We start from the raw sequence: 53,865 nt of genomic DNA on the forward strand, positions 1-53,865 counted from the left end.
AGAGCTGATATTGTGTCTATATATATAAGTCTCGGATATGTCTTTTTGTTGGGGTGGGGGGTCGGTGCGGGGCGCGGGGGGGGGGGGGGGGGGGGCCGGCCCCCCCCCCCCCCCGCCGCCATGCCAGGGACCACAGGAAAGGCACACCCCCATGACACGGGTGCTGGTGGTGGAGGACGACCCGCAGCTCGTACGGGCCCTCGTGATCAACATGCAGGCCCGCCAGTACGGCGTGGACGCGGCCCCCGACGGCGCCACCGCGCTGCGGCTCGCGGCCATGCGACAGCCGGACGTCGTGATGCTCGACCTCGGACTGCCCGACATGGACGGCGTCGACGTCATCAAGGCGCTGCGCGGCTGGACCCGGGTCCCGATCCTGGTGCTCTCGGCGCGACAGGCCTCGGACGAGAAGGTCGCCGCTCTCGACGCCGGCGCCGACGACTACATCACCAAGCCGTTCAGCATGGACGAACTCCTGGCCCGGCTGAGGGCCGCAGTCCGCCGCGTCGAGGACGTGCCGCTCGCTCCGGCCACCACCCTGGTCACCACCGACGACTTCACCATCGACCTGCTCGCCAAGAAGGTCACTCGCGCCGGGCGCGATATCCGGCTCACCCCCACCGAGTGGCATCTGCTGGAGATCCTGATCACCAACCCGGGCCGCCTGGTCACGCAGAAGTACCTGCTGCAGGAGGTGTGGGGGGTGTCCCAGAGCAACAAGACGAACTATCTCCGGGTCTACATGGCCCAGTTGAGAAGGAAGTTGGAGGGGGACCCGTCGAGCCCCCGGTATCTGATCACCGAGCCCGGCATGGGCTACCGCTTCGAAGGATGACATGGGACGCGGCAAGCTCCGGATCTACCTCGGCGCGGCACCGGGCGTCGGCAAGACGTACGCGATGCTGTCCGAGGCGCACCGCCGTACCGAGCGCGGCACCGACTGTGTGGTCGCGTTCGTCGAACACCACAACCGGCCGCGCACCGAGGTGATGCTGCACGGCCTGGAGCAGATCCCGCGCCGCGAACTCGCCTACCGGGACACGCAGTTCACCGAGATGGACGTCGACGCGGTCCTCGCCCGGCGCCCGGAGGTCGCCCTGGTCGACGAGCTTCCGCACACCAACATCCCCGGCTCCCGCAACGCCAAGCGCTGGCAGGACATCGAAGAGCTGCTGGCGGCGGGCATCGACGTGATCTCCACCGTCAACATCCAGCACCTGGAATCCCTGGGCGACATCGTCGAGTCCATCACCGGCGTACGACAGCAGGAGACCGTCCCGGACGAAGTCGTCCGCCGCGCCGACCAGATCGAACTGGTCGACATGTCACCGCCCGCGCTACGGCGACGGATGGCGCACGGCAACATCTACAAACCGGACAAGGTCGACGCGGCCCTCTCCAACTACTTCCGCCCCGGTAACCTCACCGCCCTGCGGGAGTTGGCGCTCCTGTGGCTCGCCGACCGGGTCGACGCCTACCTCCAGGAGTACCGCAGCGAGCACCGAGTCTCGGCGATCTGGGGATCACGCGAGCGGATCGTCGTAGGCCTCACCGGCGGCCCGGAGGGGCGTACGCTCATCCGCCGGGCCGCGCGCCTCGCCGAAAAGGGCGCGGGCGGCGAGGTGTTGGCGGTCTACATATCCCGCAGCGACGGTCTGACGTCCGCGTCCCCGAAGGAACTCGCCCAACAGCGCACCCTGGTCGAGGACTTGGGCGGCACCTTCCACCAGGTCGTCGGCGAGAACATCCCGGTGGCACTGCTGGACTTCGCACGCGGGGTGAACGCCACGCAGATCGTCCTCGGCGTCTCCCGGCGCAAGGGCTGGCAGTACGTCTTCGGGCCCGGCGTCGGCTCGACGGTCGCCCGGGACTCGGGACCCGACCTCGACGTCCATCTGATCACCCACGACGAGGCGGGCAAGGGGCGCGGGCTGCCCGTGAACCGGGGTGCGCGGCTCGGCCGGGCCCGGATCGTCGGCGGCTGGCTGGCCGGGATCGGTGGACCGCTGCTGCTGACCTGGCTGTTGAGCAGTGTCGCGCCCGAAGTGGGCCTGGCCAACGACATGTTGCTGTTTCTGTCGCTGACCGTGGCGGCGGCCCTGTTCGGCGGACTCTTCCCCGCGCTGGCCTCGGCGGCGGTCGGATCGCTGCTGCTGAACTGGTACTTCACCCCGCCCGTGCACACCTTCACCATCGCCGACCCGAAGAACATCGTGGCCATCGCGATCTTCGTGGCCGTCGCGTTGTCCGTCGCGTCCGTGGTCGACCTGGCAGCCCGGCGCACTCATCAGGCGGCCCGGCTGCGCGCCGAGTCGGAGATCCTCTCCTTCCTCGCGGGCAATGTGCTGCGCGGCGAGACCAGCCTGGAGGCGCTCCTGGAACGGGTCCGGGAGACCTTCGGCATGGAGTCGGCCGCCCTGCTGGAGCGCGCCGGTGACGTCGAACCCTGGACCTGCGCGGGCAGCGTGGGCCCGCGGCCCTGCCAGAACCCCGAGGACGCGGACGTCGACGTACCGGTCGGCGACCACATGGCTCTCGCGCTCTCCGGCCGGGTGCTCCCCGCCGAGGACCGCCGTGTCCTGGCCGCCTTCGCCGCGCAGGCAGCCGTCGTACTGGACCGCCGCCGCCTGCGCGAAGAGGCCGACCAGGCCCGCGCGTTGGCCGAGGGCAACCGCATCCGTACGGCCCTGCTGGCGGCCGTGAGCCATGACCTGCGGACGCCCCTCGCCGGCATCAAGGCGGCCGTCACCTCGCTCCGTTCCGAGGACGTCGCCTGGTCGGACGAGGACCAGGCGGAGCTGCTGGCCGGCATCGAGGACGGCGCCGACCGCCTGGACAACCTCGTCGGGAACCTCCTCGACATGTCCCGCCTCCAGACCGGCACCGTCACCCCGATGATCCGCGAGGCGGACCTCGACGAGGTCGTCCCGATGGCGCTCGGCGGAGTCCCCGAGGACACCGTCGAACTCGACATCCCGGAGACACTGCCCATGGTGGCCGTCGACCCCGGGCTCCTCGAGCGGGCCGTCGCCAACCTGGTCGAGAACGCGGTGAAGTACAGCCCGGAGGGAACTCCCGTACTGGTCAAGGCGAGTGCCATCGCCGACCGGGTCGAGATCCGCGTGGTCGACCGCGGCCCCGGTGTCCCCGACGAGGCGAAGAACCGCATCTTCGAACCCTTCCAGCGCTACGGCGACGCCCCGCGCGGCGCCGGAGTCGGCCTCGGCCTCGCCGTGGCACGTGGTTTCACCGAGGCCCTCGGCGGCACGCTCAGCGCCGAGGACACCCCCGGCGGCGGCCTCACGATGGTCCTCAGTCTGCAACTCGCCCCCGCATCCGACCTTGCCCCCGTCCAAGGATCCACCTACAGTCCCGCTCCGTAAGGTTCGTAGAGCGGCCCGAAACTTTCGACGGGCCGGACGGAGGGGCGGACACCCATGCGGACGTACGACAACCCCGTCATCGGCGGGTTCCATCCTGACCCCAGCGTGTGCCGGGTCGACGAGGACTACTACCTCGCGTGCTCCAGCTTCGAGTACTTCCCCGGCGTCCCGCTCTTCCACAGCCGGGACCTGGTGCACTGGCGCCAGATCGGCAACGCCCTTGACCGGCCTGGCCAGTTGGACCTGCCGGACGACACTCCTGCCTCGGCCGGCATCTACGCCCCGACCCTCCGCCACCACGACGGCCGCTTCTATCTGATCACCACGGACGTGCGCGGCAAGGGCACCTTCCTCGTCACCGCCGACCGCCCCGAGGGCCCCTGGTCGGACCCGGTGCTCGTCGATCTGCCGGGCATCGACCCCGATCTGGCCTGGGACGAGGACGGGAACTGTTGGTGTGCCGTCGCCGGGGTGACGGTGGCCCGCATCGACACGACGACCGGCAAGGTCCTGGAGGGTCCGCTCCCGATCTGGTCCGGCACCGGACTCCAGCACCCGGAGGCCCCGCACCTCTACCGCGTCGGCGACTGGTGGTACCTGATGCTGGCCGAGGGAGGCACCGCACACGGCCACAGCGTCTCGATCGCCCGCGCCCGCTCCCCGCGCGGCCCCTACGAACCGGCCCCCGCGAACCCGATCCTCTCCCACCGCAGCACCGACCTCCCCGTCCAGAGCACCGGCCACGCCGACCTGGTCACCGCCCCCGACGGCACCTGGTGGATGGTGCTCCTCGGCACCCGCCCCCGGGGCTGGTTCCCCGGCTTCCACGTGCTGGGCCGCGAGACGTTCCTGACCCCGGTGGAATGGGTGGACGGCTGGCCCCGGGTCGGCCCGGTCCGGGAGCAGCACCCGGCTCCGGAGGCCTGGCACCCCTTCCAACTCCCGCCGGCACGAGACGACTTCGACGCCCCGACCCTCGCCTTCTCCTGGATCTCCCCGCGCAACAGGCCTGACGGCAGCTGGTCGTTGACCGAGCGGCCGGGGTGGCTGACCCTCGACGCGCAGGCGGGCCGCCCCGCCTTCCTCGGGCGCCGACAGCAACACCCCGACTGCCGGGCGGCGGTCCGCATCGACCCCGGCTCCGGACGAGCCGGACTCTCCGTCCGCATGGACGAGGCCCACCACTACGACATCGAGGTCGCCGGGGGAGCGGTGAGCGTCGTCGCGGGGATCGGCCCGGTACGGCAACGGGTCGCGGAGCAACCGGTGCCGCCCGGCCCGCTCACCCTCGCCGTCTCCATCAGCACCGCCGACACCGGCACGCGCGGCCCCGACACGCTCACGTTCTCCGTCGAGGGCCCCGAGGGAGCCGTAGAACTCGCCGAGTTGGACGGCCGCTATCTCTCCACCCAGGTCGCCGGAGGCTTCACCGGACGAGTGATCGGGATGTACGTCACCGAGGGCACGGCGGCCTTCGACTGGTTCGACTACGAGTGGCAGTAGCACAACTTTCTGGATGGACATCGAAAGTTTCGAACCCTCACCGACACTGGCGCCAACCGACGTACTGCTCATCCATGGACAGGAGTCGCACCATGCCCAGAAACAGACTGAGACTCGCGGGCGCGCTCACCGCCCTCCTCCTCGCCACCGGGATCGCCGGCGGCCCACCCGCGCAGGCCCAGGAGAAGCAGCCGACCCTCGCCCAACTCGCGGAGCGCCACGGCCGTTACTTCGGCAGCGCCACCGACAACCCCGAGCTGACCGACACCGCGTACACCTCGATCCTCGGCAGCGAGTTCGACATGATCACCCCAGGCAACGGCATGAAGTGGTATGCCACCGAGCCGCAACAGGGCGTCTTCGACTGGACGAACGGCGACCGGATCGTGGACCTCGCCCGCGCCAACCACCAGCGGGTCCGCGCCCACACCCTGGTCTGGCACAGCCAGTTGCCCGACTGGCTCACGTCCGGGACCTGGACGGCGGACGCGCTGCGGGCCGTACTGAAGAAGCACATCACCACCGAGGTACGGCACTACCGCGGCAAGGTCTACTCCTGGGACGTCGTCAACGAGGCCTTCAACGAGGACGGCACCTACCGCGACACCCTCTGGTACCGGACGCTCGGCCCCGGCTACATCGCCGACGCGCTGCGCTGGGCCCACCGGGCCGACCCGCACGTGAAGTTGTACCTCAACGACTACAACATCGAGGCGACCGGCCCGAAGAGCGACGCCTACTACGCCCTCGCCAAGCAACTCAGGGCCCAGCACGTGCCGTTGGACGGCATCGGGCTTCAGGCGCACCTGGCTCTCCAGTACGGCTATCCGGCGACCCTGGAGGACAACCTCCGACGCTTCTCCCGCCTCGGGCTCGACACCGCGCTCACCGAGGTCGACGTACGGATGCAACTACCGGCGACCGACGCCAAGTTGGCGGAACAGGCCGACTGGTACCGGGACCTGACCGGGGCGTGCCTCGCGGTGCGCCGGTGTGTGGGCGTGACCGTATGGGATTACACGGACAGGTATTCGTGGATTCCGGCGTTCTTCCCGGGTGAGGGAGCCGCTCTTCCGTGGGACGAACAGTTCGTGCCCAAGCCCGCCTATTTCGCACTCCGGGAGGCACTCGGATAGCGGTCGACCACGGGTCGACTACGGGGAGTGATCAGCCCCGGATATGCGTCGGGGCCGGTGCGCACCTCGTGTGTGCGGCCGGCCCCTCATGTTCCCGAAATGCTCAGGCGGCCGTCATCTCCTGGCGGTGCGGGGCGATGATCTGGCCGTCGGGCAGGAGCTCACCGGTGTCCTCGAACAGGAGAACGCCGTTGCACAGCAGGCTCCAGCCCTGTTCCGGATGGCTCGCCATGAGACGGGCGGATTCCCGGTCGGCTGATTCGGCTGTGGGACACGGTGGCTGGTGCTTGCACATTGGTGGGATCTCTCGCTCTGTTGTGGTCATGTCCGTCCCCCGTGGTGTTGAGTTGGTCCGAACCCAGTGTTGCCCCACGGGCGTCAATCCGCAGGGATTTAGCGGCACCGCTTCTCACAGGTTGATGACGCGTCACCCGCGTGGACGGTTCATCCCAATTCCCGGCTCGTACGAGCTATTTCCTGCTCGTACGAGCGTTACGAGCATAAAGAGGATCGGAAACGCGATCGTACCCCGCCACCGGGAATTCGGTGACGGGGTACGGGAGTGACAGCGGAGAGAAGTCAGGCGGGTGAACTGAGTAGCGGCGCCGGAGTCACCCGATGAGTCAGCACCGGCAGCAACTCGGCGACCCGGTGCGGTCGGTGGGCCGCGATGCCGGGCGGTGCCGGGGCCAGTGGGACCAGCAGATCGGCCGCGACGGGTTCACCGCCGGCGCCGTCCGCGGTGAGATCGCCGTGCAGCCACAGCGTGAGCATGTAGAGGCCCGGCACGGAGAGCAGGCGCGGCTGGTAGGCGCCCTTCATGTTCTCGGCCTGGCGCAGCGCCCGCTCGGTGGCGGCGATGTAGGGGCCCTCGAAGAAGTGTGAGAACGCCCAGCCGTCGGGGGTCAGCATCGTCTCTGCGGCAGCTACCGCGCGGTCGCCGCAGCGGATCAGGAAACGCCATCCGGCCAGCGAGGTGACGGCCGTACCCTCCGGCGTGACGCGGTCCAGTACATGGACGGGCAACGGGAGTTCGGGTGTGGCGGGCCCCTGGGCCGCGCGCAGTGAGGGTGTTCGGGCCTCGCGGACAGCGGTGGGGGAACCGAGTGCCGTGAGAACGGAGCGCAGTGCGGGCGCGGGAGCCGGGGGGACATGCAGCGGCATGGTGGGTCGCCTCTCATTCGACAGGCACGGTGGCGCGAGGGCGGGACGGGGGCGGACGGCGCTGTCAGCTCTCGGGGTCAGAGAGGCGGGGGCCGGGGTGCTGTGAACATGGGTGCGGCCTGCCGCACGTCACCTCGACGGCAGGTTCCAGGACCGTGGCGCCAACCTTCTGCCTTGTTCGCGGAGTTTATACGACACGTGTTCAGACGGTGTTTCGTCTAACCGTTTCCCGTATGAACAACAAGGGACCATTCGGCCAGCGATTCGCGGGAATCATCCCGGTTCCGAACCGGGGAAACGCCGATGACCTCGGGATATGCAACCCATGCGGTCGGCCAATTCTCGTCGGCGTTTTTCACGAGGCTCTCATTGTGCGCGGAACCGCGCACCGCCCCATGCCTCGTGAATGTGCCGCGGGTCACTTCGGACCAGAGTAGCGGGCGCCGGGCCGCCGCGGGACGTTATCGATCGCCAGGTCTGGGCATCATCCTTCCTACCCGGGACGAGGAGGTGGGGCTTCGATGGGGGAGAAGGTCGTGGCAGGGCCGTTCGAGCTCGCCGACCGCCAGCGCTACCGCGCCAAGCTGCGACGGTGCCTGGCGGGACTGGAGCGGCTGCTGGCCGAGAAGCGGTTCGACCGCCCGAAGAACCTCATGGGGCTGGAGATCGAGCTCAACCTCGCCGGCGCCGACGGCATGCCGAGAATGTTGAATGCACAAGTCCTCGAACGCATCGCGAGCCGAGATTTCCAAACAGAACTCGCCATGTTCAATCTGGAAGTCAACATTGCCCCACATCGATTGGAGGGCCGGGTATTCGATCGGCTCGCCGAGGAGATCCGGACGTCGCTGGCATATGCCCACCGGAAAGCGGGCGAGGTCGACGCCGGAATAGTGATGATCGGCATTCTGCCCACCCTCGACCGGGACGACCTGGTCTCCTCGAACCTCTCCGCGGTCGACCGCTACACCCTGCTCAACGATCAGATCGTGGCCGCCCGGGGCGAGGATTTCGTCCTCGACATCGACGGCGTCGAGCACCTCACCTGCACCTCGGGCTCCATCGCCCCCGAAGCCGCCTGCACCTCCGTGCAGCTGCACCTCCAGGTCACCCCCGACCGCTTCGCCGACGTGTGGAACGCGGCCCAGGCCGTCGCCGCCGCCCAGGTCGCCGTGGGCGCCAACTCGCCCTTCCTCTTCGGCCGTGAGCTGTGGGCCGAGTCCCGCCCGCCGCTCTTCCAGCAGGCCACCGACACCCGCCCGCCCGAACTCCAGGCCCAGGGCGTCCGCCCCCGCACCTGGTTCGGCGAACGCTGGGTCACCTCCGCCTACGACCTCTTCGAGGAGAACCTCCGCTACTTCCCGCCGCTGCTCCCGGTCCACGACGACGAGGAACCCCTCGATGTCCTCGACGCCGACGGCATCCCCACCCTCGCCGAACTCGTCCTGCACAACGGCACGGTGTACCGCTGGAACCGCCCGGTCTACGGCATCGCCGACGGCGTCCCGCACCTGCGCGTCGAGAACCGCGTCCTGCCCGCCGGACCCACCGTCACCGACGTCATCGCCAACACCGCCTTCTACTACGGCGTCGTCCGCGCCCTCGCGGAGGAGTCGCGGCCGGTGTGGACCCGGCTGCCCTTCGAGGCCGCCGCCGCCAACTTCGACACCGCGTGCCGCCACGGCATCGACGCCCGCCTGCTCTGGCCCCGGCGCGGACGGCTCGGCGGCACCACCGAGATCGACGCGGTGGCCCTCGTACGCGACGAACTCCTGCCGCTCGCCGAGGCCGGTCTTGATGCCTGGGGGGTCGAACCGGCCGACCGGGACCTGTACTTGGGCGTGATCGACGAACGCTGCCGGCGCCGGACCAACGGCGCGACCTGGCAGTCCGCCACCTTCCACCGTGCCCTCGAACAGGGCCTCGGCAGGGAAGCCGCCTTCGCCGCGACGACCCGCCGCTACAGCGAGCTGATGCACCTCGGGGAACCGGTCCACACCTGGCCGGTGGGCCTGCCGGAACCGGCGCAGCTGGGATGAACCGGCCCTGTCTCAGCCCGTGTTGGCGGAGGCGCCCGCCGCGCCCGCCGCCACGATGGCCTGGAGGATCACCGACTGGATCTGGGCGGGGTTGCTCACCTCGTGGCCCGAGCCGCCGGTCGCCTCGGCGATCTGGCGGGCCTCCTCCTTGTCGGCCTCCGGACCCACGGCGATCATGATCAGCGGCACCGGCCGCTCAGGGCTGGCGAGTTGGCGCAACTGCTTGAGAAGCGTGGTGCGCGAGATGCTGCCCGGATCCTGGTTGACCCCGTCGGTCAGAATCACCAGCGCGTTGAACTTCCCGTCCGCGTAAGAGGACGTGGCCGCCTTGTACGCGGCGAGCGTGGTGTCGTAGAGCCCCGTCGCCCCGTTCGGCACCGGCTTCAGACTCCCAAACGCGGCCGACAGCCGGTCCCGTTGGGTGCCGCTGCCCACGCGGTCGCCGAGGCGCTCGGTCGGCACCAGGACGCGGTAGTCCTTGTCGCCGTCGAGCTTCGTGGAGAAGTCCCACAGCCCGATCTCGTCCTCGGGCGTGAACGTGGCCAGCGCCTGCAGCAGCGAGGCCTTGGTGACGTCCATCCGCGACTGCCCGGTCCCCGGCACCGCCTCCGACATCGACGACGAAGCGTCCACGACCGTGGTGATCCGCGCGCTCTGCACCGTGATCGTCCAGGTCCCCAGCGCCTCCTGGAGCGCCGCGTCGGAGGCCGGTTCGGCGGGCGCCACGGCGTAGGGCTGCGGACTGCTGCCGCCTGCCTTGGCGACCACCGCCTTCGGCGCGTCCTCGTCATCGGTGCGGAAGCCGTACTTCTCCATCAGCCTCCGCTGCGCGGGTTGGCTCAGATACGTCATGAACCGGATCGCGGCCCGGCTCTCGTCCGTCGTCAGCCGCTCGCGGTCCACCAGGTTGTACGGGTAGTCCAGCCGGGGCGAGCCGTCCTTCGGATAGAACAGGTCGAGACTCCCGCCGGCGTCGGCCGACGCGTTGTACGCGAACGCCGACTGCTCGCTCAGCACCAGCGCCTGGTTCCGCTTCGGATTGCCCTGCTCGGTGCCCGAGGAGTCGCGCGGCAGGGTGTCCAGGACCTGGCTGTCGGTGTCCGAGATCCGCTGCGACAGCGTCTTCATCATCGCCGCCGCCTGCGTGTCACCGCCCTTGACCTTCGCGGCGGCCGTACTGAGCTGCGTCAGCGCGAGCAGCCCGGTCGCGCTGCGCGCCGGATCGGCCGCGCCCAGCCGCAGCGAGTCGTCCTGGAGGGTGGCACCGGCCAGGTCCAGCCAGGTGTACGTCTTCTTCGGCCACCCCAGCGACTTCGCGGCGGCCGGGACCATCGCCACGCCGACCGGGGTGGAGGCGACGTTGCCCGCGGGCGTCGCCTCCGTCGCGACCGAGTCGCCGGCCGACGTGACCTGGTTCACCCACAACTCCGAGTCGGGCACCCACACTTGTACGTCCGGGTGCTTGCCCGCCTTGAGCGTGTCCGCGAACTTGTACGACTCCTGGGCGCTCACCGAGATGTTCAGGCACTGCCCGTCGGACGTGATGTTCTCGTCGCGCGCCTTTCCGGCCGCCGCGCGCAGGGCGGGAGCCATGTCGGGGGAGGCGGCCAGTTTCAGACGTACCGCGTCCTTGCGGCAGGAGGAACCGAAGGAGAGCAGTCCGCTCTGCACCGCGACCGCGGTACCGCCGGCGACGGTCAGCACGAGCACCGTGGCGAGGGCCACCTTGCGGCGCCGCGCGCGAGGCCGGGGGTCGCTGCCGCCCGCCCTCTGCGGATCGGGCAAGCTGTGACGTCCCATGACGGTGGTGCCCCTCCCTGTTGAACCCGTGCCTCCGTCTCCCCCAACGGCCTGTCGCGCACGATCTTCGTAAGTTCTTTCGAGACCCTAGCGGGGCGAAGATGGGCATGAGGCGGGATTTCCGAACTGAAGGCAGGTGTGCAGGTGGAGGCAGGGCAGGTGGCCGAAACTTTTCCGCTGGAGCGGCCCACACGGCGGATTCTCCGGTCCGAGGCACTGCTCGTTCTGGGGCTTTCGCTCGGTGCGAGCGGAGTGTCCGCCCTGATCAGCTTTGTCGGATCAGTCACGAAACCGGGCGGTCTCAAGGACCAGGCGGCCACCCTCAACGCCTCGGCCGCGCCCGGCCGTCCATGGCTGGATCTCGCCTGGCAGCTCTTCGGAATCGCGTCGGCCCTCGTGCCCGTCGCCCTCGTCGCGCACTTCCTCCTCAGGGAGGGCGAGAGCCTGCGCACGATCGGCTTCGACCGCACCCGGCCCTGGCCCGACCTCGGCCGCGGCGCGGCGATCGCGGCGGTGATCGGCAGCACCGGCATCGCGTTCTACCTGGCCGCACGGGGTCTCGGCTTCAACCTCACCGTGGTGCCCGAGGCGCTGCCCGACGTCTGGTGGAAGTACCCGGTCCTGATCCTCTCCGCGATGCAGAACGCGATCCTCGAAGAAGTGATCGTGGTGGGCTATCTCCTGCGCCGCCTCGGCCAGTTGGGCTGGACGCCGGGCACCGCGCTGGTGGCCAGTTCCGTACTGCGCGGCAGCTACCACCTCTACCAGGGCATCGGCGGCTTCGTCGGCAACATGGTGATGGGCGTGGTCTTCGTCTACCTGTACCGCCGCTGGGGCCGCGTGGGCCCTCTGGTCGTGGCGCATTCCCTGCTCGACATCGGGGCGTTCGTCGGCTACGCGCTGCTGGCGGGCAAGGTGGGCTGGCTGCCGACCGCGTGAGTGGCGGAACGCGGTCTCAGGCGAGCAGGTCGCCGTCGATGACCGTTACCGCGCGCCCGGTCAACAGGGTCCGCGCGCCCCGCAGTTCGGTACGGACGAGTCCGGACCGCGGCGAGGCCTGAAGCCCGGTGAGGGTGGTGCGCCCGAGCCGCTCGGACCAGTACGGAGCCAGCGCCGTGTGCGCGCTCCCGGTGACCGGGTCCTCGTCGATGCCGACGTTCGGGAAGAAGCAGCGGGAGACGAAGTCGTAGCCCCGCGTGGGGTCTTCGGCGCGGGCGGTGGCGATGATCCCGCGCTCGGAGTATGCGGCGAGCGCCTTGTGGTCGGGCGCGAGTCCTACGACGGTCTTCTCGTCGGTGAGTTCGACGACCAGGTCGCGGATGTTCGGCCCGGTGTCGAAGGCGGTCAGCGCCTCGGCGCCCAGGGCCTCGGCGACGCCGTCCGGGATCTCTACCTGGGTGAGCGGGGCGGTCGGGAAGTCGAGGGTGATCGACCCGTCCGGCGCCGGCGTGGCGATGAGCACACCACTGCGGGTGGTGAACCGCACGGGGCCCTCGTGGACGCCGGTGGTGTGCAGCACATGGGCTGTCGCGAGGGTCGCGTGTCCGCACATCGCGACCTCGGTGGCCGGCGTGAACCACCGCAGCGCCCAGTCGGCCGCCCCGCCCTCGGGCAGCGGGTGCGCGAACGCCGTCTCGGCGTGATTGACCTCCAGCGCGACCTGCTGCAGCCAGTCGTCACCCTCCGGGAAGGCGTCGAGAAGCACGACCCCGGCCGGGTTGCCGGCGAAGGGGCGGTCAGTGAACGCGTCGACGATTCGAATCCGCATGCTTCGACGCTAGGGGGTCTCTGGCTTGGTGGGCCAAGGCCAATTCGGGGGTGGTGGACTGATTCGGTGGCGGGGTTGGTTCGGCGATGTGTGGGTGGGGTGGTGGTACGCGGCCGGGTTGGCGGTAGTGGATTGGGCTGGTGGTGCGGGGTCGGGGCGGTGGTGTGCCGGTCGGGTCGGCGGGTCTGGATTGGGTTGGTAGTGCGGGGGCGGGCTGGTGGTGCCGGGTCGGGGCGGTGGTGTGCCGGTCGCGTCGGGGGTGCTGGATTGGGTCGGTAGTGCGGGGGCGGGGCGGTGGTGTGCCGGTCCGGTCGGCGGTGCTGGACTGATTCGCTAGTGCTGGGGTGGTTCGGAGGTGCGGGGCCGATTCCTTGGTGGTGGACCGGGGGCGCTGGTGCTGGGCCGGGGCCGATGGCGGACCGGGGCCGGTGGTGGTGGACCGCTTAGGCGGTGTGGCCTCGAAGCGGCAGTGCGGCCGCGCATCGGCGGCGCGGTACCGATTCGGCGGTGCGTTACCGGTCGCTCCGAAGAGTCGGCTACGACGGCGACGAGTGCTCCGGCTTCCGGGCCATGAAGGTGCCGTACGTCCGCTTCGACCCCGCGGTGGGCTCCTGGGTCAGCCGGGCGGTGATCGCGAACCCGGCCCGCTCCAGCAACCCGGCGATCCGCTCCGGCGGGAGCAGATGGGACTCGTAGGACACGGGATGCCCGCCGTACGCCTGTGTCGGGCGCCGGAGTTCGCCCTCTCCCACGTGGCCGGCCAGCATCAGGTGGCCGCCGGGCACGAGCGTGCGGTGGAACTCGCCGAACACGACCGGGAGTTGTTCCGGCGGGGTGTGGTGCGTGGAGAAGTAGGCAAGGACGCCGCCCAGTTGGCCGTCGCCGATCTCCGGTGCGGTCATCGAGCCGACGGTGAAGGTCAGATGCGGGTAGGCGAGGCGGGCCAGCTCGACCATCCTCGGGGACAGGTCGATGCCGAAGACCGGCACTCCCAACTCCGCCAGATACGCGGTGACTTTGCCGGGCCCGCACCCCAGGTCCGCCACCGGCCCGAGCCCCGCCGACCGCACGGTCTCCGCGAAGGCGGCCAGCATCGCCCGTGACAGTGGGTCCAACTCGGCTGGATTCTTGACGAGTTGGACGTAGTCGGCGGCGACGGTGTCGTACGACTCCCGGATCGCGGCGAGGTAGGAGGGCTCGGTCATGCGGGCGACTTTAGAGCAGGGTGATGGCGCGGTTCGCCCGCTGTTCTTCCTCGATGTCGACGGAACGCTCCTGCCTCTCGGCGGGGCACGGATCCCGTCGAGCCCTCAGGGCTGGGTGGACTGGCAGGGCACGTCGAATCCCCAGCTGGCGAAGATCGACGCAGGTCATGTCCCGCGTCTGCTGGCACTGCCCTGCGAGCTGATCTGGGCCACCGCGTGGATGGAGTACGCCAACGAGGTGCTGTCCCCGCTCCTCGGACTGCCGCGCTTCCCGGTGGCCGAACTGCCGGACCCGCCGCAGGAGTACGGGCCCGACGCACTCAACTGGAAGACCCGAGCCCTCGTCCGAGCCGCCGCGGGCCGCCCCTTCATCTGGGTCGACGACGAGATCACCGACCTCGATCATGCCTGGGTGTCGGCCCACCACGGTGGACGTGCCCTGCTCCACCGCGTTGATTCGACGACCGGCCTCACCGGAGCGGACTTCGGCGTGGTCGAAGACTGGCTGTTGGCGTGGAGGCGGGACCGTCGGCGCGGATAACCGTCACTCCATCGACTCCAGAATCCGGTCGAGCGTCCGGCGCCCCATGCCGCTCATCGACCGGTTGGTCTCGACGTAGTACCAGACGAGACCCATCGCCTGTTCGAACGCCCAGGCCTTGCCACGCTCCCACTCCAGGTCGTCGCAGGCCAGTGTCCGACGGAGCACGTCCCGTGGGCCCGGCTGCGGGAGGTGCCAGGCGCCGACCAGGTCCAGTGCGGGGTCGGCCGGGCCGTAGCCGCCGGTGTCGAGTACGCCGCCGAGCCGGTCTCCCGCGACCAGTACGTTGCCGGGAATCAGGTCACCATGGCTCATCACGTCGGCGCTCGTGCGCGGCAACTCCCGGAAGTGGCCCCAGAGTTGGCGCAGCCGGGGTACGTCGAGCAGCTCCTCGCTCTCCTGGAAGCACTTCGCCATCCAGTCGTCGTGGTGGGTGAGGACGCCGCCGCGATTGTCGCCGTCGAAGACCCGCCCCCGTGTCCCGGCATCCCGCATGGCCGCGATGAACGCCGCGAGGTCCTCGGCGAAGGCGTCGGAGCCGCTGGGGTCGGCGTCGAGGGCGATGGTTCCCGGCAGCCAGGTCTGGACGGACCACGGCATGGGGTAACCCGCTCCGGGCTTGCCCAGGGCGACGGGTTCCGGGACGGGGAACCGGGACACCTGTGCCAGCTCCGCGCTCGCCCGGGCCTCCCGTTCCAGCACCGCCAGCACCTCGTCGGCATCGGCCGGCCGCAGCGGGAACCGCGCGGAGAGGCCGTCCCCGATACGGAAGATGGCGTGGACCGTTCCCGTGGACGACAGGGGCCGGATCGCCCGGCCGCTCCACTGGGGGAACTGTTCCTGGATCAGGGCCGTGACGATCTCGCTGGTCACGTCCACTTGGTCGGCATGCATGGTCATCCAGTTATCCATGCGCCCGGGGCCGGATCAACCGAGATTTTCCGGGGGCTTGTCAACCGAACGGTTCCGATATATCGTTGACGCATCGCGACAGATCAACGATGGAATGGAGTGATTGCGATGCGTACCCACGGATACGAGCGTGGACATGGACAGGAGGGCCACCCCCGGCGCGGCCGGGGTGGCCCCGACGGGCGGCGTGCGGCTTTCGGGCCCTTCGGGCCGGGTGGCCCGGGCGGACCCGGTGGCCCCGGCTTCGGGCCGGGCTTCGGCCCCGGCCCCTGGGGTGGCCGCGGACGCGGTGGCCCGCGAGGCAGGGCACGGCGTGGCGACGTACGCGCGTCGATCCTCGCCCTCCTCAAGGACCGGCCGATGCACGGCTACGAGATGATCCAGGAGATCGCCGAGCGCAGCGGCGGCGCGTGGAAGCCGAGCCCCGGCTCGGTCTACCCCACCCTGCAGCTGCTGGAGGACGAGGGCCTGATCGCCAGTGAGACGGAGGGCGGCAAGAAGCTCTTCGCGCTCACCGACGCCGGCCGTACCGCGGCCGAGGAAGGTCCGGACGCGCCCTGGGAAGAGGCTTCCCGCGGTGTCGACTGGGAGGCCCTGAGTGAGATCCGCCAGGCCGGCTTCGGTCTGATGGAGGCCTTCGGCCAGGTCTGGAAGACCGGCAGCAAGGAGCAGCGCGAGAAGGCGCTGACCGTCATCAACGACGCCCGCAAGAAGCTGTACCTGATCCTGGCCGACGAGGACTGATGTCCTCGGGGTCGGAAAGGGCAGCAGGTCAAGGCGCCCCACGGGAGTTCCGTGGGGCGCCTTCCCTGTGCGCGTTCCCGTTCCTGCGGTGCCCCGGCACCTTCCTCAGGCCACCAGCCCGCCCAGTTTGCGCAGCGATTCGTTCAGAGCGGCCGTACCCGAGTCCTTCAGCTTGCCCGCCATCAACGTCACCGCCGCACCCGTGAACTCGCCGTCGATACGGACCGTCGTGGCGTCGCCGTCGGGTGTGAGCGTGTAGCGCGTGGCGACGTTCACGGCCATCGGGCCCTTGCCGCGGATGGCCAGCACCCGGGCCGCCTCCACCTCCTCGACGGTCCACTCGACCTCCGCCGGGAAGCCCATCAGCTTCATGTTCTCCTGGAAGGTCGCGCCCGTTTCGAGGCTCTCGGGGCCGCCCTTGGGGAAGTTGGTGTGGGTCGTGTTCCACTCGCCGTACGCGGACCAGTCCGTGAGCTGCGTCCACACCTTCTCGGCCGGGGCCTCGATGCGTGCCTCCGCGCTGATTTCGGCCATACGACCACCTCTTCCTGTCGGGCTACGGTGCTGTCGGGCTACGGTGTCGCGGAACGTAGCCGCAGGGCGCGCAACATTCAATACTGATGAACCGTCAGGAAGTGTCCGCGGGGCCCGCGTTCGGAGCGTGCCGGCTTCGTCGGCGTCGGTTTCGCCGGCCTCAGCCCACGCGCCGTATCACCGCAGCGTCGAACAGGTCCCACGCGCGCGGGTGGGCGCTCTCGTCGTGGCAGTGCCACGCGTCCCAGAACAGGTCGGCGGGCAGTGCGTCCTCCGGGGCGTACACCCGGTACACGTACTGCCTGCCGTCGACCGCCGGCAGTGCCACCAGCCAGCACCTGCTCTCCACGTTCGCGAAAGACGTGCGCCCGGTGCGGCGCGGTTGCGCAAGGGGCGCGCGGCAAGGCGGCGCGCGCCCCTCGGGGTTGAGGCGCGTGATCTCATCCGTAAGGAGGAGATCCCGTCGCCCCGGGTCCACTCTGTGTGGGATGCCGAAATGCTCCCCTCCGGGGATGCCCTCAATGCGGGGGACTGATGGGGTAAGAGTGTGCAACCCCGTATTCCCAGGCAGTCGAACCGCGAGCAGGGCATTCACCGCGCGGACAACGATGCCAGACTCACTGCAGAGCTGGCAGCGGTGGTGGCGGGTGCCCGCCGCCGGGCCCTGCGGGACGGGGACCGGCAGATCGACACGGCCCATCTGCTGCACAGCCTCCTGGAGTCGGACCCCGAGGCACGTGCCGTCTTCGGTGACGGCCCCCAGATCGCCCGACTGCTCGGCTATCTGGTGCAGCGCAGCATCGGCTACGGCCTGCGCTGGCAGGGCAGCGTCGAGGACTCCGGCGCGATCCCCGTGATCCCGGCGGCGGAGGGCTGGTCGCCGCTGGCCGCGGGCGCCCTGGAGTACGCCTGCGAGCGCGCCGAACTCCGCGACGGCGACCTGGCGGGCGGCATCGACCTCCTCGCCGCGCTCGTCGCGGACCCCGAGGCGCGCGCCGTCGAGGTCCTGCACCGCGCGGGCATCGAGTCCCCCGAGGTACTGGTGTGGATCGAGAGCCGGCCGGGCGAGTACGTCGCGGGCGGCGAACCGGGCTGCTGATCGCGCCGGTCGCCGACCGCGCGGAGGCCGTCCACGCGCTGAGACAGGTGTCAACAGGGATGACGCTCATGTCATCCCCTGTCATCATGTGGCCGTGCATACGTCTGAGAGCAGTGCAGCCGGTGGTGCGAAGGGTGTCGGGCTCGGTCTGGCGCTCGGGTCCGCGCTGGCCTTCGGCGGATCCGGAGTCGCGGCCAAACCGCTGATCGAGGCGGGCCTCGACCCGCTGCACGTGGTGTGGCTGCGGGTGGCCGGCGCCTCCCTGGTGATGCTGCCGCTCGCCCTGCGCCACCGCGCGCTCGTCCGCCAACGCCCCGCACTGCTCCTCGGCTTCGGACTGCTCGCCGTCGCCGGCGTCCAGGCCTGCTACTTCGCCGCGATCTCCCGCATACCCGTCGGCGTCGCCCTGCTCGTCGAGTACCTCGCGCCCGCCCTCGTGCTCGGCTGGGTGCGGTTCGTGCAGCGGCGTCCGGTCACCCGCGCCGCCGCCCTCGGCGTGGTCCTCGCGGCCGGCGGCCTCGCCTGTGTCGTCGATGTGTGGTCGGGCCGGAGCTTCGACGCCGTCGGCCTGCTGCTCGCGCTCGCCGCGGCCTGCTGCCAGGTCGGCTACTTCGTCCTCTCCGACCAGGGCGGCGACGCGGGCACCGAGGCCCCCGACCCGCTCGGCGTGATCGCCTACGGCCTCCTCGTCGGCGCCCTCGTCCTCACCGCCGTGGCCCGCCCCTGGACCATGCACTGGTCCGTCCTCAAGGGCGACGCCCACATGAACGGCAACGCGGTCCCCGCCGCGCTCCTCCTCGCCTGGATCGTCCTGATCGCCACAGTCCTGGCCTACGTCACCGGAGTCGTCTCCGTCCGCCGCCTCTCCCCACAGGTCGCTGGCGTCGTCGCCTGCCTCGAAGCGGTCATCGCGACGGTCCTGGCCTGGATCCTCCTCGGCGAACACCTCTCCGCCCCTCAGATCATCGGCGGAGCGGTCGTCCTCCTGGGCGCGTTCATCGCCCAGTCCTCGGCCCCCACGAAGGGCTCGGAGGAACCGGTCGCGACCGGGGGCCGCGAAAGGGAGTTGTCCCGCCGGGGAACGGCTGCCTAGGCTCAAGCCGGGCATGTGGAAGGAGCACCGCATGGGGCTCATGCTCCACCCCGCAGACGGCGACGTGACCAGTCCGGACGTCGAGTGGTCCTACAGCGGCTTCGACGAGTTCAGGCGGTGGCTGGCCCAGGCCGAGGGATTCGACCTCGACGAGATGTACGGCTTCGGCGGAGACCGTCCGTGGAGCAGCGTCGCCACCGCGCTGGAACCGCTGCTCGACCATCCGGACAACGAAGGCCCAGACTTCACGCCCGCGCAATGTGCGGCCATGCTGCCCCGACTGGAAGCCATCGTCGACCAGGGGTGGCACGACGGCGGCAATCCCCTGCTGCTACGCCACATCGCTGACGCGCGCCGGCTGGTCGTCGTGATGCGGCTCTGTCTGCACAAGGACGTCGAGCTCTTTTTCGGCTGACCACAGGCCGCCCCGCACCCTCACCCCTCCCGCCGCCGTACCAAATGCCCCCGCGCCACGTCATCCCGCACCCCACCCCGCTCCACCAGCGCGGCCGCGATGCGGTCCTGAACCTCGGCGGACCGCTTGCCCGCGTACTTGAACTTGGCTCGTACGCCGGTGACTTCGAGGCGTAGGGCGCGGATGCCGGACAGCAGGCGGCCGTTGGGTGGTTCGCCCGGGGCGACCGGGGTGGAGCCGCCCTCGGGCTGGAAGTGGGCGACCTGGCGGTTGAGGAGGGTTGCCTTCTCGGTCGGGTCGTCCACGAGGTGGGCGGTGCAGCGGAGTTGGACGGCCGCGTAGAAGCTGGTCGGGACGCCGTGTTCCGGTGGGACGTCCGGGTCCGCCTGCCAGGGGCCGGGGATGTACACGTAGTCGTCGACGACGCTCAGGACCACCTGGGGGTTCAACTCCAGCGCCGGCCACAGGGGGTTGGGGCGGGCCAGGTGGGTGACCGCCTCGCCGCGCTCGGGGTCGTAGGCGAAGTGGAGGGGCTGGACGAACGGGGGTTCTCCGGGTGGGCCGTTGACAGTCAGTTGGCCGAAGTCGTGGGCGGACAGCCAGTGTTGCCACTCGGCGTCGTCCTGCGGCGCGTCCCAGGGGTGGATGAGCATCACAACACCGACAGGTAGTCCGGGAGTTCGACGGCGGGGGACAGGTCGTCGTTCGGGAGCGGGGTGCCGTAGCCGGTGTTCAGCGGGAGGACGCCGGCCCAGTGGGGGAGGTCCAGGTCCTCGGGCTCGTCGTTGGCGCCGCCGGTGCGGAGCTTGGCGGAGACCTCGTCGAGGTCGAGGCGGATCACCATGGTGGCGGCGAGTTCCTTCTTGTTGCCGGGCCGGGAGTCCGCCGCACGGCCGGGCACGACATGGTCGACCAGCGCGTCCAGGGCCGTCCGCTTCTCCTCGGGGTCCGTCACCTGGTGGGCGATGCCGTGCACCACCACGGAGCGGTAGTTGATCGAGTGGTGGAAGGCGGAACGGGCCAGCACCAGACCGTCCACGTGGGTCACCGTCAGGCACACCGGGAGCCCGGGGTCTGCCTGCCCCGTCATCCGCAGCGGACGCGCACCCGTCGAACCGTGCACATACAGCCGCTCGCCGACCCGCCCGAACAGCGTCGGCAGCACGACCGGCCGGCCGTCGCGCACGAAGCCGAGATGGCAGACGTAGGCCGTGTCGAGTATCGCGTGCACCAACTCCTTGTCGTACGACGCCCGTTCCGCGGAACGCGTGGGGACGGTCAGGTCGGTCGGCGTGTACGCCGCGGGCTGCGGTATGGGCTGCGTGGTGGTCCCCTGCATGACGTTCTCCGTGTTCATCGGTGTTCGAGTTGCGATGTGTATTGCACTAGTGCATAGTTGGATTTGTGCTAGGAGGATATCGGATCGAAGGGCGACGCGCAGCCGACATCGCTGCCGACGTCGAGCGCGCGGTGGGCTCGGGCGAGCTGGAGCCGGGGCAACTGCTGCCGCCGATGCGGGAGTTGGCCGTAGAGCTGGGGGTGAATCCCAATACGGTCGCGGCCGCGTACCGGACCCTGCGGGAGCGCGGGGTCATCGAGACCGCCGGGCGGCGCGGCAGCCGGGTGCGGCCGAAGCCGGCCACGACCGGGCGTGAGCACATTCGCGTGGAGGTGCCGGAGGGGGTGCGCGAGGTGTCCCACGGCAACCCGGATCCCGCCCTGCTGCCCTCCCTCGCCGGGGCGTTCGCCTGGGCCGCCGAGCTGTCCGACCGGGAACCCGTCATGTACGGCGAGGACCCGGTCGAACCGGAGCTGGCACGCATCGCGCGGGCCGCCCTGGACGCGGACGGCGTGCCGGCCGGTCCCGTGGCCGTCGCCTCCGGATCGCTGGACGCCATCGAGCGCGTCCTCGCCGCCCATCTGAAGCCCGGTGACACCGTCGCCGTCGAGGACCCGGGGTGGGGCAGCCTGCTCGACCTCGTTCCGGCGCTCGGACTGCGCGTCACCCCCGTCCGCGTCGACGACGACGGACCGCACCCCGACGACGTGCGCGCCGCGCTGGAGTCCGGCGCGCGGGCCCTGATCGTCACCGACCGGGCGCAGAACCCCACCGGAGCCGTGGTGAGCGCCACGCGCGCGCGTGCCTTGCGTTCCCTGCTCCGCGACCACCCGGAGACCTTGCTGATCGAGGACGACCACGGCCACGGCATCGTCGACCAGCCCCTGCACCCGCTGGCCGGCGCCACCCGCCACTGGGCCTTCGTACGCTCGGTCGCCAAGGCCTACGGCCCCGATCTGCGCCTCGCCGTGCTCACCGGGGACACCGTCACCCTCGACCGGGTCCGTGGCCGCCAGCGCCTGGGTCCTGGCTGGGTCAGCCGGATCGCCCAGCGCGCCGTGGCCCGGCTGTGGGACGACGGCGCGGTGGACACCCCGGCGGTGGCCGCCGCCTACGGCCGTCGCCGGGACGCGCTGATCGCCGCGCTCGCCGACCGCGGGGTCACGGCGTACGGCCGCAGCGGTCTCAACGTGTGGATCCCGGTACCGGACGAGACCGGCGCGGTCTCCCGCCTCCTTCACTCCGGCTGGGCCGTCGCCCCCGGCGCCCGCTTCCGGATGAGCGCACCGCCCGGCATCCGGATCACCGTCTCGACGCTGACCGCCGACGAGACCGGGCGGTTGGCCGAGGCGATCGCCTCCGCGTGCGGCCGGACTCCGATGCGCGGTTACGCGTAGAGGCGTCACCCTGTAGCGCGAGCGGGATGCGACTCCGGCTGTCTCGTAGCATCGCTTACATGTTGAACCTGGAGCGGCTGCGCACCCTGGACGCCCTGGCCCGGCATGGCTCGGTCAGCGGTGCCGCCGAGGGACTGCATGTGACGACCTCGGCCGTGTCGCAGCAGATGTCCAAGCTGGAGCGGGAGGTGGGGCAGCAGCTCCTCGCCAAGAACGGGCGGGGGGTGCGGCTCACGGACGCCGGCCGGCTGCTCGCCGAGCACGCGGGCCGGATCCTGTCCCAGGTGGAGCTGGCCCAGGCCGACCTGGAGGCCCAACGCGGCCAGGTGGTGGGCGAGTTGAGACTCTCCGCGTTCCCGACCGCAGCCCGCGGCCTCTTCCCCGCCGCACTCGCCGCGCTGCGCGCCCAGCACCCCGCGCTGCGCGTCCGCTCCACCGAACTGGAGCCCGAGAGCGGTATCGCGGGCGTCGTGCGCGGCGATCTCGACCTCGCGGTCGTCCTCGACTGGTACAACAAGCCGATGCCGCTGCCCGACGGCCTGGTCAAGGCGCCGATCCTGGACGACCCCGCCGATGTGGCGATGCCGGCCGGGCATCCGCTGGCGGACCGCGACGAGGTCGACCTCGGGGAGTTCGCCGAGGACGAGTGGATCACCTGGGCCGAGGGCGAGTTCTGCCACGAGTGGCTGATGTTCACCCTGCGCTCCCGGGGCATCGAGCCGATCATCGGCCACCGCGCCGCCGAGACGCACACCCAACTGCGGCTGGTGGCCGCCGGGTTGGGCGTCTGCATCGCACCCCTGCTGGGCCGCAGCCCGATGCCCGCCGGAGTCGTCACCGTCCCGCTGAAGCATCCGGTGAGCCGCCATGTCTACGTCGTCTGGCGCGCCGACGCCGACCGCCGCCCCTCCATCCGTGCGGCGGTCGAGGCGCTGCGGGCGGCGGCCGAGACGGTCGTCTGACGTCCTGCCCGGAGCAACTCGCCTACAGCGCCGCCAACTTGCGGAAGTCCCAGGACGTGACCGTGTCCGGCGTCAGCCGTATCCAGGCGTGCCGGCCGTCGTACGGCATCGAGTCCAGGCCGAAGTTCTTCTGCGCGAACAGCTTCTCCACGGCGACGAGTTCGGGACGCGGCTCACCCGTGCGCGGGGACTCGCCCACGAACTCGACGGTCCCGGACAGCTCGACGCCCCGCAGCTCGTCGTAGGCGTGCCCGCCGTCGACGACCACGGCGACGCGCTGGTCGCGGCGCAGATCGGCCCAGCGCTTGCTGCGGGTGATCGAGTACAGCCAGAGCGAGGTGCCGTCCCAGGCGAACCAGAGCGGGCTGACGTGCGGGGCCCCGTCGGCGGAGACGGTCGCGACGCGGCAGGTCCGCTCGGCGGCGAGGAACTCGTCCAGCTCCTCGGGTGTCATCATGATCTTCCGGCCTCGACGCTGAGTGGCGGTCATGCGATCCCCTTCGGCTACGGCGCGAGCGGCGGGCAGCCGCTTCTGACGGTTCGTCAGGAAAGTGGCCGGACGGTCGCCGGCCGTCTTCCGTACGCACGCGATGCTCGTTACTGTCACCCGCCCCGGCCGTCGACGACAAGGGAGAGCCATGCCGTCGCACGCACAACTCAGTGAGATCCTCGACACGGTGAGCACTGTCCTGCTGACCGTCGAATGTCAACAGGGCGTGGTCGGCCCGGACAGCGCGCTGCCCGAACTCGCCCTCGCCGCACGCTCGTCGGGCGCGCTCGCCAACATCGCGCGGCTGGTCGCCGCCGCGCACGAGAGCGGGGTCCAGGTGATCCACGCGCTTGCCGAACGCCGCCCGGACGGCCGGGGCGCGAACCACAACGCCCGCCTGTTCCGCGCCGCCGAACGCCTGCCCGTCCAGCAGCTCTCGGGCACCGCGGCGGTACGCGTGGCACCCCCGATCGAGGTCGCCGAGGAGGACTTCGTCGTACGACGGCTGCACGGCCTGTCACCGATCCAGGGCACCGAAGTCGACGCGCTGCTACGGAACTTGGGCTGTCGCACACTCATCGTGACCGGCGTCTCGGCCAACGTGGCGATCCCGAACGCCGTGTTCGACGCCGTCAACCGCGGCTACACCGTCGTCGTACCGAGGGACGCCATCGCGGGGGTGCCCTCGGAGTACACCCCCGCGATGATCCGCAACACCCTCGCATTGGTCGCCACGGTCGCGACCACGGACGAGGTGCTGGGCTGCTTCAAACGACCGCGCAGGGCCGATCGACGCTGACCGTCACGCCAGCGTGATGGAGTCCCCGGTCACGGTGATCTGCTCGGCGGGCAGCGCCTGGGTCGCGGGACCCTGCTTCACACTGCCGTCGGTGATGGAGAACTCGCTCTTGTGACACGGGCAGCCGATGACGCCGTTGGTGATGGTGGTCACGGCGCAGCCCTGGTGGGTGCACTTCGACGAGAACGCCTTGTAGGTGCCCGCCGTCGGCTGGGTGACCACCACGCCCTGGCTGGCGAAGATCTTGCCGCCGCCCTCGGGGATGTCGGTGGTCTTCGCCAGTTCGGTGCCGCCGGCGTCACCCTGGGCGGTGGACGCGCCGGAGGTGGTGGTGGAGCCCGAGGTGTCCGAGGAGTTCGACGAGGAGTCGTCGCTCGACGAGCACGCGGTCAGCGCGACGGCGAGTCCCGCCGCGCCGACCGCCGCCAACGCGGTGCGACGGGAGGGCGCCGTAACGGGTTCGATCGAATCGCTGGTCATGCTGACGTTCCTTCCAGAAGAAAGCATTTGTGGTCTGCAAAGGGGTACGGGATCCGGATGACCGTCGTTCAGACGGTGTCGAGAGCTTGGCCTGATCGAGATCAGGCAGGCGTAAAACCTCGCTGTCGTTTCGCTGTCGGCCCTGCATAAGGCCTGTACACGCACCCGGTGAAGCCGTGAGTGAACCTCTTTGGCGCGCGCGCCGTTTCCAGTCCCGCCAGGACAAAGCCTCCGCCGCCGACAGGCGTCGGTCGCGGGGGCCCGACGAATGGACGGACTTGAACGAGCAGAGCAAGAGATCTCCCGGCCGGCGGAGCCTGCTGCGCGGCGCCGCGGTGACGGGTTGCGCGATGGCCCTGTCCGTCGCGGGCCACGGCGGCGAGCGCCTCGGCGCACACCGCGCACACCGTGAACTACGTCGCGCTGGGCGACTCGTACGCCTCCGGGCCCGGCATACCGACCCAGCTCGACGCCACGTGCGCGGTCCGACCAGAACTATCCGTCGCTCCTCGCGTCGGCCAGGAACTGGCAGCTGACGGACGTCAGCTGTTCGGGCGCCACCACGACCGCCCTGGCCGGACCTCAGGGCTCGACGGCGCCGCAACTGGACGCCCTCGGCGCGGACGCCGACGTGGTCACCCTGACCATCGGCGGCAACGACATCGGCTTCTCCGGCAACCTGGCCACCTGCGCCGGACTGACGTCCAAGAACCCGACCGGCAACCCGTGCCAGACCTTCTTCACGAGCGACGGCACGGACCGGCTGGCGCTGCGCATCGACGACACCGCTCCCAAGATCGCCGGGGCACTGGCCGCCGTCCACGAGCGGGCTCCCCGGGCCAGGGTCGTGGTGGTCGGCTGTCCCGACCTGTTCCCGGACGACGGAGTCGGCTGCACCAGCTCCGCCGTACCGCTCGCGGCCGGTGACTTCGCCTATCTGCGGGACACCGAGAAGGAGCTCAACGCGATGATCGCCGACCAGGCGTCGGCGCACGGCGCGGCCTATGTCGACACCTAATCCGGCGATGGTCGGACACGACATGTGCAAGCTGGCCGGTGAGCGCTGGATCGAACCCCTGGTCGCGGCGGCGCCGACCGCGCCCGCCCCAACGCCCAGGGCCAGCAGGCCATGGCCGCCGCGGTGGAGAGCTACTCCACTGCGTCGCGTACCGCCGATGACCTGAGTGGGAAAAGATGGGGGCGCCGGCTGTCCCGGCCCTGGTGAGAGCGGGCGCCCCCCACTCCTCATAGAATGCTCACTCCGTGCCAAAGGCGCGTCCGAAGCGGTTGTGGACGGCAAGGCCAGGGAGCCTCGGAGAATGCTCAAGGAAGTCATCGCGACCCGCTACATCACGCCTCTGCGGGAGGGCGGCTCGCTGCCGGGGCTCGTCGAGGGTGACGACTTCGCGCCGTACGTCATGAAGTTCAGCGGCGCCGGACAGGGCCGCAAGACGCTCGTCGCCGAGGTCGTCGTGGGGGAGCTGGCCCGCCGGCTGGGTTTCCGGGTGCCGCGCCTGGTGACCCTCGACCTCGACCCGGTGCTCGGGCTCGGCGAACCCGACCAGCAGGTACAGGAGTTGCTGAGATCGAGCGGCGGCGCCAACCTCGGCATGGACTTCCTCTCCGGTGCCCTCGGCTTCGATCCGCTGGCCTTCACGGTGAGCCCCGAGGAGGCGGGCCGGATCGTCTGGTTCGACGCGCTGGTCAACAACGTCGACCGCTCCTGGCGCAACCCCAACCTGCTGATGTGGCACGGCGACCTGTGGCTCATCGACCACGGCGCCACCATGATCTGGCACCACAACTGGCCCGGCGCGGAGGCATCGGCGGCCCGCCCCTACGACGCCGCCGACCACGCCCTCGCCCGCTTCGCGCCCGACCTCGCGACCGCCGCCGCCGACCTGGCACCGCAGGTCACCGGGGAACTCCTGGCCGAGGTCACCGCCGAGATCCCCGACGCCTGGCTGACCGGCGAACCCGGCTTCGACACCCCGGACCTCCTCCGTGAGGCGTACGTGGCACCCCTCCTCGCGCGCGTGCCCTTCATCCACGAGCGCATCAAGGGACTCCAGTGACCGAGCGCCACATCATCCGGCCCAGCGAGGCCAACGAACGGGACGTCTTCGAGTACGCCCTGCTGCGCGTCGTACCGCGCGTGGAACGCGGCGAGTGCATCAACGCCGGAGTCCTCGTCTACTGCCGCGCCCGGTCCTACGTCGGCGCCCGCACCCATCTGGACGAGGCGAGGCTGCTCGCCCTCGACCCGCAGGCCGATGTGGCCGGGATCCGGGCCGCGCTGGGTGCCGTGGAAGGGGTGTGTGCCGGTGGGGAAGCGGCCGGTCAGGCGGCGCGGGACGATGCCGGGCGGCGGTTCCGGTGGCTGATCGCGCCCCGGTCCACCGTCGTGCAGCCCGGGCCCGTACACACCGGTCTCACCGTCGATCCGGCGGCCGAGACGGAGCGCCTGCTCGGCCTGCTGGTGAGGTAATGAATCACACCCGGCTCATGTGGCGTTGACACCGAGTGCCAGGGCTTCTAGCGTCACGTCTGCCGAAGGTACTAAGCGGTCGCTCACCGGCGGGCCGCAGATTTCCAGGGCGAGAGATTCTCAAGGGCGAGGAGAGCCAGCAATGTCCACCACTGAGCAGCGGGTCGCGATTGTCACCGGCGGGGCACGGGGCATCGGCGCCGCCACCGCCGTACGCCTCGCGGCCGAGGGCCGTGCGGTCGCCGTGATCGACCTCGACGAGGCCGCCTGCAAGGACACCGTGGAGAAGATCACCGCGGCCGGCGGCAAGGCCCTCGCGGTCGGCGCCGACGTCTCCGACGAGGCGCAGGTCGAGGCCGCCATTGCACGCATCGTCGCCGAGCTGGGCGCGCCGACGATCCTGGTCAACAACGCGGGCGTGCTCCGCGACAACCTGCTCTTCAAGATGAGCGTCTCCGACTGGGACACCGTCCTGAACGTGCATCTGCGCGGCTCGTTCCTGATGACCAAGGCCGTCCAGAAGCACATGGTCGACGCGGGCTTCGGCCGTATCGTCAACCTCTCCTCGTCCTCCGCCCTCGGCAACCGCGGCCAGGCCAACTACTCCGCCGCCAAGGCCGGTCTCCAGGGCTTCACCAAGACCCTCGCCATCGAGCTCGGCAAGTTCGGCATCACCGCCAACGCCGTCGCCCCCGGCTTCATCGCCACCGACATGACCGCCGCGACCGCCGCCCGCGTCGGCATGGGCTTCGAGGACTTCAAGGCCGCCGCCGCCACCCAGATCCCGGTGCAGCGCGTCGGCGAGCCCGACGACATCGCCAACGCCGTCGCCTTCTTCACCAACGAGGCGGCCGGCTTCGTCTCCGGCCAGGTCCTGTACGTCGCCGGCGGACCGCTCAACTAGGGAACACGGGAACACGCGAAAATGACTGAACTGCCTGAACTCTCCGGCAAGGTCGCCGTCATCACCGGCGCCAGCCGCGGCATCGGCTACGGCGTCGCCGAGGCCCTGCTCGCCCGCGGCGACCGGGTCTGCATCACCGGCCGCAACGAGGACGCCCTTAAGGAGGCCGTCGAGACGCTCGGCGCCGACCGCGTCATCGGCGTGGCCGGCAAGGCCCACGACGAGGCCCACCAGGCCGTCGTCGTCGAGCGCACGATGGAGGCCTTCGGCCGCGTCGACTACCTGGTCAACAACGCCGGTACGAACCCGGTGTTCGGCCCGATCGCCGACCTCGACCTGAACGTCGCGCGCAAGGTCTTCGAGACCAACGTCATCTCGGCGCTCGGCTTCGCCCAGAAGACCTGGCACGCCTGGCAGAAGGACAACGGCGGCGCCATCGTCAACATCGCCTCCCTCGCCGGGATCTCCGCCTCGCCGTTCATCGGCGCGTACGGCGTCAGCAAGGCCGCGATGGTCAACCTGACGCTCCAGCTGGCGCACGAGTTCGCGCCCGGCGTACGGGTCAACTCCATCGCCCCGGCGGTCGTGAAGACCAAGTTCGCCGCCGCCCTGTACGAGGGCCGCGAGGCGGAGGCCGCCGCCTCCTACCCGCTGGCCCGGCTCGGTGTGCCCTCCGACATCGGCGGTGCCGCCGCCTTCCTGACCTCGGACCAGTCCGAGTGGATCACCGGCCAGACCCTCGTCGTCGACGGCGGCATCCTCCTGAACGCCGGAGTGGCCTGACCCGACGACCCGGGCGCCGGTTTCTTTGCTGTTCCCTGTACGGAACCGGCGCCCGTGTCGAGGTACGAAAACGCGCACAGCGGACTGACAACGTCGTCATAAAACCGCTGATCAAGTGCCCCGTCCGAACCTTGCTCAACCGGCCGGGGCACTGCGGTATGGTCTGCCGACCCTTGGTATGGCGGATCGAGGAGCGTGCGCGTGTTCAACCGGAACCGAGGCCTGCGGAGAACCGCGGCGATCACGTCGATATCCCTGGTGGCCGGATGCGGGATGTTCTCGGACGGGAATCCGGACGACCGGGCACCCATCGTCGTCGGCACCACCAGTGCCCCCAGCACGCTCGACCCGGCCGCTTCCTGGGACGGCTCGTGGGAGCTGTTCCGCAACATCTACCAGACGCTGCTCGCCTACCCGACCGGCGCGACCACCCCCGAGCCGGACGCCGCCAAGAGCTGTGGTTTCACGGACGGTTCGAACATCACATACCGCTGCGAACTGCGCGCGGGCATGAGGTTCGCCGACGGGGACACCCTCGACGCCCGGGCCGTCAAGCACTCCATCGACCGCATCAGACAGATCGACGTCGCGGGCGGCCCCGCCGGCCTGCTGGGCAGCCTCGCCCGCGTCCAGGTGACCGGCGCCCGCGAGGTCGTCTTCCACCTCAACAAGCCCGACGCCACCTTCCCGTTCGTGCTCGCCACCCCGGCCATGTCGATCGTCGACCCCGACGACTACCCCGCGCACTCCCTGCGCAAGGACGGCAAGGTCTTCGGCTCCGGGCCGTACACCCTGAAATCCTACGACGACGGCAAGCAGGCCCAACTCGTCCGCAACGACCGTTACCAGGGCTTCGCCAAGCGGGAGAACAGCGCGGTGACGATCCGCTACTTCCAGGACTCGGGCACCATGGTGAAGGCGCTGCGGGACCGGAAGATCGACGTCACCTACCGAGGCCTCGCCGCCGACGACATCGTCGCCCTCCAGGGGAGTCCCTCCAAGGACCTGCAACTGGTCGACGGCGCCGGCACCGACATCAACTACCTGGTGTTCAACCCCAAGGACCGCTGGGCCCGGAACCCCGCGGTCCGCAAGGCCGTCGCCCAGGTCGTCGACCGAGGGGCGATCACCCACAAGATCTACCGGGACACCGTGGACCCCCTCTACTCCATGGTCCCGAAGGGCCTCACCGGCCACACCACCGCCTTCTTCGACGACTTCGGAGACCCCAGCGTCCCCAAGGCACGGCAGATCCTCACCCGCGCGGGCATCACCGACCGCGTCCCGCTCACCCTCTGGTACACCAGCGACCGCTACGGCTCCGAGACCGCCCTGGAGTTCAAGGAACTCAAGCGCCAGCTCGACGCCTCCGGGCTCTTCACCATCACCCTGAGGAGCCGCCCCTGGAAGACGTATGTGACGGGCTACCAGAAGGGCGAGTACCCGGTGTTCGGGCGCGGCTGGTTCCCGGACTTCCCCGACGCCGAGAACTTCATCGCGCCCTTCGTGGGACAGCAGAACGCGCTCGGTACGCCCTACCCCTCGCCGAAGATCACCGACGTGCTGCTGCCCGAGTCCCGCAAGGAGACCGACCGGGCCGACGTGGTCAAGGAGTTCGAGGAGGCCCAGCAGATCCTGGTGGACGACACCCGGTTGCTGCCGCTGTGGCAGGGCCGGCAGTACGTGGCCGCCAGCGACGACATCTCCGGCGGGGAACAGGCCCTCGACCCGTCGACGATCATGATGATGTGGCAGCTGTACCGCAAGACGAGCTGGTGAACCGGATCGCGGCACCGGTTGTCAGTGGTCGCCTGTAGGTTCTGGGACATGGAAGCGACCGCACCCGCGCGCTCGCTCCGCATCGCAGTCGCCGCACACGGTAAGGAAGTTGACGTGACCGACATCTCCATGCTCCCCGAGTCCTGGCGCGGAGTCCTGGGCGACGAGCTTCAGCAGCCCTACTTCAAGGAGCTGACCGAGTTCGTCGAGGAGGAGCGGGCGAAGGGTCCGGTCTACCCTCCGCGCGAGGAGGTCTTCGCCGCTCTTGAGGCGACGCCGTACGACCAGGTGAAGGTGCTGGTCCTCGGTCAGGACCCGTACCACGGCGAGGGCCAGGGACACGGCCTGTGCTTCTCGGTCCGCCCCGGGGTGAAGACCCCGCCCTCCCTGCGGAACATCTACAAGGAGATGAAGGAGGAGCTGGACCTCCCGATCCCGGACAACGGCTATCTGATGCCGTGGGCCCAGCAGGGCGTCCTGCTGCTCAACGCGGTGCTCACGGTCCGCTCCGGCGAGGCCAACTCCCACAAGGGCAAGGGCTGGGAGAAGTTCACCGACGCGGTGATCCGCGCGGTGGCCGACCGCCCCGACCCGGCGGTCTTCGTCCTGTGGGGCAACTACGCGCAGAAGAAGCTCCCCCTCATCGACGAGGAGCGGCACGTGGTGGTCAAGGGCGCGCACCCCTCCCCGCTGTCCGCCAAGAAGTTCTTCGGCTCCCGCCCGTTCACCCAGATCGACGAGGCCGTGGCCAAGCAGGGCCACACCGCGATCGACTGGCGCATCCCGAACCTGGGCTGACCCCGCCGGGGCCGGTCCGGGGCCGCCTGACGGGGATTGTCAGTGGCGCCCGTTAGCGTCGAGGGGGACGCCAACGGTGGCTGACAAGGTGCGGAGGACGCTGTGACGGAGCGACAGGAGCAGGCGGCGCCGGACGCCCTGCTGACGCGGATCGGACAGATCGTCATGCTGCACCACGGCGGCGACCGCGAGGAGGCCAGGGAGCGGCTGCTCGGCCTGTGGGCGGAGCTCGGTGAGGACGGCGACCCGCTGCACCGCTGCACGCTGGCCCACTACCTGGCCGACACCCAGGACGACCCGAGCGACGAACTCGCCTGGGATCTCCGGGCGTTGTCGGCGGCGGACGAGCTGACGGACGGGCGGGAGGCGGGGGACACCGGCCACGAGGGGGCGGGCGCGGTGCGCGGCTTCTACCCCTCCCTGCACCTCAACCTCGCCGCCGACTACGTCAAGCTCGACCGCCCGGACGCCGCCCGCACCCACCTCCGCCGCGCCCGCGCCGCCTGCGCGGTCCTCGCCGACGACGGCTACGGCAACGGGGTGCGGGCCGCGATCGGCCGGTTGGAACTGCGGCTCGACACAGAGGGCGGTGCGGCCGGGGAGGGGAACTGGGGGCCGCCGAGACAGCGGCCCTAGAGTCCGGCCGATCTGTTCCCGTCGGCCTCAACGCCCGTACGTCTGACCGCAGATGATCGACTGCGGACTGTCCGACTGCCAGCCGCCGTACTTCCTGCCGAGGGCGCACACGTCCGACTGGCTCTTGGGCACCGACTTGACCACGTCCGGGATGTCCGCGCCAGGCTGCCGGGGATGCCGTGGCTTGGTGTGCGGGTGGGGGTGCGGATGCGGGTGTGATCGGGGGACCGGCACCGGTGCCTGCGCCGCCCGCGGGGGCGGAGCCGGTGCGCGGTGGGGCGGATGCGTGGCCGGTTTCGGACGGTGCGAGGGGTCGATGAGTTCGAGCGCCTCCCGGGCCGGAGCCTGTACGACCTGCGGCTCCGCGCTGCCGTCCGGGCGCGGCACCGACGCTTGGGACGGTGCGGCCGGGGGAGCGGGAGCCGGTGGCCGCTGGACGGTCACACAGCCGGACAGGGCCGAGACAGCCACGGTGACCAGGAGCGTTGCGGTGGTCGTCGTTCGATGCACCCGCGCAACTCTGCTGGTTCCGGCCCGCTTTGTGACAGCGGACGGGCGGATGATGCCCCACACGGGTGATCTCCGCCCCCTTACGGACGGCCCGCGCCCGCCCCGGGTGACGTGACGCCGGTCAGTCGCCGGTGCTCCCGTCGATCCGCTCCCGGAGCAGATCGGCGTGGCCGTTGTGCCGCGCGTACTCCTCGATCATGTGGGTGTGGATCCAGCGCAGGTTGAAGCTCTCGCCGGTGCGCCGGTGCTTGCCCAAGGAGATGTCGTCCAGGGTGAACCGGGCCGCGCGCTCGTTCGCCGCCTCGATCTCGGCCCGCCAGGTGGCGTGCGCCTCCGCCCAGGTGTCGGCCTCGGTGACATGGAAGTCGCCGTCCGGATCCTCCTCGGTGAAGTAGATCGGGCCCACCTGCTCGTCGGCCATGACCCGGCGGTACCAGCTCCGCTCCACCTCCGCCATGTGCCGCACCAGGCCCATGAGCGACAGCGTGGAGGGCTCCACGGAAGTGGTCCTCAGCTGTTCGTCGGTCAGACCCTCGCACTTCAGGGCGAGGGTCTCGCGGTGATAATTCAGCCAGCCGTCCAGCATGCTGCGTTCGTCGGCGGTGGTCGCGGGTTCACTGCGCTCGATCGTCATGCCCGCATCCTCGCGTGCCCGGTCCGCCCGCACCACCGGATATCACCCCGCCGTATGCTTCCGGGAACGTACCGCTGGGCGAGCGCCAGGGAGGCTCCGTGAAGGTCGGCTGCATCGGACTCGGTGACATCGCGCAGAAGGCCTACCTGCCGGTTCTGGGCGCCCTGCCCGGCGTCGAACTGCATCTGCAGACCCGCACGCCCGCCACCCTCGCCCGCGTCGCCGACGCCCTTCACCTGCCGGCGGACCGGCGCCACACGGACCTCGACGCACTCCTCGCGCAGGACCTCGACGCCGCGTTCGTGCACGCGCCCACCACCGCGCACCCCGAGATCGTCACCAGGCTGCTTGCGGCGGGCGTACCGACGTACGTCGACAAGCCGCTCGCATACCAACTCGCCGACTCCGAGCGCCTGGTGCGGCTCGCGGAGGAGCGGAACGTGTCGCTCGCGGTCGGCTTCAACCGACGCTACGCCCCCGGGTACGCGCAGTGCGCCGACCATCCGCGCGAGCTGATCCTCATGCAGAAGAACCGGATCGGGCTCCCGGAGGAGCCGCGCGCGATGATCCTGGACGACTTCATCCACATCGTGGACACCCTGCGGTTCCTGGTGCCCGGGCCGGTCGACGACGTGACCGTGCGCGCCCGCACCCGGGACGGACTGCTGCACCACCTCGTGCTCCAGCTCTCCGGCGACGGCTTCACCGCGCTCGGGGTGATGAACCGGCTCAGCGGCTCGGTGGAGGAGATCCTGGAGGTCTCGGGGCAGGACACCAAGCGTCAGGTCGTCAACCTCGCCGAGGTCGTCGACCACAAGGGGCAGCCGACCGTACGGCGCCGTGGGGACTGGGTCCCGGTGGCCCGGCAGCGCGGCATCGAGCAGGCCGTACTCGCCTTCCTGGACGCCGTACGGGCGGGGAAGGTGCTCAGCGCCCGGGACGCGCTGGCGACTCATGAGCTGTGCGAGCGGGTGGTACGAGCGGTTGCGGAGCGGTCCGCCGCAGCCTGAACGCCGTGGCGCCCTCACCGGCGCACATGGCCGCGAGCACCAGCAGCGCCAGGCCCACCGGCCAGGCGCCGTAGCGGACGTACGGCGTGACGCCGTGCGCGAGCGGGACGTCGTAGACCCGAGTCGTGTCCGAGTTCGTGCCGAGCCAGGGGCCGACGCGTTCGCCGCTCGGGCCGTAGACGGCGGAGACGCCGGTCAGGGTGGCGTGGACCATCGGGCGGCCGGTCTCGGCGGCGCGCAGGGCGGCGAGGGTGGCGTGCTGTTCGGGGGCCCAGCTGTTCTGGAAGGACGAGGTCGAGGACTGGGCGAGGAGGATGTCGGCGCCGTCCTGGGCGAGATGGCGGCTCATGTCGGGGAACGCGGTCTCGAAGCAGACCAGTGGGCCGATGCGCAACCCGTGCCCCACGTTCATCAGGACCTGCTCGGTGCCGTGCCTGCGGTCGACGCCCGCCGCCTTGCCGACGGAGGTGGCCCAGCCGAGCAGCGAGCGGAACGGGATGTACTCCCCGAAGGGGACAAGCCGCATCTTGTCGTAGCGGTCGCCGGTGAGCCCCTTCGGGCCGACCAGGACCGAACTCTTGTAGATGCCGGGCTTGTCGGAGCGCTCGGCGTCCACGTTGACCAGGATGTCGGCGCCGGTCTCCTCGGAGAGGGCCGCGATACGGCGCGCGAGATCGGGCCGCTTGGTGAGGTCGAAGCTGACGCTGCTCTCGCCCCAGGCGATCAAGTCGACGTGCTGACCGGCGAGTTGGCGGGTGAGCTGCTCCTCGCGGTCGAAGCGCCGCTCGCCGCTGTCGTCGCCGTCGATCATTCCGGGCTGTACGACGGCGATCCGCACCCGGCCGTCGATGTCGGGACGCGGTGACCACACCCAGGCCGCCGAGGTCACGGCGGCGGTGGCGACGAGCCCGGCGACCGCCGGCACCCGTACCTCACGGACCGCGACCAGCACGGCGACCGCCACATTGACGGCCACCACCAGGAAGCTCAGCAGCCACACCCCGCCGACCGAGGCGAGCCGCAACGCCGGTTCCACCTGCCACTGCGTGGAGCCGAGCAGACCCCAGGGGCCGCCCAACCCCTGCCAGGACCGCACCAGTTCGACCATCAGCCAGCCCGAGGGCAGCACGAGCAGCGCGGCGGCCCCCCGTCGGGGCGACGGCACACCACCGAGGAAGCGGCGCACCAGCCAGCCCCACGGCGCCCAGAGCACGCCCAACAGGCCTGCGATGACCACGATGAACACACTCAGGCTCGGCACCAGCCAGCTGTGCACGGCCAGCATGAACCCGAGCCCGCCGCACCAGCCGTCGTACGCCGCCCGCCGCCCGGTGGGCGCCGAGCGGGTCAGCAGGATCCACGGGACGAGCGCGACATAGGCGAACCACCACCACGACGGCGCGGGGAACGCGAACACGGGCAGCGCGCCCGCGAGTACGGCGAGCAGTGAGCGCCGCCAGGGGGAGACGAGCCAGTCGCCGAAGGCCTTCATATGAACCCCCTACCCGCTGGTGGCTCCAGTGTGCGTGTCGCGGACGATCCCTGACAGTGGACGCCGATCCGGTCGGCTCAGTTGATCACGGCCTCCGGGCGCCGCTCAGGAAGGCGCCGCCACTTCTCCGCCACGACGACCTCGGTCAGCCGCCAGCCGTCGTACGTCCGCAGCAGCCCGAACTCGTAGCGCCCGCCGCACACGAAGTCGGGCGCGGTGGAGGTGTCGCTGCCGTCTTCTTTGGTGAAGCGCATCGGATTGACGTAGTCGGCCTGGACGCGCGCGGTGTCATCCGTGTTCTGGTCCAGGGCGCCGAAACGGATGCGCCGGTTCACGATCAGATGCTGCCGCATCGGGAACAGCCGCATGCTCTCGGCGAGCCACCCGGCGATCTCCTCCACGTTTCCCTCGATGCCGCCGGCGGACCGGTAGTCGGCCCGTCCGTTCGGCGCGAACAGTTTCCGGTACGCCTCCCAGTCGCCGTCGTCCACGGCCACCGCGTACTCGGTGATCACTTCGTCCACGGCCAGCCGGTCCATCACGATCGCCAGTTCCACACGCTGCGTCATCGGGCAAGTGTTGGTCACTCCGTGTGCCGAGCCAAGGGGTACGGGGGGACAACGTGGGGAACATTCGGTGGTGTTCGGACAGGTGTGCGTTTCCGAGGGTGAGCGCAGTCGGCTTCTCCCTTGAAGGGAAGCTTGAAGGGAAGTACGCATGAAGCGTCTTGTCACGGTCGTCACCGGAGGCGGCCGGGGCATCGGCGCCGCGACCTGTCTGCGGCTCGCGGAGGAGGGGCACGACGTGGTCGTGGGGTACCTCCGGGACGCGAAGGCGGCCGAGCAGGTGGCGGACAGGGCACGGCAGTCCGGGGTACGGGCCGTGTGCGTCGGCGCGGACACGTCCGTGGAGGCGGACGTGGAGCGGCTGTTCACCGCGGCGGAGCGACACCTCGGGCCGGTCACCGGGCTGGTGAACAACGCCGGGGTGACCGGACCGTTCGGCCGGCTCGCGGACGTCGACACCGCCGACCTGCGCCAGGTCGTCGAGGTCAACCTGCTCGGCACACTGCTGTGTTCACGCCGCGCCGCGCAGGCCATGACGGCCCGGGGCAACGGCGTGATCGTGAACGTGTCGTCGTCCGCCGCCACGCTCGGCAGCCCCGGGGACTACGTCCACTACGCCGCGACGAAGGCCGCCGTCGACACCCTCACCCTGGGCCTCGCCAAGGAACTCGGCCCCGACGGCATCCGCGTCAACGCGGTCGCGCCCGGCATCGTCGACACCGAGATCCACGCGAGAATGGGCGACCCCGACCGCGCACAACGCGTGTCCACGTCGATTCCGCTGCGCCGCCCCGGACAGCCCGAGGAGATCGCCGCGGCCATCGCCTGGCTGATGTCACCGGACGCGTCGTACACGACGGGCACGGTGCTGCGGGTGTCGGGCGGGCGGTGAGGGGTGCGATGGGCCGGTGCTCGGGTGTGGCCGCCGGCCGCTCAGGCCGCCTCGATGACCTCGTCGCGTATCGCCGCGGCCCACTCGACCACCAACAGCTCGTATTCCTCCCGCTCCTGGGTGGAGAGCGATCCGCCCGCGCGCAGCCAGAGAGCCCGGATCTGCTCGTTCACCTCGTAAGCAGACCGCACGGAACCAGGGGTCACGGAATCGGGGGACATGCGCAACAGCCTAGGGGCAAGGACTGACACTGCGCTACCGGACGGCTACTCAGACCGTATGGGGTTGGTCACGGGCACGGTGCGGGCGTTCAGTCGACCCAGGTGACGACGCACTGCGCATGGTGCGCGGCGACTCGGTAGAACTCCCGCATGGCGACGAAGTGTTCGGTCAGGTGGGCCCGTACGTCGCCCTCGAAGCCGGCGCCGAACCCGCAGGCGGTTGCCGCTTCTTCGGTGGACGTCGGCAACTCCGAGAGGAGGTCGTCGAGTCGGATGCGGTCCAGCGCGGCGGCGACGTCGGTGACGGCGGTCGGGGTGAGCAGGCGGGGTGGGTCGCCGAAACCGTCGTAGATCTTCTCGTGGTTCAGGAATTCCACATCCCTGTCGGGGTCGCCCGTGACGGCGCGGTCGAGCAGCGCGATCACCTGCGGGTCGGCGCCGGTCGAGCGGCAGTGGTGGATGAGGCCCCATATCGCCCAGTCGGTGTCGAGCAGGCAGGCGTCCGGCGGGTCCCAGCCCGGGGACTCGTCGGACGCGGCGAGCGCCGCAGCGCGGCAGCCGTCGAGGTACTCGGACGTCACGCGGGCGAACTGCTGGGTCAACGGCATTGGTTGGCTCTCCCTTGCTGCTCGGCCCACATACGAGACCACTCGGACAGTGGCTCCATCGCGGTCACCAGGTCCGTGCCGAGCGGGGTCAGCCGCCAGGCAGATCCGTCCGGGGTGCGCGCCGCTATGTCCGCCTCGAGCAGCTCCGTGAGGCGGGTGGAGAGGACGCTGGAGGACATGTCGTCGCAGCGGCGGCGCAGTTCGCGGAAGCCGATCGGGGTGCCCTGCCGGTGGAGTTCCCAGATCACGCGGAGGGCCCAGCGGCGGCCGAGGAGATCGAGTGCGGCCATGACGGGGCGGCCGGTGGTCGATCCGCGCACGGGGCGACCAGGCAGCGGGTTCGGTTCCAACAGGGCCTCCTCACACGGCTGGTGGCGATCTCCTGCTTCACTCTTGCGCTTCGATTTCCGAAGCGCAAGAGTCGGTGCACATGAGACAGCGCATCGAAGGAGTCACCCCGCCCTACACCCCCGACACCGACCGCGCCCTGCACCGCTGGATGCCGCCCGGTGTCGCCCACGAACCCCTCATGCTCTTCAAGGTCCTCGAACGCCACCCCGAACTCGCCTCCCGCATGCGGGCGTTGGGTGCCGGACTGCTCGTTCACGGCCGCCTGGGCGCCGCCGACCGCGAACTCGTGATCGCCCGTGTCTGCGCCCGCGCCGGCTGTGGCTACGAGTGGGGCGTCCACATGGCGGCGTACGCCGAAGCCGCCCAACTCACCCCGGAACAAGTCACGTTGACCGTGACCGGCACCCCGGACGACCCGGCCTGGTCGCCACGGCAGTCGGCGCTGCTCCGGGCCGTCGACGAACTCGACGCGGGCGCACGGCTGAGCGACCCCGTCTGGTCCGGCCTGCGGGAGCACCTCGACGAGCGCGAGGCCCTCGAACTCCTCGTACTGGCCGGGTGGTACCGCACGATCGCCTACGTCGCCAACGGCGTCGGGATCGCTCCCGAGGCTTGGGCCCTCGCCCTGCCCGAGGGGTAGTTCAGCCCGCCGACTCGGCCGCGTGCGGGCTCAGTACGCCCGCCGTGACCAGCGCGATGATGACGATGCCGAGGGCGATGCGGTACCAGACGAACGGCATGAAGCTCTTGTGCGAGATGAACTTCATGAACCAGGCGATGACCGCGTATCCGACCGCGAACGCGATCGCCGTCGCGAACATCGTCGGACCCCATGCGATGTGTCCCTCCTCGGCCGCGTCCTTCAACTCGAAGGCGCCCGAGGCCAGTACGGCCGGCATGGCGAGGAGGAAGGAGTAACGGGCCGCCGCCTCACGGGTGTAGCCCATGAACAGGCCGCCGCTGATGGTCGCGCCCGAGCGGGAGACGCCGGGGACCAGTGCCATCGCCTGGCAGAGGCCGTACAGCAGGCCGTCCTTGGCGTTGAGGTCCACAAGCGTTTTGCGCTGCTTGGGCGCCCGGTGCCGGCCGCCCGTCTCGTCGCGGGCCGCGAGGCGGTCGGCGACGCCGATGACGACGCCCATCACGATCAGCATCGTGGCGGTGATCCGCAGATCACGGAACGGCCCCTCGATCTGGTCCTTGAGCGTGACCCCGAGCACCCCGATCGGGATGGAGCCGACGATCACCAGCCAGCCCATCTGGGCGTCGTGGTCGCGCCGCATCTCCTTGTTGGTGAGCGACCGGAACCACGCGGCGAGAATCCGCCCCACATCCTGGCGGAAGTAGATCAGCACCGCCGCCTCCGTGCCGAGCTGGGTGATCGCCGTGAAGGCAGCACCCGGGTCCTTCCAGCCGGAGAAGGCCGCCGTCAGCCGGAGATGCGCACTGGACGACACGGGCAGGAACTCGGTCAGCCCCTGGACGAGTCCGAGGATGAGGGATTCAAACCAAGACATGGAGTTACGGAGTCCAAGTGCTGCTCGCGGAGGGGCAAAGGACACACCAAAACGCCGCGCACGGTGATCGAGTGTGTATGAGGGGCAGCGTAGCGTCCCGGTATGACAGGCCGGACGCGGGGGTTTCGCGGGCGGTCGGGCGACTCCGGGTGTGCGGTGTTGACCAGGCGCGGGGGCGGCGCATACGTTGCAGCGGAGGAAAGCGCTTGCTGGACGCGCTCGCTGTCTCCGGAGGAGTGCTGATCACGCCCATGTCCACACCCGCCACCCACCCCGGGGCGTTCCAGCCCTTGCCGCCGCTCGCCGGCCGCCGCATCAGGGCGGCCGTGGTCGGCGCCGGTGCCATCGGCCGCGGTTCCCATTTCCCCGCGCTCGCCCGGCTCGCCGAGGAGGGCGAGACCGAGGTGGTCGCGGCCGTTGACATCGATGCCAACTCGGTCGAGTCCTTCTGCGCCGCGGCCGGGATCCCGCACGCCTACACCGACCTGGAGCAGATGCTCCGGGAACAGCGGCCCGATCTCGTCACCATCTGCACCCCGCCCACCCTGCACCGCGCGCAGACCGTCGCCGCGCTGCGGGCCGGCGCCTGGGTGTGGTGCGAGAAGCCGCCGGTGCCGACGCTGGCCGACTTCGACGCCGTGGAGGACGAGGAAGGGAAGGACGGGGGGCCGTACGCCTCCATCGTCTTCCAGCACCGCTTCGGCTCGGGCACCCGGCATGTGCGCCGGCTGCTCGACGAGCAGGCCATGGGCCGGCCGCTCGTGGCGCACTGCCAGACCACCTGGTACCGCGACACCGCCTACTACGCCGTGCCCTGGCGCGGACGCTGGGCGACCGAGGGCGGCGGTCCCGCCATGGGACACGGCATCCACCAGATGGACCTGCTGCTCGATCTGCTCGGGCCGTGGAGCGAAGTCAAGGCCATGGCCGGGCGGCTGGTCCACGACGTGGAGACCGAGGACGTCTCGACCGCCCTGGTCCGCTTCGCGAACGGCGCGATGGCGACCGTCGTCAACAGCGTCCTGAGCCCCGACGAGGTCAGCCGCATCCGCATCGACTGCGAGCGTGCCACCGTCGAGCTCACCCACCTCTACGGCCACGGCAACGACAACTGGCGCATCACCCCCGCCCCGGACGTCTCGGGCGAGGAGGCCGCCGCCTGGCAGAACTTCGGCCCCGACGTGCCGAGTTCACATCTGGAGCAGCTGCGGGAACTCGTCGTCAGCATGCGGGCCGGCGAACGGCCGCGCGCCAGCGGCACCGACGGGCGCACCAGCCTGGAGCTGATCACCGCGCTCTACAAGTCGGCGTTCACGGACACGACCGTTCGGGCCGGCGAGATCGGCCCCGGCGACCCCTATTACACGGCGCTGCACGGCGGCGCCCCCGGCTGGGCGCCCGTGGCGCGCGAGGAGGTGTCGGCATGACCGGCCTGCGTATCGTCCACGCCCACGGCGACCGCATCACGGTGACCGAACCGACCACCGGCGTCGAGCTGTTCAGCTACGTGTACCGGCCCGAGGCGGCCTGGGAGGCACCCAAGCCGTATCTCCACCCGATCAGGACGCTGGCCGGCGACATCGTCACGGACTACCGGCCCAACGACCACCGCTGGCACAAGGGCCTGCAGTTCACCGCCTCGCATCTCTCCGGCCAGAACCTGTGGGGCGGCAACACATACGTCCACGGCGAGGGGTATCTCGAACTCCCGGAGCGGGTCGGGTCGATGGTCCATGTCGCCTTCGACGAGATCGACACGCACATCGACTCGGGCGAGGAGCGCCTCGTCATCGCCGAGCGGCTGACCTGGCACCCCTACAGCGGCGAACTCTGGGCCGACGAGCAGCGCCGGATCGAGGTGCACGACGTCGACACGGAGTCGGGCTCCTGGGCGCTGACCTGGACGAGCTCCGTGACGAACCGCCGCGACGAGCCCCTGCTGTTCGGCAGCCCCACCACCCACGGGCGCGAGGCGGCGGGGTATACCGGTCTGTTCTGGCGCGGCCCGCGCGCCTTCCGCGACGGCCGCATCATCGGCCCCGACGGCGAGGGCCCCGGGCTGATGGGCTCCCAGGGCCCCTGGCTCGCCGTCTCCGGAGAACACGACGGCACCGACGGCCACGCGACGATCGTCTTCGCGCACGCCCCCGAGAACGACCACACCGGCGCCCAGGGCACCCACCCCGACCACTGGTTCGTACGCAACGAGCCGTTCGCGGGAATCGCCCCCTCCTACGCCTTCTACGACGAGCTGGTGCTCGACCCCGGCGACACGCTCACCCGGCGCTACCGGGTCGTCGTCGCCGACGGGGCATGGGAGCGGGAGGAGATCGCCAAGTACCTGGAGGCGCGGCCGTGGTGAGCGCCGAGAGTTTCGGCTTCGGCGGACTGCCGGGTGGGGTCGCCGTCTCGCATCTCTCCGTCTACGACTGGCCGGCCGAGGTCGGCGCTGACAGTGGCGTGTGCGGCGGAACTCCCCATATGCACCTGGCCTGTTCGGAGGGGTACGTCGTCACCGGCGGGCGCGGTGCGGTGCAGACGCTGACAATGTCCGGCACCACGTCCCGGTACGAGGTCACTCCGCTCGCGGCCGGAACGGTCGCCTGGTTCACGCCCGGGACCATCCACCGGCTCGTCAACGAGGGCGAACTGCGCATCACCGTCCTCATGCAGAACAGCGGACTGCCCGAGGCGGGCGACGCGGTACTCACCCTGCCGCCCCGGTACCTCACCGACCCGGAGACGTACGCCGCCGCCACCGTCATCCCGGCCGACGCGCCCGAGGCGGAACAGGAACGGGTCGCCCGGGCCCGCCGCGACCTCGCCCTGGAGGGCTACGAGGCGCTGCGCTCCGCCGACGGCCCGGAAGCGCTGGCCGCGTTCCACCGGGCCGCCGCCGCGCTGGTACGGCCCCGGCTCGCGGAGTGGCGCGAGCGCTGGGAGCGGGGTGCGCGGGCCGCCGCCGCGGCCACGGGGGAGCAGCTCGACCGGCTCGACCGGGGCGACTTCTCCCACCTCGCCGACGCCGCCGTACGGGCCGAACAGCCTTCGGCGTACGGGAAGTTCGGGATGTGCGGGCGGTTGGACGTCTATGACGTCTACAAGGGAACCGTCTGAGGCCGAGCGGTTTCTACGCCGCTGCCGGGCCCGTCACGGTCCAGCCCGGCGACTGCGGGTGGGCCGTCAGGTCCTCGTGGCGGACGGGGGCTCCGCAGGCCGCGCAGGTGACCGTCGGGACCAGTTCGTTGCCGCAGATGTGCTCGACCACCATGGGGCGGTCGAGCGGATCCTTTCGGAGATGACGGTCGCCCCACGCCATGAGGGTCATCAGGACCGGCTCCAGTTCGAGACCCGCCTCGGTGGGCCGGTACTCGAAGCGCTGCGGGTGTTCGCTGTAGGTCCGCCGGGTGAGGATCCCGGCGTCGACGAGGCGGCGCAGCCGGGTGGCCAGGACGTCGCGCGGGGCACCGATGTTGCGGACCAGCTGGTCGAAGCGGCGATTGCCCAGGCACACCTCCCGCAGGACGAGCAGGGAGTACTTCTCGCCGACGAGTGCGAGGGCGTCGGCGATCGAGCAGGGGCGCGGGTCTTTGTTCTTGTCTTTGGGGACGGGCTTGTCTTGGGGGGCGGACTTGTCTTTGGGGGCGGACTTGTCTTTGGGAGGGGCCATGGCACCCATTTTAGAGGAGGGTTTGTTTTTCCAACTGACGGAGCTATGGTGAGTTTGGATTTCCTACTCACTAGTAGTTCCGGTCGTTGTTCTCTGGCTGCTGTGGAGGCCCGCACCATGCGTGACGCAGTGATCGTCGAAGCCGTACGCACCCCCGTGGGCAAGGGCAAGCCGAACGGCTCCCTCGCTCAGGTCCACCCCGTCGAACTCCTCTCGCACACCCTGCGCACCCTCGTCGAGCGCACCGGGATCGACCCGGCCCTCATCGACGACGTCATCGGCGGCACGGTCACCCAGGTCGGTGAGCAGTCCGTCAACATCACCCGGCAGGCCGTGCTGTCCGCGGGCTTCCCGGAGTCGGTGCCCGCGACCACGGTGGACCGTCAGTGCGGTTCCTCCCAGCAGGCCGTGCACTTCGCGGCGCAGGGCGTGCTTTCCGGGGCGTACGACCTGGTGGTGGCCTGCGGAGTGGAGTCCATGGGGCGGGTGCCGATGGGGTCGGCCGTGCTGCCCGGCACGGACCCCTTCGGCCCCGGAGTCGCCGCACGCTACCCGGAGGGTCTGGTCCCGCAGGGCATCAGCGCCGAACTCATCGCCGCCAAGTGGTCGATGACGCGCGACCAGTTGGACGACTTCGCGGTCTCCTCGCATCAGAAGGCGGCCGCCGCCTGGGACGCGGGCCTCTTCGACGCCCAGGTGACACCCCTGGCGGGCGCCACGCGCGACGAGTGCGTGCGACCCGGCAGCAGCGCCGAGGTCCTGGGCGGCCTCAAGCCCGCCTTCTACGACCCGAGTTGGGCCGAGCGGTTCCCGGGGATCGAGTGGAACATCACCGCCGGCAACTCCAGCCCGATCAACGACGGTGCCTCCGCCGTCCTGATCACGTCCAGCGAGACGGCGGCCCGTCTGGGGCTGCGCCCGCTGGCCCGGCTGCACAGCTTCGCGGTGACCGGCTCCGATCCGCTGCTCATGCTCACCGGTGTCATACCGGCCACCGAGAAGGTGCTGCGCAGGGCCTCGCTCACCCTCGACGACATCGACCTGTTCGAGGTCAACGAGGCGTTCTCCAGCGTCGTTCTGGCCTGGCAGCAGGAGACGGGCGCCGACCTCGCCAAGGTCAACGTGCACGGCGGGGCCATCGCGATCGGTCATCCCCTCGGCGCGAGCGGCACCCGGCTGACGACCACGCTCGTGCACGCGATGCGGGACCGGGGAGCGCGCTACGGGCTGCAGACGATGTGCGAGGCGGGGGGTCTCGCCAACGCGATGATCATCGAGACTGTCTGAGTCGAGCCTGTCTGAGTCGGCACTGTCTGACTCGGGACTGCCTGAGTCGAGCCTGTCTGAGTCGGGACTGTCTGAGTGTCACTGGGGACGCAGGTGGTGGCGCTTGCGCCAGGCCACCACCGCGCCGCCGAGGGCAGGCAGGGCGATGCAGGCCATGGCGATCAGGAACGCCGGAGACGTGGGGCTGGAGGCCCGGGCGCCGGCGACGACGTACGCGGCGGTGTTCGGGAGCGAGCCGAGTGCCGTCGCGACCAGGAACGGCATCCAGCGCATCCGGGAGACGGCGGCGCAGTAGTTCACGCCCCAGAACGGCAGCCCCGGGAAAAGCCGGGCCGCCATCATCGAACGGAAGGCGTGCTTGCTGAGCTGCCCGTCCGCCGCCTTGAGCCACCGGCCTCGCAGCAGCGGGCGCAGCGCGTCCTGGCCCAGGATGCGGCCGAGACCGAAGGAGATCCCGGCCCCGAGCACCGTGCCCGCCAGCGCCGAGGCGGTGCCCAGCTGGGAGCCGAACAGCGCGCCCGCCGCGAGGTTGAGCAGCGGGCGCGGTACGAACGCCACGCTGCACAGGCCGTAGGCCGCGGCGAACACCAACGCGGCCATGGCGCCGGTGAGTTGGGGCGGCCAGCCGTCCGAGAGGAGCCGCTGCGGGTGGAAGAGCAGCACGGTCGAAGCCGCCCCGGCGAGCAGGACGAGGAGCAGCGACAGCCGGGACCACGGTGAGAGCAGGGCTCTCGTGCAGCGCGCGGCGAAGCCGGTCGGGACGACGGGCGGCACGGGCGCGACAGCGACGACGGACGTGGCGGTGCCCCCAGAGCGGGTGCCCACAGAGTCGGTGGCGGCATCGGCGAGCATGTCGGCGACCCTAACCGACCTGTGTATGTGATCGCCGTATGGTTCGTCTCATGAGCGTCACAGGTGCGGGCACCCTGGAGGTGCCGGGCAGTGTTCTCGCCGACACCGTGCTGGAGCGGCTCACCGTCACGTACGCCGCCGCGGCCGACCCGGAGCGGGCGGTTCCGATGCGGGCCTACATGAAGGACATCGCGCCCTTCCTCGGCCTGACCACGCCCGTACGCAGGGCTTTGTCCCGCACGGTCCTGGAGGGCACGCCCCACCCGGACGAGACCGACTGCACCGCGATCGCCCTGCGCTGCTGGGAACTGCCGGAGCGCGAGTACCTGTACTTCGCGGTCGATTACCTGCGCCGCCATGTGAGGCACTGCACGTCCGGCTTTCTGCCGGTCGCCCGGCATCTCGTCTCCACGGTCCCGTGGTGGGACACCGTGGACGCACTCGCCTCCCACGTAGTGGGAGGCCTGGTCGCCGCCGATCCGAAACTGACGGCCGACATGGACGCGTGGATCGTCGACGACGACCTGTGGGTGGCCCGTACGGCCCTGCTCCACCAGTTGCGCTTCAAGGAACGCACCGACACCGAACGCCTCTTCGCGTACTGCCTGCGTCAGTCCGGACACCCCGACTTCTTCATCCGCAAGGCCATCGGCTGGTGCCTGCGCGAGTACGCGAAGACGGACCCGGAGGCGGTACGGGGCTTCCTGGCGAGGGAGAAGGGCCGGTTCGCGCCGCTGTCGGTGCGCGAGGCTCTGAAGAACATCGGGCCCTGAAGAACATCGGGCCCTGAAGAACATCGGGCCCTGACGAACAGCGAGTCCTGAAGTCCCTTCTGAAGTCCCGGTGCTGATAAATCGTTCGACGTGGGGCAAAGCGTCGGCAATGATCGGCGTCATGTTCCGGTACGCCTTCCACCTCGCAGCATCCGCGGTCGCGGATGCCCCGAAGGCTGCCGTTCCCGCGCTCGTTCTCGTTCCTGTTCTAGCGGCCGCAGTCGACGGCGCCCGAAGCTGACCCTCTCCGGATCGTCCGGCGGACCCCGCAGGGGGAGGGTCGGCGAGTCCTCGGGGTCCCCGCAATCCACTTCGCCAGGCTTCGAGGTACCGCCATGTCCAAGACGGCATACGTCCGCACGAAACCGCATCTCAACATCGGCACGATGGGCCATGTCGACCACGGCAAGACCACCCTGACCGCCGCCATCACCAAGGTCCTCGCCGAGCGCGGCGCGTCCACCTTCGTCCCGTTCGACCGCATCGACCGGGCGCCGGAGGAGGCCGCGCGCGGCATCACCATCAACATCGCGCACGTCGAGTACGAGACCGACACCCGGCACTACGCGCACGTGGACATGCCGGGCCACGCCGACTACGTCAAGAACATGGTCACCGGGGCCGCGCAGCTCGACGGGGCGATCCTCGTCGTCTCCGCGCTCGACGGGATCATGCCGCAGACCGCCGAACACGTGCTGCTCGCCCGGCAGGTGGGGGTCGACCACATCGTGGTCGCGCTCAACAAGGCCGACGCAGGTGACGAGGAGCTCACCGACCTCGTGGAGCTGGAGGTCCGCGAACTGCTCACCGCGAACGGCTACGGCGGCGACTCCGTACCCGTCGTACGGGTGTCCGGCCTCAAGGCCCTTGAGGGGGACCCGCGTTGGACGGCGTCGATCGACGCGCTGCTCGACGCCGTGGACACGTATGTGCCCATGCCCGAGCGGTACTTGGACGCGCCGTTCCTGTTGCCGGTCGAGAACGTGCTCACCATCACCGGACGCGGCACGGTGGTCACGGGCGCGATCGAGCGCGGCACGGTCCGGGTGGGCGACCGGATCGAAGTGCTCGGGGCCGCCGTCGAGACGGTGGTCACGGGTCTGGAGACCTTCGGCAAGCCCATGGAGGAGGCGCAGGCCGGGGACAGCGTGGCGCTGCTGCTGCGCGGGGTGCCGCGCGACGCGGTCCGTCGCGGGCACATCGTCGCGGCGCCCGGCAGCGTCGTGCCCAGTCGGCGCTTCTCGGCGCAGGTGTACGTCCTGTCGGCCCGCGAGGGCGGCCGGACGACCGCGGTGTCGACCGGCTACCGGCCGCAGTTCTACATCCGCACCGCGGACGTCGTCGGCGACATCGACCTCGGCGAGACGGCGGTCGCGCGCCCGGGGGACACCGTCACGATGTCGGTGGAGCTGGGCCGTGAGGTCCCGTTGGAGCCGGGGCTCGGCTTCGCGATCCGCGAGGGCGGCCGCACGGTCGGCGCGGGCACGGTGACGGAGGTCGGCTGAATGAGCGAGGTGCCCGTCCCCGAGGGGGCGGGCACCTTCGCGCGTTCGAAGGGGGCCCGCCCGGCCCGCAACGGTCATTGTCAGTGCCGTGCGCAAGACTTGATCGCGGAGGCAGTCGTGGCGGGCGATGGAGAGATGGGGGCACCATGGCGGGCAAGGCACTTGTGCTGGGCGGCGGGGGCATCAGCGGCATCGGCTGGATGGCCGGGATGCTGTACGGGCTGGGCGAGGCGGGCGTGGATCTCGGCGACGCCGATGTCGTGATCGGTACGTCGGCCGGTTCGAGCGTCGGCGCGCAACTGTCGGCGGGCACGCTGAAGGAGCTCTACGAGCGCCAACTCACGGCCCCCGAGGGCGAGATCCCGAGCCGACTCGGCGTCGGTCTGCTGTTCCGCTATGTGGCGGCGGCCCTGACCTCGCGCACTCCCGAGGCGTACGGCCGGAGGATCGGCCGTATGGCGCTCGCCGCAAGGACGCCCGACGCGGCGGCCCGGCGCGCCGCGATAGAGAGCAGGCTCGTCTCGCCGGAGTGGCCCGATCGTGCCCTGCGCCTCACCGCCGTGGACACCGCGACCGGTGAGCTGCGGGTCTTCGACAAGGACAGCGGGCCGACCCTTGTCGACGCGGTCGCCGCGAGTTGCGCGGTTCCCGGTGTGTGGCCCCCGGTCTCGATCGAGGGTCGGGTGTGGATGGACGGCGGTATCCACTCGCCGGCCAACGCCCATCTCGCCGAGGGCTACGACCGGGTCGTCGTCCTCGCGCCCATGGCCGTGGGCGGCGGCCCGCTGGCCTCGGCCGCAGACCAGACGCAGCGGCTCGTGGAACAGGGGGCCCGCGCGGTCGCCGTCCATCCGTCCCCGGAGGCGAAGCAGGCGTACGGCCGCAACCCGCTCGACCCGGCGGTACGGGCGCCGGCCGCTCGCGCGGGGCGGGAACAGGCGGCGGCGCACGCGGCGGAGGTGGGGGAGGTGTGGGGGGTCTGACGGGCCGACGGGACACGGCCCACGGGTTCCAGTGCCGGAGGGAGTGCCGCCGGGCGGGCTCGCGCCCCCGGCGCCCTCACGCGCCCGTGCTCGCGTGTCGCGGGTCCGGTACGACCGGCAACTCCACAGCGCGACCGCACGCACACGCGCTCGGGCGACCTCGCGGGCCGGGCCGCTCCAACTCAAGGCTCACGCCCCACGCCCGGAGCGCGCACAAAGCCGCACGCCCCGCCGCCTCCCACCACCCCGGCACAATGGACCCGTGAACGAGCCGATACCCGTGACCCGGGACGTTGATCACGGGACCGCCAAGCTGATGCCCGACGTGGATCGGGCGCGGGCCTGGCTGCTGACCGTCGACGGGGCGCCGCAGTCGTATGTGGACCTGGACGCGCCGACGTATCTGGAGTTCGAGTACACGCGGCGGCTGGGGCATGTGCTGGACACCGTCGCGGAGCCGGGGCGCCCGCTGGACGTGGTGCATCTGGGCGGCGGGGCGCTCACGCTGCCCCGGTACCTGGCGGCGACCCGACCCGGTTCGCGGCAGGACGTCGTGGAGGCGGACCGGGGGCTGCTGGAGCTGGTCGCCGAGCATCTGCCGGTGCCGGACGGTGCCGGGATCACCGTGCACGGCGCCGACGCCCGGGCATGGCTGGAGGCGGCGCCGGACGGTTCGGCGGACGTGGTCGTCGCGGACGTCTTCGGCGGGACGCGGGTTCCGGCGCACCTGACCTCCGTGGCGTACGCCCGCGAGGCCGAGCGTGTGCTGCGGGCAGACGGGTACTACCTCGCCAACCTCGCGGACTCCGCGCCCTTCGGGTTCCTGCGCTCCCAACTCGCCACGTTCGGCGCGGTGTTCGGGGAGCTGGCGCTGATCGCGGAACCGGGTGTGCTGCGCGGACGGCGGTTCGGCAACGCGGTGCTCGTCGCCGCCCACCGACCCGTCGACACGGTGGCCCTGACCCGGCTCGTGGCCTCGGACGCCTTCCCGGCGCGACTCGAACACGGGCTCGCGGTACGGGACTTCATCGGCGGCGCGCGACCCGTCCGGGACGAGGACGCCGTACCGTCACCCGAGCCCCCCGACGGAGCGTTCGGCATCGGCTGAGCCGTTCGCGGCCTGCGGTTCGGAGCAGGTCGGTGATCCGGTGCGCCGCCGCAGGTTCCGTACCTCCGGTACGCACAGCGTCCCCGCCGTGACCAGGGCGACCAGGGCCGCGCACCCCCACAGGGCCGCCGTCCGGCCGAAGGCCGACTCCGCCGGGCCCGCCGCCGCGGCGGCGACCGGCATCAGCGCGATCGAGCCGAGCCAGTCGTACGCCGCTATCCGGGAGAGCTTCTCCTCGGGGATCTCCTGGTGCAGCGCCGTCATCCACGACACCCCGAACACCTCGACGGTGGCTCCGGCGACGAACATCACCACGCACAGGACACCGACCGGAACCGGTACCGCGAGCGCGGCGGACGGGAGGGCCAGGGGGAAGACGCAGAGCATGCCCGCGAGGAGCAGTCTGCGGGGTTTCCAGCGGGTCATCAGCAGGGCGCCGGCGACCGTGCCCGCGCCGAAGGCGGCCAGGGCCAGGCCCCAGGGACCCGCGCCGCCGAGGCCGTCCCGGGCGACGAGCGGACCGTAGACGCCGTCGGCCGCGCCGACCACCGCATTGGCGACGGAGAACGCCACGACGACGGACCACAGCCAGGGCCGGCCGATGAACTCCCGCCAGCCGTCCCGGAGATCGGCCAGCATCCCGCCGCCCGGTGCGCGCGGCGGGATGTGGCTCACGTCGAGGAAGGAGCGCAGCGCCCCGGCGACCGCGAACATCGCCGCGTCGACCGCGAGCACCCAGCCGGGGCCGACCACCGCGACCAGCGCGCCGCCGAGGGCCGCGCCGCCCAGGGACGCGCCCTGCATCGCCATCCGGAACACCGCGAACGCCCGGCCCGCCTGCTCCCCGCTCACCGTGGACATCAGCATGCCCTCGGCCGCCGGGCCGAAGAACGCGTGCCCGGTGCCGCCGAGCGCGGCCAGCAGCATCATCTGCCACAGCCGGGGCTCACCGGCGAGGACGAGCACCGCGAAGGCCGCCTGCGAGACACAGCTGAGTGCGTTGGCCGCGACCATCACCCGGTGCCGGGGCACCCGGTCCGCGAGCGCGCCGCTGACCAGCAGGAACACCACCAGTGGCAGCGTGCGCGAGGCGGCCACCAGCCCCACGTCACCGCTGTCGCCGCCCGCGTCCAGCACGGCGAACGCGGCGGCGATCAGCGCACCGCTGCCGCCGAGACCGGTCGCCACCGCGGCGGTGGTCAGCAGGGTGTAGTTGCGGCCCGCCCAGTCGGGACGGCGCGGGTGACGGAGGGCGGCGGTGGCGTTCACCGGCCGACTATCGCCGCCCCGACCTGTCCCTGCCAAACAGATTACGGCCAGAAATGAGCCAGACGACCAGGTCTGTCAGCTGGTGCTGCCCGTCGGGTCCCCGTGCAGCCGTACGGTGCTGAGGATCTTCTGCACCGTCGTGTCGGGGATCTCCTCGCTGACGCCCTTGGCGCCGTAGAGGGTCCAGGATACGAAGTCGCCCGCCGAGTTCTTGAAGGCGAACGTGGTCGCCTTGCCGTCCGTGGAGCACTTGCCGCTCTTCGGCACACCGGTCGTGTACGAGGTGGCGACGCTGCCGGCGACCCCCGACTTCGTCGTGTACGGCTTCGCCGCGCCGATCTTCAGATACTTCTTGGACGAGTCCTTCTGGTCCGTGTACCCGCCGAACGCGAACGCCGCCGCGTCGCCGCGCGCGGTGCTCGCCGTGTCCTTCGCGCCGTCCTCGCCCTTGGTGCCGCTCGTCGCCAGCCCCGAGGTCTCCTTGGTGCCGTCCTTGTCGTCGTCGGACTCGCACCAGTTCTGCTTCAGATAGGCGGGTGCGGAGAAGCCGATGTACGGGGAGCCGTCGCCCTTCTGCTCGTCCTCGAAGAAGTTGAAGGTGCCCGGCTTGCCGACCTCCCAGTCGGCGGGGACGTCGAACGCGGTGCCGTACTTCTGGTTGACGACGACCTTCCAGCCCGCGATGGTCGGCTGCTCGGTCTCGGTGCCGCGCGGGTTGTCGTCGGAACCGGAGGAGGAGGCGCTCGGGTCCGTGGACGCGGAGGGCGACTTGCTCGACGTGTCCTTGCCGCCGTCCGCCTTGTCGTCCTTGTTCCCGCCCAGGACCAGGAATCCGGTCACCCCGGCGGCCACGACGACGGCCGCGGCGGCGACGATCGCGACCAGCTTCGTCCGGTTCCCGCCGCCTCCGCCCTGCGGCGGCTGCGGTCCGCCGGCCGGGCCCGGAGCACCCCACTGCGGTTGCTGCGCATAGGGGTTGGGCTGCTGGTAGCCGGGCTGCTGATAGGGATTCGGCTGTTGGTACCCCGGCTGCTGGTACGGGTTCTGTTGCGGGTTCTGCTCGCCCCCGGGCGGCTGCTGTCCTGGCCACATGGGCAGTAACCCTAGTGCGGCACAGGACACGGTGGGGTCACCGGCCCTTGTCAGGGTCGTACCAACTCGGGACCGGACGGTGTTTGCCGGCGCACAGGTCTGGCCCGAATTGGCTACCCGTGGGTAACATGCCGTCCATGAGCGCAGATCAGATGTCCATCGGCGAGTTGCTCGCCGCCACGGTGCCGATGGTTCGCACGCTGAACCTGGAGTACCTGGAGACCAGTCCGGAGCGGGCCGTGCTGTCCCTGCCGGACCAGAGCGAGTACCGCAACCACGTCGGCGGGCCGCACGCCGGTGCCATGTTCACCCTCGGCGAGTCCGCCAGCGGCGCGATCGTCCTCGCCGCCTTCGGCGACCAGCTCTCGCGGGCGGTGCCGCTCCCGGTCAACGCGGAGATCGCGTTCAAGAAGATCGCCCTCGGCCCGGTGAAGGCCACCGCCACCCTCGGCCGCCCGGCCGCGGACGTCGTCGCCGAACTCGACGCGGGCGAGCGGCCCGAGTTCCCGGTCACCGTCGCCATCCAGCGCGAGGACGGCGCCGTGACCGGGGAGATGACGGTCACCTGGACACTCCGGCCGAACGGCTGACCGTCCCGAGACAGGCGTGAGGGCCCGGTCATCGCCTACGGCGGACCGGGCCCTCGTGCGTGCGGAGTTCAGGCCGCGAGCCGCTCGTCGTCGCTCGCGCCGGCCTCCAGTCCCGCCACGAACTCCTTGAGCCACGCGACGAATTCGGGCCCCAGGTCCGGGCGGTCGCAGGCCAGTCGTACCACCGTGCGCAGATAGTCGGCCTTGTCGCCGGTGTCGTAGCGCAGGCCGTCGAAGACGACTCCGTGGACCGTGCCGTCGGCGGCCAACTCCTGGAGGGCATCGGTCAGTTGGATCTCTCCGCCGCGGCCGGGCGGGGTGCGCTCCAGGGTGGGGAAGATCGCGGGGTCGAGGACGTAGCGGCCGATGACGGCGTAACGGCTCGGCGCGTCCTCGCGGGACGGCTTCTCGACCAGGCCGGTGACGCGTACGACACCGTCCTCACCGGTCGGCTCGACGGCCGCGCAGCCGTACAAGTGGACCTGTTCCTCCGGGACCTCCATCAGGGCGACCACGCTGCCCGCGTACCGCTCGCGGACCTCCAGCATCCGGCTGAGCAGGGTCTCGCGCGGGTCGATCAGGTCGTCGCCGAGGAGGACGGCGAAGGGCTGGTCGCCGACGTGGTGGCGGGCGCAGAGCACCGCGTGGCCGAGGCCGAGCGGGTCGCCCTGGCGGATGTGGTGGATGTCGGCGAGGCGCGCGGGGTCGCGTACGGCGTCCAGGCGCACGGTGTCGCCCTTGGCG

59 protein-coding genes (1 of these 59 running past the window's edge) are annotated in these 53,865 nt (G+C 70.7%); 34 read left to right on the plus strand and 25 right to left on the minus strand.

What is annotated here, in order from left to right; genetic code table 11:
• Positions 1-151: 151 nt before the first annotated feature.
• From ACFXC1_RS00170 to ACFXC1_RS00185, 4 genes are all read left to right on the plus strand, one after another.
• Complete coding sequence (locus ACFXC1_RS00170) at positions 152-835, plus strand: response regulator (protein ID WP_381236655.1); 684 nt, start codon at positions 152-154, stop codon at positions 833-835.
• 1 nt (position 836) lies between these two features.
• Positions 837-3,383, plus strand: coding sequence for an ATP-binding protein (locus ACFXC1_RS00175; protein ID WP_381236658.1), 2,547 nt, complete (start codon positions 837-839; stop codon positions 3,381-3,383).
• A 54-nt stretch (positions 3,384-3,437) separates the two neighbouring features.
• The gene (locus tag ACFXC1_RS00180; RefSeq protein WP_381236661.1) at positions 3,438-4,886 is read left to right on the plus strand and encodes a glycoside hydrolase family 43 protein; all 1,449 of its coding nucleotides are present in this window, start codon (positions 3,438-3,440) and stop codon (positions 4,884-4,886) included.
• A gap of 92 nt (positions 4,887-4,978) precedes the next feature.
• The gene (locus tag ACFXC1_RS00185; protein WP_381236664.1) at positions 4,979-6,022 is read left to right on the plus strand and encodes an endo-1,4-beta-xylanase; all 1,044 of its coding nucleotides are present in this window, start codon (positions 4,979-4,981) and stop codon (positions 6,020-6,022) included.
• 103 nt (positions 6,023-6,125) lie between these two features.
• On the opposite strand, the gene ACFXC1_RS00190 is transcribed toward ACFXC1_RS00185, so the two are convergent.
• Both ACFXC1_RS00190 and ACFXC1_RS00195 read right to left on the minus strand, forming a co-directional pair.
• Positions 6,126-6,317, minus strand: coding sequence for a DUF5999 family protein (locus tag ACFXC1_RS00190; protein ID WP_359610610.1), 192 nt, complete (start codon positions 6,315-6,317; stop codon positions 6,126-6,128).
• Positions 6,318-6,601: 284 nt separating this feature from the next.
• Positions 6,602-7,186, minus strand: coding sequence for a hypothetical protein (locus ACFXC1_RS00195; protein WP_381236666.1), 585 nt, complete (start codon positions 7,184-7,186; stop codon positions 6,602-6,604).
• Between the two features lie 521 nt (positions 7,187-7,707).
• Here ACFXC1_RS00195 and ACFXC1_RS00200 point away from each other — a divergent pair.
• Entirely contained in the window at positions 7,708-9,225 is a 1,518-nt protein-coding gene (locus tag ACFXC1_RS00200) for a glutamate-cysteine ligase family protein (RefSeq protein WP_381236668.1), read from the plus strand.
• 12 nt (positions 9,226-9,237) lie between these two features.
• Here the strand turns inward: ACFXC1_RS00200 and ACFXC1_RS00205 are convergent, their stop codons facing one another.
• On the minus strand, positions 9,238-11,025 hold the full coding sequence (locus tag ACFXC1_RS00205) for a substrate-binding and VWA domain-containing protein (protein ID WP_381236670.1): 1,788 nt from the start codon (positions 11,023-11,025) through the stop codon (positions 9,238-9,240).
• 138 nt (positions 11,026-11,163) lie between these two features.
• On the opposite strand from ACFXC1_RS00205, the gene ACFXC1_RS00210 reads away from it, so the two are divergent.
• Positions 11,164-11,964: a CPBP family intramembrane glutamic endopeptidase gene (locus ACFXC1_RS00210; RefSeq protein WP_317883348.1), complete on the plus strand. Its 801-nt coding sequence runs from the start codon at positions 11,164-11,166 to the stop codon at positions 11,962-11,964.
• A 16-nt stretch (positions 11,965-11,980) separates the two neighbouring features.
• On the opposite strand, the gene ACFXC1_RS00215 is transcribed toward ACFXC1_RS00210, so the two are convergent.
• Together ACFXC1_RS00215 and ACFXC1_RS00220 are read right to left on the minus strand one after the other, a co-directional pair.
• Complete coding sequence (locus ACFXC1_RS00215; RefSeq protein ID WP_381236673.1) at positions 11,981-12,793, minus strand: PhzF family phenazine biosynthesis protein; 813 nt, start codon at positions 12,791-12,793, stop codon at positions 11,981-11,983.
• A 536-nt stretch (positions 12,794-13,329) separates the two neighbouring features.
• Positions 13,330-13,998: a class I SAM-dependent methyltransferase gene (locus ACFXC1_RS00220; protein WP_381236676.1), complete on the minus strand. Its 669-nt coding sequence runs from the start codon at positions 13,996-13,998 to the stop codon at positions 13,330-13,332.
• On the opposite strand from ACFXC1_RS00220, the gene ACFXC1_RS00225 reads away from it, so the two are divergent.
• Positions 13,997-14,539 carry an HAD domain-containing protein gene (locus ACFXC1_RS00225; RefSeq protein WP_381236678.1) on the plus strand — a complete coding sequence of 181 codons (543 nt, stop codon included), beginning with the start codon at positions 13,997-13,999 and terminating at the stop codon, positions 14,537-14,539. The two genes, ACFXC1_RS00220 and ACFXC1_RS00225, sit on opposite strands and share 2 nt — an antisense overlap.
• 3 nt (positions 14,540-14,542) lie before the next feature.
• Here ACFXC1_RS00225 and ACFXC1_RS00230 read toward each other — a convergent pair whose 3' ends face one another.
• Positions 14,543-15,439 carry an aminoglycoside phosphotransferase family protein gene (locus tag ACFXC1_RS00230; RefSeq protein WP_381236680.1) on the minus strand — a complete coding sequence of 299 codons (897 nt, stop codon included), beginning with the start codon at positions 15,437-15,439 and terminating at the stop codon, positions 14,543-14,545.
• Between the two features lie 120 nt (positions 15,440-15,559).
• On the opposite strand from ACFXC1_RS00230, the gene ACFXC1_RS00235 reads away from it, so the two are divergent.
• Positions 15,560-16,195, plus strand: a complete 636-nt coding sequence (locus ACFXC1_RS00235) for a PadR family transcriptional regulator (protein WP_381236682.1) — start codon at positions 15,560-15,562, stop codon at positions 16,193-16,195.
• 105 nt (positions 16,196-16,300) lie between these two features.
• On the opposite strand, the gene ACFXC1_RS00240 is transcribed toward ACFXC1_RS00235, so the two are convergent.
• Entirely contained in the window at positions 16,301-16,729 is a 429-nt protein-coding gene (locus tag ACFXC1_RS00240) for a type II toxin-antitoxin system Rv0910 family toxin (RefSeq protein WP_381236685.1), read from the minus strand.
• A gap of 160 nt (positions 16,730-16,889) precedes the next feature.
• A complete protein-coding gene (locus ACFXC1_RS00245) occupies positions 16,890-17,057 on the minus strand; it encodes a hypothetical protein (RefSeq protein ID WP_019071081.1) in 168 nt (55 codons plus the stop codon).
• A gap of 219 nt (positions 17,058-17,276) precedes the next feature.
• Between ACFXC1_RS00245 and ACFXC1_RS00250 the strand changes: the two genes are divergently transcribed.
• The 3 genes from ACFXC1_RS00250 to ACFXC1_RS00260 all read left to right on the plus strand — a co-directional run bounded on the left by ACFXC1_RS00250 (position 17,277) and on the right by ACFXC1_RS00260 (position 19,336).
• Positions 17,277-17,828 carry a Clp protease N-terminal domain-containing protein gene (locus ACFXC1_RS00250; RefSeq protein ID WP_381236688.1) on the plus strand — a complete coding sequence of 184 codons (552 nt, stop codon included), beginning with the start codon at positions 17,277-17,279 and terminating at the stop codon, positions 17,826-17,828.
• A gap of 88 nt (positions 17,829-17,916) precedes the next feature.
• Positions 17,917-18,921 carry an EamA family transporter gene (locus ACFXC1_RS00255; protein ID WP_381236691.1) on the plus strand — a complete coding sequence of 335 codons (1,005 nt, stop codon included), beginning with the start codon at positions 17,917-17,919 and terminating at the stop codon, positions 18,919-18,921.
• 31 nt (positions 18,922-18,952) lie between these two features.
• Complete coding sequence (locus ACFXC1_RS00260) at positions 18,953-19,336, plus strand: hypothetical protein (protein WP_381236693.1); 384 nt, start codon at positions 18,953-18,955, stop codon at positions 19,334-19,336.
• 20 nt (positions 19,337-19,356) lie between these two features.
• Here the strand turns inward: ACFXC1_RS00260 and ACFXC1_RS00265 are convergent, their stop codons facing one another.
• Together ACFXC1_RS00265 and ACFXC1_RS00270 are read right to left on the minus strand one after the other, a co-directional pair.
• On the minus strand, positions 19,357-19,989 hold the full coding sequence (locus tag ACFXC1_RS00265; protein WP_381236695.1) for an FMN-binding negative transcriptional regulator: 633 nt from the start codon (positions 19,987-19,989) through the stop codon (positions 19,357-19,359).
• Entirely contained in the window at positions 19,989-20,675 is a 687-nt protein-coding gene (locus ACFXC1_RS00270; protein WP_381236698.1) for a pyridoxamine 5'-phosphate oxidase family protein, read from the minus strand. The genes ACFXC1_RS00265 and ACFXC1_RS00270 overlap by 1 nt, the downstream gene beginning before the upstream one ends.
• Positions 20,676-20,740: 65 nt before the next feature.
• On the opposite strand from ACFXC1_RS00270, the gene ACFXC1_RS00275 reads away from it, so the two are divergent.
• Together ACFXC1_RS00275 and ACFXC1_RS00280 are read left to right on the plus strand one after the other, a co-directional pair.
• Entirely contained in the window at positions 20,741-22,072 is a 1,332-nt protein-coding gene (locus ACFXC1_RS00275) for an aminotransferase class I/II-fold pyridoxal phosphate-dependent enzyme (RefSeq protein ID WP_381236700.1), read from the plus strand.
• Between the two features lie 59 nt (positions 22,073-22,131).
• On the plus strand, positions 22,132-23,034 hold the full coding sequence (locus ACFXC1_RS00280; protein ID WP_381236702.1) for a LysR family transcriptional regulator: 903 nt from the start codon (positions 22,132-22,134) through the stop codon (positions 23,032-23,034).
• Between the two features lie 22 nt (positions 23,035-23,056).
• Here the strand turns inward: ACFXC1_RS00280 and ACFXC1_RS00285 are convergent, their stop codons facing one another.
• A complete protein-coding gene (locus tag ACFXC1_RS00285; protein ID WP_381236703.1) occupies positions 23,057-23,524 on the minus strand; it encodes a pyridoxamine 5'-phosphate oxidase family protein in 468 nt (155 codons plus the stop codon).
• A gap of 148 nt (positions 23,525-23,672) precedes the next feature.
• Here ACFXC1_RS00285 and ACFXC1_RS00290 point away from each other — a divergent pair, with 148 nt between their 5' ends.
• Positions 23,673-24,323 carry a cysteine hydrolase family protein gene (locus ACFXC1_RS00290; protein ID WP_381236705.1) on the plus strand — a complete coding sequence of 217 codons (651 nt, stop codon included), beginning with the start codon at positions 23,673-23,675 and terminating at the stop codon, positions 24,321-24,323.
• A gap of 3 nt (positions 24,324-24,326) precedes the next feature.
• Here ACFXC1_RS00290 and ACFXC1_RS00295 read toward each other — a convergent pair whose 3' ends face one another.
• Positions 24,327-24,803, minus strand: a complete 477-nt coding sequence (locus tag ACFXC1_RS00295; RefSeq protein WP_381236707.1) for a Rieske (2Fe-2S) protein — start codon at positions 24,801-24,803, stop codon at positions 24,327-24,329.
• 532 nt (positions 24,804-25,335) lie between these two features.
• Here ACFXC1_RS00295 and ACFXC1_RS00300 point away from each other — a divergent pair.
• The 8 genes from ACFXC1_RS00300 (at position 25,336) to ACFXC1_RS00335 (ending at position 32,191) form a co-directional block, all read left to right on the plus strand.
• Positions 25,336-25,821: an SGNH/GDSL hydrolase family protein gene (locus ACFXC1_RS00300; protein WP_381239361.1), complete on the plus strand. Its 486-nt coding sequence runs from the start codon at positions 25,336-25,338 to the stop codon at positions 25,819-25,821.
• Positions 25,822-26,122: 301 nt separating this feature from the next.
• Positions 26,123-26,878, plus strand: coding sequence for a HipA family kinase (locus ACFXC1_RS00305; protein WP_381236709.1), 756 nt, complete (start codon positions 26,123-26,125; stop codon positions 26,876-26,878).
• Positions 26,875-27,291, plus strand: coding sequence for a DUF3037 domain-containing protein (locus ACFXC1_RS00310; RefSeq protein WP_381236712.1), 417 nt, complete (start codon positions 26,875-26,877; stop codon positions 27,289-27,291). The genes ACFXC1_RS00305 and ACFXC1_RS00310 overlap by 4 nt, the downstream gene beginning before the upstream one ends.
• Before the next feature lie 142 nt (positions 27,292-27,433).
• Positions 27,434-28,195 (plus strand): 3-oxoacyl-ACP reductase FabG, encoded by a 762-nt coding sequence (gene fabG / locus ACFXC1_RS00315; RefSeq protein ID WP_262061757.1) that lies wholly within the window; start codon positions 27,434-27,436, stop codon positions 28,193-28,195.
• Positions 28,196-28,216: 21 nt separating this feature from the next.
• The gene (locus ACFXC1_RS00320; RefSeq protein ID WP_381236715.1) at positions 28,217-28,978 is read left to right on the plus strand and encodes an SDR family oxidoreductase; all 762 of its coding nucleotides are present in this window, start codon (positions 28,217-28,219) and stop codon (positions 28,976-28,978) included.
• A gap of 201 nt (positions 28,979-29,179) precedes the next feature.
• Positions 29,180-30,757: an ABC transporter substrate-binding protein gene (locus tag ACFXC1_RS00325; RefSeq protein ID WP_381236718.1), complete on the plus strand. Its 1,578-nt coding sequence runs from the start codon at positions 29,180-29,182 to the stop codon at positions 30,755-30,757.
• Between the two features lie 114 nt (positions 30,758-30,871).
• Positions 30,872-31,555, plus strand: a complete 684-nt coding sequence (gene ung / locus ACFXC1_RS00330; RefSeq protein WP_019071064.1) for a uracil-DNA glycosylase — start codon at positions 30,872-30,874, stop codon at positions 31,553-31,555.
• 102 nt (positions 31,556-31,657) lie between these two features.
• Entirely contained in the window at positions 31,658-32,191 is a 534-nt protein-coding gene (locus tag ACFXC1_RS00335; protein WP_381236722.1) for a hypothetical protein, read from the plus strand.
• Positions 32,192-32,218: 27 nt separating this feature from the next.
• Here ACFXC1_RS00335 and ACFXC1_RS00340 read toward each other — a convergent pair whose 3' ends face one another.
• Positions 32,219-32,701: a hypothetical protein gene (locus ACFXC1_RS00340; RefSeq protein WP_381236725.1), complete on the minus strand. Its 483-nt coding sequence runs from the start codon at positions 32,699-32,701 to the stop codon at positions 32,219-32,221.
• Between the two features lie 121 nt (positions 32,702-32,822).
• Positions 32,823-33,335 (minus strand): DinB family protein, encoded by a 513-nt coding sequence (locus tag ACFXC1_RS00345; protein WP_381236728.1) that lies wholly within the window; start codon positions 33,333-33,335, stop codon positions 32,823-32,825.
• A 98-nt stretch (positions 33,336-33,433) separates the two neighbouring features.
• Here ACFXC1_RS00345 and ACFXC1_RS00350 point away from each other — a divergent pair, with 98 nt between their 5' ends.
• The gene (locus ACFXC1_RS00350; RefSeq protein WP_381236730.1) at positions 33,434-34,345 is read left to right on the plus strand and encodes a Gfo/Idh/MocA family protein; all 912 of its coding nucleotides are present in this window, start codon (positions 33,434-33,436) and stop codon (positions 34,343-34,345) included.
• Here ACFXC1_RS00350 and lnt read toward each other — a convergent pair.
• Together lnt and ACFXC1_RS00360 are read right to left on the minus strand one after the other, a co-directional pair.
• Complete coding sequence (lnt, locus tag ACFXC1_RS00355; RefSeq protein WP_381236732.1) at positions 34,263-35,837, minus strand: apolipoprotein N-acyltransferase; 1,575 nt, start codon at positions 35,835-35,837, stop codon at positions 34,263-34,265. The two genes, ACFXC1_RS00350 and lnt, sit on opposite strands and share 83 nt — an antisense overlap.
• A gap of 77 nt (positions 35,838-35,914) precedes the next feature.
• On the minus strand, positions 35,915-36,406 hold the full coding sequence (locus tag ACFXC1_RS00360; RefSeq protein WP_381236735.1) for a nuclear transport factor 2 family protein: 492 nt from the start codon (positions 36,404-36,406) through the stop codon (positions 35,915-35,917).
• Positions 36,407-36,554: 148 nt separating this feature from the next.
• On the opposite strand from ACFXC1_RS00360, the gene ACFXC1_RS00365 reads away from it, so the two are divergent.
• On the plus strand, positions 36,555-37,295 hold the full coding sequence (locus ACFXC1_RS00365) for an SDR family NAD(P)-dependent oxidoreductase (RefSeq protein ID WP_381236738.1): 741 nt from the start codon (positions 36,555-36,557) through the stop codon (positions 37,293-37,295).
• Between the two features lie 41 nt (positions 37,296-37,336).
• On the opposite strand, the gene ACFXC1_RS00370 is transcribed toward ACFXC1_RS00365, so the two are convergent.
• The 3 genes from ACFXC1_RS00370 to ACFXC1_RS00380 all read right to left on the minus strand — a co-directional run bounded on the left by ACFXC1_RS00370 (position 37,337) and on the right by ACFXC1_RS00380 (position 38,414).
• On the minus strand, positions 37,337-37,516 hold the full coding sequence (locus tag ACFXC1_RS00370) for a hypothetical protein (RefSeq protein WP_026178900.1): 180 nt from the start codon (positions 37,514-37,516) through the stop codon (positions 37,337-37,339).
• A gap of 89 nt (positions 37,517-37,605) precedes the next feature.
• A complete protein-coding gene (locus ACFXC1_RS00375) occupies positions 37,606-38,124 on the minus strand; it encodes a DUF1877 family protein (protein WP_381236741.1) in 519 nt (172 codons plus the stop codon).
• Positions 38,115-38,414 carry a winged helix-turn-helix transcriptional regulator gene (locus ACFXC1_RS00380; protein WP_381239364.1) on the minus strand — a complete coding sequence of 100 codons (300 nt, stop codon included), beginning with the start codon at positions 38,412-38,414 and terminating at the stop codon, positions 38,115-38,117. The genes ACFXC1_RS00375 and ACFXC1_RS00380 overlap by 10 nt, the downstream gene beginning before the upstream one ends.
• Before the next feature lie 140 nt (positions 38,415-38,554).
• Here ACFXC1_RS00380 and ACFXC1_RS00385 point away from each other — a divergent pair, with 140 nt between their 5' ends.
• A complete protein-coding gene (locus tag ACFXC1_RS00385) occupies positions 38,555-39,115 on the plus strand; it encodes a carboxymuconolactone decarboxylase family protein (RefSeq protein ID WP_381236744.1) in 561 nt (186 codons plus the stop codon).
• Position 39,116: 1 nt separating this feature from the next.
• Here ACFXC1_RS00385 and ACFXC1_RS00390 read toward each other — a convergent pair whose 3' ends face one another.
• On the minus strand, positions 39,117-39,992 hold the full coding sequence (locus tag ACFXC1_RS00390; protein WP_381236749.1) for an undecaprenyl-diphosphate phosphatase: 876 nt from the start codon (positions 39,990-39,992) through the stop codon (positions 39,117-39,119).
• Between the two features lie 251 nt (positions 39,993-40,243).
• Here ACFXC1_RS00390 and ACFXC1_RS00395 point away from each other — a divergent pair, with 251 nt between their 5' ends.
• The 3 genes from ACFXC1_RS00395 to ACFXC1_RS00405 are packed head-to-tail and all read left to right on the plus strand — an operon-like array spanning position 40,244 to position 43,109.
• Positions 40,244-41,419, plus strand: a complete 1,176-nt coding sequence (locus ACFXC1_RS00395) for a Gfo/Idh/MocA family protein (RefSeq protein ID WP_381239367.1) — start codon at positions 40,244-40,246, stop codon at positions 41,417-41,419.
• A complete protein-coding gene (locus ACFXC1_RS00400; protein WP_381236752.1) occupies positions 41,416-42,354 on the plus strand; it encodes a DUF6807 domain-containing protein in 939 nt (312 codons plus the stop codon). The genes ACFXC1_RS00395 and ACFXC1_RS00400 overlap by 4 nt, the downstream gene beginning before the upstream one ends.
• Positions 42,306-43,109 carry a cupin domain-containing protein gene (locus ACFXC1_RS00405; protein WP_381236755.1) on the plus strand — a complete coding sequence of 268 codons (804 nt, stop codon included), beginning with the start codon at positions 42,306-42,308 and terminating at the stop codon, positions 43,107-43,109. The genes ACFXC1_RS00400 and ACFXC1_RS00405 overlap by 49 nt, the downstream gene beginning before the upstream one ends.
• Positions 43,110-43,122: 13 nt before the next feature.
• Here the strand turns inward: ACFXC1_RS00405 and ACFXC1_RS00410 are convergent, their stop codons facing one another.
• On the minus strand, positions 43,123-43,662 hold the full coding sequence (locus ACFXC1_RS00410) for a winged helix-turn-helix transcriptional regulator (RefSeq protein ID WP_381236758.1): 540 nt from the start codon (positions 43,660-43,662) through the stop codon (positions 43,123-43,125).
• 117 nt (positions 43,663-43,779) lie between these two features.
• On the opposite strand from ACFXC1_RS00410, the gene ACFXC1_RS00415 reads away from it, so the two are divergent.
• Entirely contained in the window at positions 43,780-44,949 is a 1,170-nt protein-coding gene (locus ACFXC1_RS00415; protein WP_381236761.1) for a thiolase family protein, read from the plus strand.
• A 78-nt stretch (positions 44,950-45,027) separates the two neighbouring features.
• Here ACFXC1_RS00415 and ACFXC1_RS00420 read toward each other — a convergent pair whose 3' ends face one another.
• Positions 45,028-45,801, minus strand: a complete 774-nt coding sequence (locus ACFXC1_RS00420) for a TVP38/TMEM64 family protein (protein WP_381236763.1) — start codon at positions 45,799-45,801, stop codon at positions 45,028-45,030.
• Positions 45,802-45,851: 50 nt separating this feature from the next.
• Here ACFXC1_RS00420 and ACFXC1_RS00425 point away from each other — a divergent pair, with 50 nt between their 5' ends.
• The 4 genes from ACFXC1_RS00425 to ACFXC1_RS00440 all read left to right on the plus strand — a co-directional run bounded on the left by ACFXC1_RS00425 (position 45,852) and on the right by ACFXC1_RS00440 (position 50,170).
• Positions 45,852-46,574 carry a DNA alkylation repair protein gene (locus tag ACFXC1_RS00425; protein ID WP_381236765.1) on the plus strand — a complete coding sequence of 241 codons (723 nt, stop codon included), beginning with the start codon at positions 45,852-45,854 and terminating at the stop codon, positions 46,572-46,574.
• 335 nt (positions 46,575-46,909) lie between these two features.
• Positions 46,910-48,079, plus strand: a complete 1,170-nt coding sequence (tuf, locus tag ACFXC1_RS00430) for an elongation factor Tu (RefSeq protein ID WP_019071044.1) — start codon at positions 46,910-46,912, stop codon at positions 48,077-48,079.
• 146 nt (positions 48,080-48,225) lie between these two features.
• A complete protein-coding gene (locus tag ACFXC1_RS00435) occupies positions 48,226-49,062 on the plus strand; it encodes a patatin-like phospholipase family protein (protein ID WP_381236768.1) in 837 nt (278 codons plus the stop codon).
• Between the two features lie 262 nt (positions 49,063-49,324).
• Positions 49,325-50,170 carry a spermidine synthase gene (locus tag ACFXC1_RS00440; protein WP_381236771.1) on the plus strand — a complete coding sequence of 282 codons (846 nt, stop codon included), beginning with the start codon at positions 49,325-49,327 and terminating at the stop codon, positions 50,168-50,170.
• Here the strand turns inward: ACFXC1_RS00440 and ACFXC1_RS00445 are convergent.
• Together ACFXC1_RS00445 and ACFXC1_RS00450 are read right to left on the minus strand one after the other, a co-directional pair.
• Positions 50,132-51,439, minus strand: coding sequence for an MFS transporter (locus tag ACFXC1_RS00445; protein WP_381236774.1), 1,308 nt, complete (start codon positions 51,437-51,439; stop codon positions 50,132-50,134). The two genes, ACFXC1_RS00440 and ACFXC1_RS00445, sit on opposite strands and share 39 nt — an antisense overlap.
• 75 nt (positions 51,440-51,514) lie before the next feature.
• Complete coding sequence (locus tag ACFXC1_RS00450; protein ID WP_381236777.1) at positions 51,515-52,531, minus strand: hypothetical protein; 1,017 nt, start codon at positions 52,529-52,531, stop codon at positions 51,515-51,517.
• A gap of 152 nt (positions 52,532-52,683) precedes the next feature.
• Between ACFXC1_RS00450 and ACFXC1_RS00455 the strand changes: the two genes are divergently transcribed.
• The gene (locus ACFXC1_RS00455) at positions 52,684-53,121 is read left to right on the plus strand and encodes a DUF4442 domain-containing protein (protein WP_043668139.1); all 438 of its coding nucleotides are present in this window, start codon (positions 52,684-52,686) and stop codon (positions 53,119-53,121) included.
• Positions 53,122-53,189: 68 nt separating this feature from the next.
• On the opposite strand, the gene galU is transcribed toward ACFXC1_RS00455, so the two are convergent.
• On the minus strand, positions 53,190-53,865 hold the 3' portion of the coding sequence (galU, locus tag ACFXC1_RS00460; protein ID WP_381236780.1) for a UTP--glucose-1-phosphate uridylyltransferase GalU. Its footprint extends 278 nt past the window's final position; the window shows 676 of its 954 coding nt (coding positions 279-954); its start codon lies off the right edge, out of view; it ends in the stop codon at positions 53,190-53,192.

The sequence above is a fragment of the Streptomyces hokutonensis genome, assembly GCF_042751305.1.
Taxonomy (GTDB): domain Bacteria; phylum Actinomycetota; class Actinomycetes; order Streptomycetales; family Streptomycetaceae; genus Streptomyces; species Streptomyces hokutonensis_A.

What these genes read in the sequence shown, in the direction of transcription:
- ACFXC1_RS00170 (WP_381236655.1), top strand. Translation starts at nt 152, where the DNA reads ATGACACGGGTGCTGGTGGTGGAGGACGACCCGCAGCTCGTACGGGCC.
- ACFXC1_RS00175 (WP_381236658.1), top strand. Translation starts at nt 837, where the DNA reads ATGGGACGCGGCAAGCTCCGGATCTACCTCGGCGCGGCACCGGGCGTC.
- ACFXC1_RS00180 (WP_381236661.1), top strand. Translation starts at nt 3,438, where the DNA reads ATGCGGACGTACGACAACCCCGTCATCGGCGGGTTCCATCCTGACCCC.
- ACFXC1_RS00185 (WP_381236664.1), top strand. Translation starts at nt 4,979, where the DNA reads ATGCCCAGAAACAGACTGAGACTCGCGGGCGCGCTCACCGCCCTCCTC.
- ACFXC1_RS00190 (WP_359610610.1), bottom strand. Translation starts at nt 6,317, where the DNA reads ATGTGCAAGCACCAGCCACCGTGTCCCACAGCCGAATCAGCCGACCGG.
- ACFXC1_RS00195 (WP_381236666.1), bottom strand. Translation starts at nt 7,186, where the DNA reads ATGCCGCTGCATGTCCCCCCGGCTCCCGCGCCCGCACTGCGCTCCGTT.
- ACFXC1_RS00200 (WP_381236668.1), top strand. Translation starts at nt 7,708, where the DNA reads ATGGGGGAGAAGGTCGTGGCAGGGCCGTTCGAGCTCGCCGACCGCCAG.
- ACFXC1_RS00205 (WP_381236670.1), bottom strand. Translation starts at nt 11,025, where the DNA reads ATGGGACGTCACAGCTTGCCCGATCCGCAGAGGGCGGGCGGCAGCGAC.
- ACFXC1_RS00215 (WP_381236673.1), bottom strand. Translation starts at nt 12,793, where the DNA reads ATGCGGATTCGAATCGTCGACGCGTTCACTGACCGCCCCTTCGCCGGC.
- ACFXC1_RS00225 (WP_381236678.1), top strand. Translation starts at nt 13,997, where the DNA reads ATGCGGGCGACTTTAGAGCAGGGTGATGGCGCGGTTCGCCCGCTGTTC.
- ACFXC1_RS00220 (WP_381236676.1), bottom strand. Translation starts at nt 13,998, where the DNA reads ATGACCGAGCCCTCCTACCTCGCCGCGATCCGGGAGTCGTACGACACC.
- ACFXC1_RS00230 (WP_381236680.1), bottom strand. Translation starts at nt 15,439, where the DNA reads ATGACCATGCATGCCGACCAAGTGGACGTGACCAGCGAGATCGTCACG.
- ACFXC1_RS00235 (WP_381236682.1), top strand. Translation starts at nt 15,560, where the DNA reads ATGCGTACCCACGGATACGAGCGTGGACATGGACAGGAGGGCCACCCC.
- ACFXC1_RS00240 (WP_381236685.1), bottom strand. Translation starts at nt 16,729, where the DNA reads ATGGCCGAAATCAGCGCGGAGGCACGCATCGAGGCCCCGGCCGAGAAG.
- ACFXC1_RS00260 (WP_381236693.1), top strand. Translation starts at nt 18,953, where the DNA reads ATGGGGCTCATGCTCCACCCCGCAGACGGCGACGTGACCAGTCCGGAC.
- ACFXC1_RS00265 (WP_381236695.1), bottom strand. Translation starts at nt 19,989, where the DNA reads ATGCTCATCCACCCCTGGGACGCGCCGCAGGACGACGCCGAGTGGCAA.
- ACFXC1_RS00270 (WP_381236698.1), bottom strand. Translation starts at nt 20,675, where the DNA reads ATGCAGGGGACCACCACGCAGCCCATACCGCAGCCCGCGGCGTACACG.
- ACFXC1_RS00280 (WP_381236702.1), top strand. Translation starts at nt 22,132, where the DNA reads ATGTTGAACCTGGAGCGGCTGCGCACCCTGGACGCCCTGGCCCGGCAT.
- ACFXC1_RS00285 (WP_381236703.1), bottom strand. Translation starts at nt 23,524, where the DNA reads ATGACCGCCACTCAGCGTCGAGGCCGGAAGATCATGATGACACCCGAG.
- ACFXC1_RS00290 (WP_381236705.1), top strand. Translation starts at nt 23,673, where the DNA reads ATGCCGTCGCACGCACAACTCAGTGAGATCCTCGACACGGTGAGCACT.
- ACFXC1_RS00295 (WP_381236707.1), bottom strand. Translation starts at nt 24,803, where the DNA reads ATGACCAGCGATTCGATCGAACCCGTTACGGCGCCCTCCCGTCGCACC.
- ACFXC1_RS00305 (WP_381236709.1), top strand. Translation starts at nt 26,123, where the DNA reads ATGCTCAAGGAAGTCATCGCGACCCGCTACATCACGCCTCTGCGGGAG.
- fabG (WP_262061757.1), top strand. Translation starts at nt 27,434, where the DNA reads ATGTCCACCACTGAGCAGCGGGTCGCGATTGTCACCGGCGGGGCACGG.
- ACFXC1_RS00320 (WP_381236715.1), top strand. Translation starts at nt 28,217, where the DNA reads ATGACTGAACTGCCTGAACTCTCCGGCAAGGTCGCCGTCATCACCGGC.
- ACFXC1_RS00345 (WP_381236728.1), bottom strand. Translation starts at nt 33,335, where the DNA reads ATGACGATCGAGCGCAGTGAACCCGCGACCACCGCCGACGAACGCAGC.
- lnt (WP_381236732.1), bottom strand. Translation starts at nt 35,837, where the DNA reads ATGAAGGCCTTCGGCGACTGGCTCGTCTCCCCCTGGCGGCGCTCACTG.
- ACFXC1_RS00360 (WP_381236735.1), bottom strand. Translation starts at nt 36,406, where the DNA reads ATGACGCAGCGTGTGGAACTGGCGATCGTGATGGACCGGCTGGCCGTG.
- ACFXC1_RS00365 (WP_381236738.1), top strand. Translation starts at nt 36,555, where the DNA reads ATGAAGCGTCTTGTCACGGTCGTCACCGGAGGCGGCCGGGGCATCGGC.
- ACFXC1_RS00370 (WP_026178900.1), bottom strand. Translation starts at nt 37,516, where the DNA reads ATGTCCCCCGATTCCGTGACCCCTGGTTCCGTGCGGTCTGCTTACGAG.
- ACFXC1_RS00375 (WP_381236741.1), bottom strand. Translation starts at nt 38,124, where the DNA reads ATGCCGTTGACCCAGCAGTTCGCCCGCGTGACGTCCGAGTACCTCGAC.
- ACFXC1_RS00380 (WP_381239364.1), bottom strand. Translation starts at nt 38,414, where the DNA reads ATGGCCGCACTCGATCTCCTCGGCCGCCGCTGGGCCCTCCGCGTGATC.
- ACFXC1_RS00385 (WP_381236744.1), top strand. Translation starts at nt 38,555, where the DNA reads ATGAGACAGCGCATCGAAGGAGTCACCCCGCCCTACACCCCCGACACC.
- ACFXC1_RS00390 (WP_381236749.1), bottom strand. Translation starts at nt 39,992, where the DNA reads ATGTCTTGGTTTGAATCCCTCATCCTCGGACTCGTCCAGGGGCTGACC.
- ACFXC1_RS00395 (WP_381239367.1), top strand. Translation starts at nt 40,244, where the DNA reads ATGTCCACACCCGCCACCCACCCCGGGGCGTTCCAGCCCTTGCCGCCG.
- ACFXC1_RS00400 (WP_381236752.1), top strand. Translation starts at nt 41,416, where the DNA reads ATGACCGGCCTGCGTATCGTCCACGCCCACGGCGACCGCATCACGGTG.
- ACFXC1_RS00405 (WP_381236755.1), top strand. Translation starts at nt 42,306, where the DNA reads ATGGGAGCGGGAGGAGATCGCCAAGTACCTGGAGGCGCGGCCGTGGTG.
- ACFXC1_RS00410 (WP_381236758.1), bottom strand. Translation starts at nt 43,662, where the DNA reads ATGGCCCCTCCCAAAGACAAGTCCGCCCCCAAAGACAAGTCCGCCCCC.
- ACFXC1_RS00415 (WP_381236761.1), top strand. Translation starts at nt 43,780, where the DNA reads ATGCGTGACGCAGTGATCGTCGAAGCCGTACGCACCCCCGTGGGCAAG.
- ACFXC1_RS00420 (WP_381236763.1), bottom strand. Translation starts at nt 45,801, where the DNA reads ATGCTCGCCGATGCCGCCACCGACTCTGTGGGCACCCGCTCTGGGGGC.
- ACFXC1_RS00425 (WP_381236765.1), top strand. Translation starts at nt 45,852, where the DNA reads ATGAGCGTCACAGGTGCGGGCACCCTGGAGGTGCCGGGCAGTGTTCTC.
- tuf (WP_019071044.1), top strand. Translation starts at nt 46,910, where the DNA reads ATGTCCAAGACGGCATACGTCCGCACGAAACCGCATCTCAACATCGGC.
- ACFXC1_RS00435 (WP_381236768.1), top strand. Translation starts at nt 48,226, where the DNA reads ATGGCGGGCAAGGCACTTGTGCTGGGCGGCGGGGGCATCAGCGGCATC.
- ACFXC1_RS00450 (WP_381236777.1), bottom strand. Translation starts at nt 52,531, where the DNA reads ATGTGGCCAGGACAGCAGCCGCCCGGGGGCGAGCAGAACCCGCAACAG.
- ACFXC1_RS00455 (WP_043668139.1), top strand. Translation starts at nt 52,684, where the DNA reads ATGTCCATCGGCGAGTTGCTCGCCGCCACGGTGCCGATGGTTCGCACG.